Source organism: Sphingobacterium puteale (assembly GCF_003627955.1).
Classification (GTDB): Bacteria; Bacteroidota; Bacteroidia; order Sphingobacteriales; family Sphingobacteriaceae; genus Sphingobacterium; species Sphingobacterium puteale.
The window spans coordinates 115343-169323 of sequence record NZ_RBWS01000017.1; the positions used below are offsets into that span (position 1 = coordinate 115343).

The 53981-nt window shown below is 39.9% G+C and carries 50 protein-coding genes (1 of these 50 cut by a window edge); 31 read left to right on the plus strand and 19 right to left on the minus strand.

Features of this window, described 5'->3' with window-relative positions; genetic code table 11:
- Nucleotides 1–1126: the start of a TonB-dependent receptor gene (locus tag D7322_RS20840; RefSeq protein ID WP_121126165.1), read on the minus strand. It extends 1253 nt beyond the left edge of the window; 1126 of the gene's 2379 nt are visible here — the first part of the coding sequence; it begins with the start codon at nt 1124–1126; its stop codon lies off the left edge, out of view.
- A gap of 267 nt (nt 1127–1393) precedes the next feature.
- Here D7322_RS20840 and D7322_RS20845 point away from each other — a divergent pair, with 267 nt between their 5' ends.
- Nucleotides 1394–1615 carry a hypothetical protein gene (locus D7322_RS20845; RefSeq protein ID WP_121126166.1) on the plus strand — a complete coding sequence of 74 codons (222 nt, stop codon included), beginning with the start codon at nt 1394–1396 and terminating at the stop codon, nt 1613–1615.
- Between the two features lie 54 nt (nt 1616–1669).
- On the opposite strand, the gene D7322_RS20850 is transcribed toward D7322_RS20845, so the two are convergent.
- Both D7322_RS20850 and D7322_RS20855 read right to left on the minus strand, forming a co-directional pair.
- Nucleotides 1670–2119: a hypothetical protein gene (locus tag D7322_RS20850; RefSeq protein ID WP_147430508.1), complete on the minus strand. Its 450-nt coding sequence runs from the start codon at nt 2117–2119 to the stop codon at nt 1670–1672.
- 126 nt (nt 2120–2245) lie between these two features.
- Entirely contained in the window at nt 2246–2851 is a 606-nt protein-coding gene (locus tag D7322_RS20855; RefSeq protein WP_147430509.1) for a hypothetical protein, read from the minus strand.
- Between the two features lie 121 nt (nt 2852–2972).
- Here D7322_RS20855 and D7322_RS20860 point away from each other — a divergent pair, with 121 nt between their 5' ends.
- The 6 genes from D7322_RS20860 (at nt 2973) to D7322_RS20880 (ending at nt 6343) form a co-directional block, all read left to right on the plus strand.
- Complete coding sequence (locus D7322_RS20860) at nt 2973–3590, plus strand: hypothetical protein (protein WP_147430510.1); 618 nt, start codon at nt 2973–2975, stop codon at nt 3588–3590.
- The gene (locus tag D7322_RS29120; protein WP_262707656.1) at nt 3587–3715 is read left to right on the plus strand and encodes a hypothetical protein; all 129 of its coding nucleotides are present in this window, start codon (nt 3587–3589) and stop codon (nt 3713–3715) included. Before D7322_RS20860 ends, D7322_RS29120 begins: the two co-directional genes overlap by 4 nt.
- Before the next feature lie 204 nt (nt 3716–3919).
- Nucleotides 3920–4414, plus strand: a complete 495-nt coding sequence (locus tag D7322_RS20865) for a hypothetical protein (protein ID WP_121126170.1) — start codon at nt 3920–3922, stop codon at nt 4412–4414.
- A gap of 104 nt (nt 4415–4518) precedes the next feature.
- Nucleotides 4519–4764, plus strand: coding sequence for a heavy-metal-associated domain-containing protein (locus D7322_RS20870; protein ID WP_121126171.1), 246 nt, complete (start codon nt 4519–4521; stop codon nt 4762–4764).
- 67 nt (nt 4765–4831) lie between these two features.
- Nucleotides 4832–5230, plus strand: a complete 399-nt coding sequence (locus D7322_RS20875; RefSeq protein ID WP_121126172.1) for a helix-turn-helix domain-containing protein — start codon at nt 4832–4834, stop codon at nt 5228–5230.
- Nucleotides 5231–5272: 42 nt separating this feature from the next.
- Nucleotides 5273–6343, plus strand: coding sequence for an iron-sulfur cluster-binding domain-containing protein (locus tag D7322_RS20880; RefSeq protein ID WP_121126173.1), 1071 nt, complete (start codon nt 5273–5275; stop codon nt 6341–6343).
- Nucleotides 6344–6353: 10 nt separating this feature from the next.
- On the opposite strand, the gene D7322_RS20885 is transcribed toward D7322_RS20880, so the two are convergent.
- Nucleotides 6354–6620: a hypothetical protein gene (locus D7322_RS20885; RefSeq protein ID WP_121126174.1), complete on the minus strand. Its 267-nt coding sequence runs from the start codon at nt 6618–6620 to the stop codon at nt 6354–6356.
- A 200-nt stretch (nt 6621–6820) separates the two neighbouring features.
- Between D7322_RS20885 and D7322_RS20890 the strand changes: the two genes are divergently transcribed.
- From D7322_RS20890 to D7322_RS20915, 6 genes are all read left to right on the plus strand, one after another.
- Nucleotides 6821–7396, plus strand: coding sequence for a helix-turn-helix domain-containing protein (locus D7322_RS20890; RefSeq protein ID WP_220700143.1), 576 nt, complete (start codon nt 6821–6823; stop codon nt 7394–7396).
- Nucleotides 7397–7715: 319 nt separating this feature from the next.
- Entirely contained in the window at nt 7716–8789 is a 1074-nt protein-coding gene (locus tag D7322_RS20900) for an efflux RND transporter periplasmic adaptor subunit (protein WP_121126176.1), read from the plus strand.
- A gap of 6 nt (nt 8790–8795) precedes the next feature.
- Nucleotides 8796–11897: an efflux RND transporter permease subunit gene (locus tag D7322_RS20905; RefSeq protein ID WP_121126177.1), complete on the plus strand. Its 3102-nt coding sequence runs from the start codon at nt 8796–8798 to the stop codon at nt 11895–11897.
- 24 nt (nt 11898–11921) lie between these two features.
- Entirely contained in the window at nt 11922–12773 is an 852-nt protein-coding gene (locus D7322_RS28795) for a TolC family protein (RefSeq protein ID WP_220700144.1), read from the plus strand.
- Entirely contained in the window at nt 12739–13275 is a 537-nt protein-coding gene (locus D7322_RS28800) for a TolC family protein (protein WP_220700145.1), read from the plus strand. The genes D7322_RS28795 and D7322_RS28800 overlap by 35 nt, the downstream gene beginning before the upstream one ends.
- 33 nt (nt 13276–13308) lie before the next feature.
- Nucleotides 13309–14739, plus strand: a complete 1431-nt coding sequence (locus D7322_RS20915) for an MFS transporter (RefSeq protein ID WP_121126178.1) — start codon at nt 13309–13311, stop codon at nt 14737–14739.
- 241 nt (nt 14740–14980) lie between these two features.
- Here the strand turns inward: D7322_RS20915 and D7322_RS20920 are convergent, their stop codons facing one another.
- Entirely contained in the window at nt 14981–15778 is a 798-nt protein-coding gene (locus D7322_RS20920; protein WP_121126179.1) for a DNA alkylation repair protein, read from the minus strand.
- Between the two features lie 5 nt (nt 15779–15783).
- Nucleotides 15784–16422 (minus strand): peroxiredoxin-like family protein, encoded by a 639-nt coding sequence (locus tag D7322_RS20925; protein ID WP_121126180.1) that lies wholly within the window; start codon nt 16420–16422, stop codon nt 15784–15786.
- Nucleotides 16423–16514: 92 nt separating this feature from the next.
- Here D7322_RS20925 and D7322_RS20930 point away from each other — a divergent pair, with 92 nt between their 5' ends.
- Complete coding sequence (locus tag D7322_RS20930; RefSeq protein WP_121126181.1) at nt 16515–16844, plus strand: winged helix-turn-helix transcriptional regulator; 330 nt, start codon at nt 16515–16517, stop codon at nt 16842–16844.
- A 46-nt stretch (nt 16845–16890) separates the two neighbouring features.
- On the opposite strand, the gene D7322_RS20935 is transcribed toward D7322_RS20930, so the two are convergent.
- From D7322_RS20935 to D7322_RS28540, 3 genes are all read right to left on the minus strand, one after another.
- A complete protein-coding gene (locus D7322_RS20935) occupies nt 16891–17331 on the minus strand; it encodes a pyridoxamine 5'-phosphate oxidase family protein (protein ID WP_121126182.1) in 441 nt (146 codons plus the stop codon).
- Between the two features lie 33 nt (nt 17332–17364).
- Nucleotides 17365–19860: a cation-translocating P-type ATPase gene (locus tag D7322_RS20940; protein ID WP_121126183.1), complete on the minus strand. Its 2496-nt coding sequence runs from the start codon at nt 19858–19860 to the stop codon at nt 17365–17367.
- Between the two features lie 309 nt (nt 19861–20169).
- Nucleotides 20170–20346 (minus strand): hypothetical protein, encoded by a 177-nt coding sequence (locus D7322_RS28540; protein WP_183078795.1) that lies wholly within the window; start codon nt 20344–20346, stop codon nt 20170–20172.
- Between the two features lie 66 nt (nt 20347–20412).
- Here D7322_RS28540 and D7322_RS20945 point away from each other — a divergent pair, with 66 nt between their 5' ends.
- On the plus strand, nt 20413–21012 hold the full coding sequence (locus D7322_RS20945) for a DUF4142 domain-containing protein (protein WP_121126184.1): 600 nt from the start codon (nt 20413–20415) through the stop codon (nt 21010–21012).
- A 340-nt stretch (nt 21013–21352) separates the two neighbouring features.
- Here D7322_RS20945 and D7322_RS20950 read toward each other — a convergent pair whose 3' ends face one another.
- From D7322_RS20950 to D7322_RS20970, 5 genes are all read right to left on the minus strand, one after another.
- Complete coding sequence (locus tag D7322_RS20950; RefSeq protein ID WP_121126185.1) at nt 21353–24292, minus strand: M16 family metallopeptidase; 2940 nt, start codon at nt 24290–24292, stop codon at nt 21353–21355.
- Nucleotides 24293–24596: 304 nt separating this feature from the next.
- The gene (locus tag D7322_RS28545) at nt 24597–24770 is read right to left on the minus strand and encodes a hypothetical protein (RefSeq protein ID WP_183078796.1); all 174 of its coding nucleotides are present in this window, start codon (nt 24768–24770) and stop codon (nt 24597–24599) included.
- Entirely contained in the window at nt 24757–24981 is a 225-nt protein-coding gene (locus tag D7322_RS20960; protein WP_121126187.1) for a hypothetical protein, read from the minus strand. The genes D7322_RS28545 and D7322_RS20960 overlap by 14 nt, the downstream gene beginning before the upstream one ends.
- Before the next feature lie 219 nt (nt 24982–25200).
- Nucleotides 25201–25608 (minus strand): DUF5675 family protein, encoded by a 408-nt coding sequence (locus D7322_RS20965; RefSeq protein WP_121126188.1) that lies wholly within the window; start codon nt 25606–25608, stop codon nt 25201–25203.
- A 3-nt stretch (nt 25609–25611) separates the two neighbouring features.
- On the minus strand, nt 25612–26367 hold the full coding sequence (locus tag D7322_RS20970) for a hypothetical protein (protein ID WP_121126189.1): 756 nt from the start codon (nt 26365–26367) through the stop codon (nt 25612–25614).
- Between the two features lie 595 nt (nt 26368–26962).
- On the opposite strand from D7322_RS20970, the gene D7322_RS20975 reads away from it, so the two are divergent.
- Nucleotides 26963–27157 (plus strand): hypothetical protein, encoded by a 195-nt coding sequence (locus D7322_RS20975; RefSeq protein WP_121126190.1) that lies wholly within the window; start codon nt 26963–26965, stop codon nt 27155–27157.
- 48 nt (nt 27158–27205) lie between these two features.
- Here the strand turns inward: D7322_RS20975 and D7322_RS20980 are convergent, their stop codons facing one another.
- On the minus strand, nt 27206–28072 hold the full coding sequence (locus D7322_RS20980) for a hypothetical protein (protein ID WP_121126191.1): 867 nt from the start codon (nt 28070–28072) through the stop codon (nt 27206–27208).
- A 521-nt stretch (nt 28073–28593) separates the two neighbouring features.
- Between D7322_RS20980 and D7322_RS20985 the strand changes: the two genes are divergently transcribed.
- From D7322_RS20985 to D7322_RS21000, 4 genes are all read left to right on the plus strand, one after another.
- Complete coding sequence (locus tag D7322_RS20985) at nt 28594–29025, plus strand: hypothetical protein (RefSeq protein WP_121126192.1); 432 nt, start codon at nt 28594–28596, stop codon at nt 29023–29025.
- 96 nt (nt 29026–29121) lie between these two features.
- The gene (locus D7322_RS20990; protein ID WP_121126193.1) at nt 29122–29682 is read left to right on the plus strand and encodes a Crp/Fnr family transcriptional regulator; all 561 of its coding nucleotides are present in this window, start codon (nt 29122–29124) and stop codon (nt 29680–29682) included.
- A 136-nt stretch (nt 29683–29818) separates the two neighbouring features.
- Nucleotides 29819–30076, plus strand: a complete 258-nt coding sequence (locus tag D7322_RS20995; protein ID WP_147430511.1) for a hypothetical protein — start codon at nt 29819–29821, stop codon at nt 30074–30076.
- A gap of 31 nt (nt 30077–30107) precedes the next feature.
- Nucleotides 30108–30326 carry a hypothetical protein gene (locus D7322_RS21000; protein ID WP_121126195.1) on the plus strand — a complete coding sequence of 73 codons (219 nt, stop codon included), beginning with the start codon at nt 30108–30110 and terminating at the stop codon, nt 30324–30326.
- Between the two features lie 71 nt (nt 30327–30397).
- Here D7322_RS21000 and D7322_RS21005 read toward each other — a convergent pair whose 3' ends face one another.
- The 3 genes from D7322_RS21005 to D7322_RS21015 all read right to left on the minus strand — a co-directional run bounded on the left by D7322_RS21005 (nt 30398) and on the right by D7322_RS21015 (nt 36322).
- Complete coding sequence (locus tag D7322_RS21005) at nt 30398–31657, minus strand: TlpA family protein disulfide reductase (protein ID WP_121126196.1); 1260 nt, start codon at nt 31655–31657, stop codon at nt 30398–30400.
- A 21-nt stretch (nt 31658–31678) separates the two neighbouring features.
- Entirely contained in the window at nt 31679–33034 is a 1356-nt protein-coding gene (locus D7322_RS21010) for a RagB/SusD family nutrient uptake outer membrane protein (RefSeq protein ID WP_121126197.1), read from the minus strand.
- A gap of 72 nt (nt 33035–33106) precedes the next feature.
- Nucleotides 33107–36322 (minus strand): SusC/RagA family TonB-linked outer membrane protein, encoded by a 3216-nt coding sequence (locus D7322_RS21015; protein WP_183078797.1) that lies wholly within the window; start codon nt 36320–36322, stop codon nt 33107–33109.
- A 742-nt stretch (nt 36323–37064) separates the two neighbouring features.
- On the opposite strand from D7322_RS21015, the gene D7322_RS21020 reads away from it, so the two are divergent.
- From D7322_RS21020 to D7322_RS21045, 7 genes are all read left to right on the plus strand, one after another.
- Nucleotides 37065–37922: a helix-turn-helix domain-containing protein gene (locus D7322_RS21020; RefSeq protein ID WP_121126199.1), complete on the plus strand. Its 858-nt coding sequence runs from the start codon at nt 37065–37067 to the stop codon at nt 37920–37922.
- 524 nt (nt 37923–38446) lie between these two features.
- Entirely contained in the window at nt 38447–38692 is a 246-nt protein-coding gene (locus tag D7322_RS29280) for an Arm DNA-binding domain-containing protein (RefSeq protein WP_220700146.1), read from the plus strand.
- A gap of 27 nt (nt 38693–38719) precedes the next feature.
- A complete protein-coding gene (locus D7322_RS21025) occupies nt 38720–39637 on the plus strand; it encodes a site-specific integrase (RefSeq protein ID WP_262707657.1) in 918 nt (305 codons plus the stop codon).
- Between the two features lie 305 nt (nt 39638–39942).
- Nucleotides 39943–40128 carry a hypothetical protein gene (locus D7322_RS21030; protein ID WP_121126200.1) on the plus strand — a complete coding sequence of 62 codons (186 nt, stop codon included), beginning with the start codon at nt 39943–39945 and terminating at the stop codon, nt 40126–40128.
- A 43-nt stretch (nt 40129–40171) separates the two neighbouring features.
- Nucleotides 40172–41347 carry a site-specific integrase gene (locus tag D7322_RS21035; protein ID WP_121126201.1) on the plus strand — a complete coding sequence of 392 codons (1176 nt, stop codon included), beginning with the start codon at nt 40172–40174 and terminating at the stop codon, nt 41345–41347.
- Nucleotides 41348–41476: 129 nt separating this feature from the next.
- On the plus strand, nt 41477–42406 hold the full coding sequence (locus tag D7322_RS21040) for a hypothetical protein (RefSeq protein ID WP_121126202.1): 930 nt from the start codon (nt 41477–41479) through the stop codon (nt 42404–42406).
- Nucleotides 42407–42616: 210 nt separating this feature from the next.
- A complete protein-coding gene (locus tag D7322_RS21045) occupies nt 42617–46207 on the plus strand; it encodes an NACHT domain-containing protein (protein ID WP_121126203.1) in 3591 nt (1196 codons plus the stop codon).
- A 197-nt stretch (nt 46208–46404) separates the two neighbouring features.
- Here the strand turns inward: D7322_RS21045 and D7322_RS21050 are convergent, their stop codons facing one another.
- Complete coding sequence (locus D7322_RS21050; protein WP_121126204.1) at nt 46405–50472, minus strand: P-loop NTPase; 4068 nt, start codon at nt 50470–50472, stop codon at nt 46405–46407.
- A gap of 406 nt (nt 50473–50878) precedes the next feature.
- On the opposite strand from D7322_RS21050, the gene D7322_RS21055 reads away from it, so the two are divergent.
- From D7322_RS21055 to tnpC, 4 genes are all read left to right on the plus strand, one after another.
- A complete protein-coding gene (locus tag D7322_RS21055; protein WP_262707658.1) occupies nt 50879–52291 on the plus strand; it encodes an ISL3 family transposase in 1413 nt (470 codons plus the stop codon).
- A gap of 26 nt (nt 52292–52317) precedes the next feature.
- Nucleotides 52318–52602 (plus strand): IS66 family insertion sequence element accessory protein TnpA, encoded by a 285-nt coding sequence (tnpA, locus tag D7322_RS21060; RefSeq protein WP_245971402.1) that lies wholly within the window; start codon nt 52318–52320, stop codon nt 52600–52602.
- Nucleotides 52602–52940, plus strand: a complete 339-nt coding sequence (gene tnpB / locus D7322_RS21065) for an IS66 family insertion sequence element accessory protein TnpB (RefSeq protein WP_121126206.1) — start codon at nt 52602–52604, stop codon at nt 52938–52940. The genes tnpA and tnpB overlap by 1 nt, the downstream gene beginning before the upstream one ends.
- A 48-nt stretch (nt 52941–52988) precedes the next feature.
- On the plus strand, nt 52989–53981 hold a 993-nt coding region (gene tnpC, locus D7322_RS21070), incomplete at its 3' end, for an IS66 family transposase (protein WP_245971403.1).

Genomic DNA, 53981 nt, shown 5'->3' on the forward strand with positions numbered 1-53981 from the left:
CCACGTACTTGCTATCTTGCAGACTACGATAGTAGTTGCCCATAAACTCTAAACGATGATCCGGAGTGATCTGATAACCGATTTTAGCTAGCGCATTATAAGACTTTGTTTCACCCAGCCCATAAAACGGACTGGCCACCGCTGCATCTGAGCTTCGTACTACACCAGTACGCCCGATCTTGCCTTGGACGACATAATCCCATCGGTCGATCTGTCCGGAAAAGACCTGTGCAATATTGTAACCATAGGTTTCGCTTGGCTTGACCAGGTTCAGAGAATTATTGAGGTAAGTTGACGAATTCAGTTTTTTGCCCGTTTGAGGTTTTTTGGTGATATAGTTGATCACACCCCCTGCGGCACCATTACCATACATCGCTGTCGCACCATTGACCACCTCGATATGGTCTATTGCGCTGGCATCAATCGTACGCAGATCACGCCCCCCATTGCGCAAGGGAGTAGACTGCGGGATACCATCTATCAGTACCAGGAAATTACGGCCACGGATCTTGGCGATAAAATTATTCTGGCTTTCTTCGCTCGGTGAGATACTAGGCACTTTTTGCATCAGGATAGAAGGCAAATTATCGTTTATCTGGCGCTGTTGGTCAAGCACTTTACCTCCGATATAGGTGACCGAGGATGGCACTTCATCCATATGTTCCGCCAAGCGGCTGGCTGTGACGACTACCTCATCCAGATTACGTTGCTCTGCCGTCAGGGTAATCGTTCCGAGGCTATGCTGCGCATCAAGTAGTTCAATATCGCGGGATACACTGCCAAACCCTACCGCACTCAAGGTTAGGTGGTATTTCCCGTAATTGACATCTGTTAACTCGAAACGCCCCTCTTTGTCGGACTTGACACTTTTGACGCCATGTAGCCGAACATGTACGCTCGCTAAAGGAGCGCCTTGTGCATCGACCACCAGACCCACAACCGATCCCTTCTGTTGCATCTTATGAGCAGATAGATCATAATGAGATTTGCATTTAAATCCGAAATCCGTGGAGGCTGATGAAGATAACGAAAAAGAACAGCATAATAATGCGGCTGTGATTTTAGTCATGCCATACGGATTGACTTTTCTTGTTGGTAAAGGTGTGGTAGATAATTCTAGCGCCATTTAAATTCAAAATAATAACGGGGCCAAATATACATTATTTTAAATAAATCTAAATAACATGATTCGTTTTACGCGCAAATTCAAATAATTTTTTCTCATTTTGGTTCTTATATAAATTGTGGTTGGCTTTTTCGATCTGGATATAGCCATAGAATTATGATAAGGGCACCTGTTGTGTAAACTTTATCTGAAGGAAGCGCCGCGAAATTTAAACTAAATACAAGCGTAAAGAATGAGCGTATATTTTTGGTTCATCTTCGGCAGATTATGAAGCAACCGGACAAATCTATAAAAGCATTTTATGCGGCATTACAGCGAAACTTGAAAAAGATTCCCGATTTACGCAATAGCCTGACAACTGGAACTAAAAAGCATTATTACTTACCGACATCGAAAACTATTATTCCGCAAAACGCGCATTGCCGTCTTGTCAAAGTGCCCTGGGAAGAACATTGTCCTCGCTTGAGTATGGTTTATAAACAGGAATAATAATACCATGAAGGAAGGAACAGTAAAATTCTATAACCAATAAAAGGTTTCGGTTTATTTTCCATGATTGCGCATCGCTTTTATGGCCAGCGCCGCTGCCATTCCACCGATAATATACCAGGCGACGGTCATTATTTTTGTGCGTTCGGTCTTTTTTATCGGTTTGGCATCGAGTCCGGCCTGCTCCGGGATTGTCAATGTCGCCAGCCCGACGACTGTCCCGAGCAGCGCTCCGCGAAGAAGGGTATGTTTATCGCCGCCATAACCGATCATGCTGTATAACATCGCATTTGAAGCAACATCAGCACCAAAGGTAGCCGCTACTAGGGCATTTCCCTTTGGTGGTTCAAATCCGGCAGCACGCACCGTCTTTTTCATTGCCTCCTCACCTATTTCATCAATTGCCGGCGCTTTGGCATCAAATCTTTTTGCTGCGCTGTGGACCACATTGAGGATTATCGCTCCGATTAGTCCACCTAACATATTCTTGTTAAATACATTCATTTTATCTTCTATTAGTTCTCAACCTCCTGTACATTTGGAGGCGGATTACTTTAAGAACATCGGATGACGCAAAATAGTTCAGATTGTATCGCACTATACGGACCAGAGTGTATCTCCTATAAGAGTTTAAAAGGGCAGATATTTGTCGGGCAGCTGATCAGGTCTATATTGTTTTTTGAAGTTTACCTTCCAGCTAAATAACAGGAGTAACAGGAAACTGACAGCGAAGAACAGACTCCAACCATAGGATCCTATTTTCCAGGTAAGCGGCAACAAAATAAGGATAAATGACATCAGGATCCAGATCAGGATTTTTTTCCATGAGTTTCCATGGGTGAGGCTAATGGGATAACTTATGCCATGCCTACTGATGCGCTCGTGTAAAGCCGTCACAAAATTACTATAAGCCATCCTATTGGCTTTTACCGAGGCAATATCTATTTCGTTTGTCTTAGGACGTTCGAGTTCTTCTCCGTCCCTTTCGATAAAGAACGTCACGCTCTTAAGATGGATATGTTTCCTGTCTTTAAAATAAATATCGATGGTATGCCATGTAATATCCGAAAGCCCTAAATGAATTTTATGGATGTCTTCATAATAAAATTTATGTTGTTCTGTCAGACCATTTTTTGTCTGCACTTTACAGTATATGCTATCTTCGTGCAGATAACAGCTGATCCGTTTTCTGTTGCGGGCGATGTAATGATAGTATATGGGAAATGAATGCTGCATAACCTGTTTCGTTCGAAAATAATAAATATTATACATAACATCAATTCATTCCTTTTAAGATTCTTATCGCCTTTCATAAGGTTATCGGGTCTTTTGAGGAGTGCTGTTCAATGCCGATTTTGTGGATATTATTCCTACGGACCATGCAGTGAAACTTTTCTCGGAGGACATTATTGAGCTGATTGTTAATTTTTCGGATATCGCCCTGTGGAAATCTAAATTTCCTGAACAGAGTTGGATCCTGAAAGGTTTTTCCCTGATGACCCTTTTCGATGCCACGACGGAGAACGCTGTATCCAGCTTCAAAAGTAACTTGCTGCGTGAAGATACGCCTGCCCAGCTAGAAGAAATTCGGGACATATTCAGATCCATTTATAGAATAGACGATCTGCGGATCGGACTGACGCCATTTGAAAAAATCAGGGAAGACTTTAATCTGAGAATCGTCGAAAAACAGCTGTACAGCCACCTGCTTTATGAATCAACGATAGCCAAGTGTGAAGAAATGCTTTGTAATGAAACCTTAGAAAACATGCTTAAAACGCAAGGGCTTTTGGTTGTTCCGGATATTGGCCAGTGCTCGGCATCCACCCCGATCTCCATCCATTTCAAAATGGATGAAAAACAGTTTGATATCGACGGATCCTACAACGTCCGTTACGAAATTGCTAAAAAACGCATCGACAAAGCCAAAATAAAAGGGTCTATTCTCATGTACATGAAGAAAACGAGTATTTGAATTATATCAATTTGTTGCAGCACAAAGACTTATTGAACGATGATGTCGAAAAATTAGAGGAGGAGGATTTACAGGGTCTGATCGGTCTCAAAGCCATCCGTTTTGGGGTTCCGGGCATAAGATAAATTATCGGGACCTTCAGATGTAGTTCCACCAACAATATACCAAAAGACATAGAGACATTTTTCCGAAAAACAAAATCTTACAAATCACCTCAACAATTCCATAGGCGAAATTTTGTTAGTATTGCGAATTTTACCTGTGATTAAACTTGTTATACCTCAGGTTTCTGACAGGATTAATTTCAACTGTATTAACGGAAATTTCTTATGGATAAAAATGATATAAAAAATACGAATCTCGTTAGGAAGTCAATAACACATACCAAGGCGCTTTTATCAACCAGAAAAATCCGCCAGCTCAAAGTATCCGATCTTATTTCAGCATTGAATCTCTCCAGAAGTAAGTTCTTTCGTTTCTTTGGAAATATGAATATCATTTTGGAGCTGGTCATCTCAGAGGAGCTTGAGCGCAGTTATGAGCTTATTGCGCGTACTCTTTTGGCAGGTCCGGACAATCCGCATCTGATAGCCGAGCTCAATCTTCTTCGGGCAATCTATTTCAGGAAGAATAGCATACTTTATAATTATTACAACGGCATATTTTCCCTGCCCAAAAGATATGCTACGTTAATACAGGCCGTCACAACAAAAGAGCAACAATTGTATATGAGTATCTTGTCAAAACAAAAGAATCATATGGCAGCTGACCACAGCCGGATAAAACTACTGCCATTATTTCAAGATAAGACAATCAACCAATAGTCGCCATCCTTGCATATCAGTAAATTTCACAACTCTTATACGGAATACCATAGTAATTCCCCGATATGTAATCAGGAAATTTGTAGGACTAAAACAAATTCAAGATGAAAAATGTAACATTGAGCATACCCGATATGCAGAGCACACACTGTCAAGCAAGAGTGAACGCTGTGATCAACACGTTTGAGGAAGTTAAAATTGAAAAATTGGAAGCAGGAAAGCTTACTGTCTTAATTGGACGCAATGAAATCGAAGAAGAACTGCTGTCCGCGATCAAGAACGCAGGTTATACTGTAATTGCCGAGCGTAATGAAAATTCTTCAAGCTGCACAACAGGCTGTTGTGGTTAGTGCCTAGAAGTGTGAATTTAATAGGAATTCTTGCGAAAGACTCTTTTTATTAAAAGTTATGATAAATATGTACAATTCAGATGAATGGCCGAATATGATAATGAAAGTTTATCATGTAGCGGAGCAGATCATTCAATCGCAATTGGAAACCGGAAAATCCGTCCAATTTGCACTGGAACTTAGCCACGAACTAAAAACAGATTATCAGGAGTTGAACAGTCTGTTCCTTGCCCGATGTGATATGAGTCTGGAAGCGATTTTTCTTAAACAGATTGTCGAGAAAGTTAAAGAGCTGCTTGTGTATACTGAGCAGCCTCTTTCACAGATCGCAAAAGCACTAGGCTACGAAACATCAAATGACCTATCGGAGCAATTAATGCACTATACCGGGTTAACATCAGCACACTTCAAGCGTATTCGAAAAATCAAACTTGAGAACATCAGTCGGCAGCAGAACAAAATATAGCTGATTGGCACTTATGAACATGGTCACACAAGGAATCATAACATGAAAAAATATATCTGGCATACACATACAATTGTAAAGGAAACAGACGATACCGTAACAATATCCTTCGATACAAGGGGGCATCCTATGGCCTATCTGCCCGGACAGTACCTGAATGTCCGATTTAATTTCAACGGCGAATCACTCATACGGCCTTATTCATTGAGTTCCATACCCTCAGATCACTATCCGGCGATTACGGTTAAAAAGGTTAAAGGCGGTAAGGTAAGTTCCTATATTGTAGATCATGCAGCGAATATTGGGACATGGAATATAGAGGGACCATTTGGGAATTTTATTTTGGATCAAAAGATAGCAGATCGACAGCAGGTTGTTCTGCTGGCAGGGGGAAGCGGTATTTCACCATTATTTTCGATGTTGAAGAGTATCGGCGTTATAAATCATACTCCCTTATTGATTTACAGTAGCAAATCACCGGAACAGACTATTTTCCGGAATTCATTAGCATCACTTGAAGCGGATCGCAGGCTGGATATTTTCTATTCTTTTACGGATCCGGAATTTGTTTCCACAAAAATAAACCATATCCCCGGGAGGTTTTCTTTACTTGTGCTCCGGTCGGTTGTCAAAAGGCTTGTTCCGGAACTTAATGACACGCAATACTATATCTGTGGTCCGGTTGCGTTGATGGATCTCTACCGGGATGCACTGATAGGCCTGAAAATTCCGGAGGAAAATATCCATATGGAATATTTCAGCGCGATATCCGGAAATGCGGTCAATTTTGAAAGCGGTGGCTGCACTAATGAGGTTATCGTCACACATTTCGAGGATACTTATGTCAGTGATGAAATACAGACGTTTGAATGTACTTCTCTTATCAGCGTTAAATCGGGGCAATCGTTATTGGAGGCCATGAAGATACATGATATCAATGTAGCAAGTTCTTGCAACAACGGAACTTGCGGTGCATGCTGGGCGGTCAAAACAGCGGGTACAATTCATATGCTCCGTCATGATGCGTTGCCCGAGCAGGATATTGCAGCGGGAATAATATTGCTCTGTCAAAGTTATCCCCAAAATGGGGATGTATGTGTTACTCTACAGTAACACATACGGCTCAAAAATTTTCCTTCAACAGTTCCTTAAGATTCCGATGCTGCAGACACAGTTCCGTATACATCATTTTCAACCTGTTGTTCTCCTCGTTCAAATTCACCAGTACCGCCAGAATATCCGTTGCGACATCCTTATATTTATCTTTCAATTCGTAAACCGTTGCGCCATATACCCCATATTTATCAAAAAGCTCCAAGCCACTTTTTCCCGAATTATAGTCTTTCAGCACCTTGCTGATCTGATGTTCATTAATTGCTCTGTTATTCATCTTGCTAACCTATTATTATCTGTTTCAAAGTTCCGAAAGATCAATGGGGCCGGCTATATATTTTTCCCCCCTTTATGTTATAACATTTTATGTAGCCAAAAGGAATAACCTAAAATTTCGCAAATCTAAGATGGAATATCATATAATCATATTTAGCACAAATGCTGAATTTTAACTGAATAAAAAAGAGGGACAAATGCATGATGAAAACTGTGACTCTGTTAATAAAAGGAATGGTGTGCTATAGATGCATATACGTACTGGAAAGAGAAATGACGATTCTAGGTTTTGAGGTCCTGGACATTATGCTGGGACAAGTCGTACTAAGGGCTACAGATGATTTTCCGCAAAAGATGGATACAATGGAACTGATGCTGAAAGGAAACGGCTTCGAATTACTTTACGAAAAAAAACAGAAGATAGTCAATGGTATAAAAGAGTATGTTGAAAAAGGTATCGACATGCAGTTAGCGAGTGGGGTCCCGACCCGGTTTGCCACCTTGATCAGCGATCAGCTAAACAAGCAATACGATACCCTGAGCGCCCTATTTTCGTCGACTGAAGGTATAACGCTTGAAAAATATATTATTTTTAGGAAACTCGAAAAAGTAAAACAATTGTTGATTTACACCGAAATGTCCCTGACAGAAATTGCCTATGCCATGGGGTACAGCAGTCAGGCATACTTATCCAACCAACTAAAAAAATACACAGGCTTCACGTCTGGCCATTTTAAACAGGCTAGGAATTCAACCGAGCTACTGAAACACCAGTAGCTCGCCTTGTTTATACTCCCCTACGTTTATACATCCTACCTGTGCATTTAATCTATTAACGACAAAGAGAGCTTTACCTTCTGATGCGCGGGCAATATATCTTAGCTGGCATCTGCCAGCATCCGAGAGGGTATCGGAGTTGCCGTGAAAATCAGTAAATCTTATAAATCGAATAAGGAGTTGCATACGCTTCGCCTGAATGAGTATCATCAATTTTGTATTCGGGTAAACCACCGGCGCAATGCCGGGAAAATTCCAATGATCAATCGATAAAAATAGTAGCGTTCAATCATTTATTGCACAATTAAAAAGCAAGACCATGTTATACAAATTAACAAAATCCAGAACGGGCATGTTCGTTCCCTTACTGGGTATTATACTAATAGCCTGTGAGAGCAAGGCTGAAAAAACAGCCGCGGTATCGACCGGAACCAAGACTGATGTCACCAGGTTACCTGTCGATATACTGATCGCGCAGGAGGAGGAACTCCGTCAGGATGAGACCGTCATAGGAACCATGATTCCTTATCGGGAAGTTTCCATTGTGAGCGAATTGCCTCAAAAAATTGTCCGGGTCGCATTTCAGGACGGTAGCTACGTGGAGCAGGGATCCATACTTTATATTCTCAATGATACCGATATCAGGGCACGTCTCAATCAGGTCGGCGCTGAATTGGAGCTGGCAAAACTGAATAAAGAGCGGTTACAGAACCTATTGAAAACCGAAACGATAAAACAACAGGAATACGACGAGGCACTTATGCATTTTCGCTCTTTGACCGCCCGTCAGGAACTGCTTCGTGTAGAACTGGCCAAGACTATAATCAGAGCTCCATTCTCCGGAAAAATCGGTATTTCAAAAGTGCATGCGGGCGCCTATGTCATACCGGGGACAGCGCTGGTTACCCTGCAGGATCAGATCAGCCTCAAGATTAGCTTTTCTATTTCCGAGAAGCATCTGCCTTTGATCAATAAGGGGACAAAAGTGCGCTTCACCACAGCTTTGTCCACAGCACAACTCGAGGCGACCGTGCTCGCCACGGAGCCGGGACTGGATGCTTCGGGCCGCAGTCTGGAAGTGCAGGCACGCGTAGATAATTCCGATAAAAAATTCAGGCCGGGTATGTCCGCCAAAATACATTTTGACAGCAATGGAAAAGATGCTAAAGGCGTCAAGGTACCCACAGAGGCCCTTATGCCCGGTGACGGGGGATACAATGCCTTTGTTATCGTCGACGGAAAAGCAAAGCCTGTTGCAGTCACTATCGGTACCCGCACGGAAGCGGATGCCGTTATCACATCCGGTCTGAGTACCGGAGACAGTATTATCGTGTCCAATATGTTGCGTATTACGGATGGTACCCCCGTAGAAGCCATTATTCCAACTAAATAAGATGCCATGAGTATATCGTCACTAAGTATAAAAAAACCCGTACTGGCGGGAGTATTTTCTCTTTTGTTGGTCATATTGGGAATTGTTGGATGGAAACAGTTGGGTGTGCGGGAGTTTCCGCTGACTGAACCTCCTGTCATCTCCGTGATTACATTCTATCCAGGGGCGAGCCCGGATGTCATTGCCTCTAAACTTACACGTCCCATGGAGGAGTCTATTGCCGAAGCCGGCGGAATCCGGACGATCTCTTCAGAATCCCGTGAGCAGGTCAGTGTTATTTCGGTCGAATTTGACCGCCAGACAGACATTGAGGATGCGTTAAATGATGTCAGGGATAAAGTGGCCAAATCCCGGAAGCAGCTGCCGGCAGATGTAGATCCACCTATTGTGCAAAAAGCCTCTTCCGCAGACAACCTGGTTGCCTTCCTTGAAGTGGAAAGTGATACAAAAGATATCAAAGAGGTCAGCCATATTGCATCCACAGTGATCAAAGACAGGATGCAGTCGATTCCGGGAATCAATAACGTTGCTATCGTCGGTGAGCATAAATACGCCATGCGACTCCGGTTCGACCCAGTTAAATTAGCTTCCTATCAGCTTACCCCCGAAGATGTGAGACGGGCCTTGCTCAGAGAAAATATTGACCTGCCCTCGGGTCGCATCGAAGGCAACCATAGTGAATTGAGCGTCCGGACACTCGGACGCCTCAACAGTGCAGCAGATTTTAATGAGATGCTGATCAAAAAAGCCGGCAATAGCGTTATCAAGCTGAGGGATATCGGTGTGGCAGAGCTCGGTGAAATGAACGAACGTACCGCCATTATCAATGAGACAGGCAATCTGAACCGAGTCGGTATCGGTGTTGCGATCCAGATTCAACGTGATGCCAATGCCATAGAGGTAGTGGACGAATTTTACAAGCGCCTGGCCCAGCTCAAAAAAGATATACCTTCCGATTATCGTCTTATTGTAGGATTTGATTTCACGCACTCCGTTCGTGAATCCATCAAAGAGGTAGAAGAAACCCTATTTATAGCATTCGGATTGGTGGTGCTTATTATTTTTCTTTTCCTTCGGGATTGGCGTTCAACCATTATTCCGGTATTGGCCATACCGGTATCTATCCTATCTGCATTTTTCATTATGTATATTGCCGGTTTTTCCATTAACATACTTACACTTTTGGGACTCGTGCTTGCAATAGGACTTGTGGTCGATGACGCTATTGTTGTACTGGAGAATATTTACAAGAAAATCGAAGAAGGAATGTCCCCGATTCAGGCGGCCTTTAAAGGTTCCAAAGAAATTTATTTTGCGGTGATTTCAACCACAATTACCCTGGCGGCGGTATTCTTACCTATTGTATTTATGGGAGGTATCAGCGGTCAGCTCTTTCTCGAGTTTGCTATCGTCGTTTCCGGATCCGTCTTGGTTTCCGCTTTTGTGGCCTTGACATTGACGCCGATGCTGAGTGCATATTTCCTCAAAAAGAAAGCCGGTCCGGGCTGGTTCTATCGCGTGACCGAACCTTTTTTCATACGTTTAAATAATGGTTATACGCAATTGCTGGTTCTTTTTATGCGAGCACGTTGGCTCGCCTGGCTATTTCTGGCCGTCACTACGGGACTGATCTATTTCATTGGTAAACAATTGCCATCTGAACTTGCTCCTGTAGAAGACCGCTCCAATATGAACCTGATTGCAGTTGCTCCGGAGGGAGTTTCTTTCGAGTACATGAAAAAGAATATGATCGAGGTCGGTAAGTATGTAAATGACTCCACCGATGGCTTGTACCAGACCTATTCCATGGTGGCCATTTCCTTTATCCCTGCTCCTGCCCCGGTGAATGTCGCGGTGCAAAGTATCTATCTAAAAGACCCCAAAGAAAGGAAAGTATCAATACAGGATCTGTATAACCAATATGGTGCCGCATCAGGCAATTTCCGGGGTTTCCTCCTATTTCCCTATCTCCCGCCAACCATCGGTACGCGGTATGGCGGAGGTATGCCCGTCCAATTTGTATTGCAGGCGCAAAATCTTGACAGCCTGACTGCTGTGTTGCCTAAATTCTTGGGTGCGGTACGTCAGAGCAAAAAACTGATGTTTGCCGATTCGGATCTTAAAATAAACAAGCCGGAGGTGAAAATAACGGTAGATCGGGAGAAAGCCGCGCTGATGGGTGTATCCATTGAAGAAGTCGCCCGCACCCTACAGCTATCCCTTTCAGGGCAACGTTATGGGTATTTCCTTCGCGACGATCGACAATATGAAGTGATCGGACAGTTGTCACGTCCTTACAGAAATGATATCAATGACTTAAATGGTATTTATGTGCATTCAACAACCGGCCAGATGATCCCGTTGAGCAACCTGATTACCACGAAAGAAGCGGTAAGTCCGGCGGCTATTTACCGATACGATCAATACACTTCCGCTACCATATCTGCCGCACCCATGCCGGGTGTAAGCCTTGCTGAGGCTATACAGGAGATCGAAAAAATAAAAGCCGATGTGTTAGGTGAAAATTTCAAGTCCTCCTTAGCGGGGCAGTCCCGCGATTTCAGTGAAAGTCAAGGCAATATCACCTTCACACTGATACTGGCGCTCCTGCTCATCTATATGATATTGGCCGCCCAGTTTGAAAGCTTAAGAGATCCGCTCATCATTATGCTTACCGTACCAATGGCAGTAACGGGAGCGATCCTCAGCCTGCACTGGTTTGGTCAGAGCTTAAATGTGTTTAGCCAGATCGGTATCATTACACTCGTTGGACTCATCACCAAGAATGGTATTCTAATCGTTGAGTTTGCCAATCACCTTAAAGATACCGGTCTTTCAAAGTATGATGCTGCAATTACTGCGGCTGAACAACGTTTTCGTCCGATATTGATGACTTCGCTGGCCATGATATTCGGTGCTTTGCCTATCGCACTGACGGCAAACAGCCGCCAGTCTTTAGGTATTGTCATTGCCGGCGGGCTTGTGTTCTCCGGTATACTCACATTATTCATTATTCCGGCCGTCTACTCCTACCTGTCAAGTAATAAGCGCAGGGAAGTCATTGTCGAAGCAGATACCGAAAGGCTACATGAAAACGCAACGCACTAATTATCAATCCCAAAGTTCATTATCATGAGAAGAACAGTATATACATGTATTATCACGCTGCTGCTGTACGGAGGCAAGTTGCATGCGCAGCATAAAGCGCTATCCCTGTCCGCTGCACTGGAAATCGCAGAGAAAGGAAATAGAACAGTACAGGCACAGCTATTGGAGGAAATACACGCGACAGCACTTACAAAGGAAAGTAAAGGAGCACTGCTGCCCACCATTTCAGCAAATGTATCCTATTCCTATTACTTTGACCGACAAACAATATTTCTACCAGGTTATTTTGCAGGCACCAGTAAACCCGTGCAAGAGGTGGCTGTTGGTGGAAAAAATGCATTTAATGGCATGCTAACCTTATATCAACCTATTTTTGCGACCGATCTCAATAGACAAAAGAAAACAGCACTGATCAATGAGCAGATCGAACGTCAAAAAACAGCCGACCTTAAAAGCAAGGTTGCGCTTCGGGTTTCAGTAGATTATCTTAACATTTTGATTATGAGTGAGCAGCTAGCGTTATTTGAACAAAACCTGCTCCGAAATATCAGATCTCTGAATGATGCCCGCTCCCTATTTGTACAAGGCAGGGCACTGAAATCCGATACTTTGCGCAGTTTTATTGAGGTGGAAAACATCAGGTCATCTGTTTCGTATCTAAAAAACAGTATCAATGTTTCACTTATCGAATTAAAAAGATTAATTGGAATGGATGAATCCCAAAACATTGTATTGAGCGATAAACTGGAATTTAGCGGCCAGCACGACCCCCATCTGTTGGACGAGCTATTGAAAACTGCAGTACAAAACCGGAAGGATCTCGCTATCAAACAACTTCTCATTGATCTTCAGCAGAAAAAAAAAGGAGGCCCATGAGGCCGGACTAATGCCCAGACTGGCCCTGGTAGGTCAATATCAGGCACAGGCACAGGCAGATAATATCCGGCTGGGAGACTATGCCTGGCCCAGGACCTCATTTTTGGGATTGCAGCTTTCCATACCGATTTTCAACGGCAACAGGACGCGATCACAAATCACTCAGGCGAATATTAAATTAAAACAGGAGCAGATACGCTTAGACGATTTTAGAGATGAGATCAAAACCCAGCTGGCCACGATCATCAGCAAATGGGAAGAAGCCATTGCGCAATTGGAAATACAAAAAACAACCGTCAGTTCAGCAGAACTTAACTATCAGATGAACGAAGACCGTTTTAAAAATGGCTTAGGTTCACGCCTTGAGCTGACGGATGCTGACCTGGCACTAACACAGGCACGGATAAATCGTCTACGGGCCACATACAATCTGAGAATGCTCCATACCGAAATGCAACATGCCCTGGGACTGCTGGATCTGCATTCAAAAACAGACCATTAAATTTTACACCGATCATTAAAAGAAAACTACAACATGAATACGAAATCAATAGAACCGAAGGGTAAGACAGTGCCCTATCCAAAACGCTGGGCGGCACTTTTCCTACTTTGTACCGCACAGTTTATCGTCATTATGGACACCTCCATTATTGGAGTTGCCCTACCGGCAATTCAGGCCGATCTAGGCTACTCACAATCTGGTCTGCAATGGATCTTCAACGCTTATGTTATCCTATTTGGCGGCTTCCTGTTGCTCGGAGGGCGTTTGTCTGACCTCTTTGGGGCGCGTAAGGTCTTTATGTGGGGCTTTGGTATTCTCACTGCGGCATCATTCTTGGCCGGTATCGCCTGGTCTGAACTGGTGCTAAATATTGGCCGTGGGCTACAGGGACTGGGTTCAGCCCTGATTGCTCCTGCCGCCCTGACCCTTGTTATGTCCAAATTTACCGATCCAAAAGAGATCAATCGCGCTTTTGGGTTTTGGGGCGCGGCAGCAGCAGCAGGTGGGTCGGCCGGAGTTTTTTTGGGCGGTGTGATTACCGAATGGCTTTCCTGGCATTGGATATTTTTGATCAATATTCCTGCTGGGCTTATTGTCCTGCTGTTCAGCAAGCGATTGTTGTTCAAGGGCGATACGAAAAAAGGAAGGATTGACCTTACCGGCGCATTGTTGGCCACCACTGCACTTGTGCTGATGGTGTACACCATTGTATCTGCAGAACATGCTGGATGGGATTCCTTACAGACAATAGGCCTGCTGGGCATATCTATTCTATTATTTATGGTGTTCATTATGTTGCAAAAGAAGAAAATGGATCCACTTGTACCCATAGCTATTTTTAAGGTTCCTAATTTATCCGCAGGTAACCTGATGATGTCGCTATTGGCTGCGGCATGGATATCTTTATGGTTTTTCCTTAACCTTTACTTACAGCAGATTCTGCACTATTCAGCCTTCCACAGCGGTCTCGCCCTGTTGCCGATGACCATAGCCATTATGTTCCTGATGGTAGGTTTTACTGGAAAACTGGTCACTAAGTTCGGATTCAAAACCAATATTATAGTGGGGCTGGTCATCCTTGCGGGATCATTATTTCTATTTAGCACGGTTCCGGCAGATGGTTCTTTCCTCCGAGATGTACTGCCGGCTTCTCTATTGGCGGCTTTGGGGATGTCCCTTACCTATATCCCCGGGACGGTAGCCTCGATCTCAGGTGCCGGTCCGGATGAAACGGGACTGGCTTCAGGACTGGTAAATACCAGTTATCAGGTTGGATCGGCTTTGGGGCTTGCCATTATCGTTGCTGTTTCCACGACGAAAACCAACACCTTGAAAATGGCTGCCACATCTGATGTCGATGCATTAAATGCAGGCTTTCAAACCGCATTTTTCTCTGCCGGACTCTTATGTATCGTAGCCATGCTAATAGTCGTTGGTTATATCAGAACCGCTAAACAATCGTAAAGAAATTCTGGTACTGCCTTTGCCTCCGGACTCTGGCAGACCTCCGCTGCCGAATGATAATATAAAATCTTTCGGTAGCGTTTTTTTGTTTCAAGCACCTTTTACTTTCACTCCCGAGCGTTGAACCACCACTGGCCATTCGCTATAGTGCACTTCATTCCTTCTTTTTGGGCATAGCAAACGGAGTCATAGGCAGGAGATACCCAAGCGTTGTATATTGAAATAGAAGAATGCATATCGTCTATTGCTTATTGATCGTCCGCAAGGCTTTTTTTATGATGTACTTTGTTTCTTTGGTATCGTTCTCTTCTTCCCAACGTTTGCAAAGTTGCTGAACAAATGCGGGCTGCGTTTTACTTGCATCATTTAACCAATTCCCCACACTATCCCGTACATATTTTGCTTTATCGGATTTTAACCGATCCAATATAGGCAAACCTAATTCAGGATGTTGTTTGAGCATTTCAATATGTTCGCACCAAACTCCCCTGGGCCGGGTTGCTTCCGTTGTAAATCTTCTTATATTTTCATCTTGATCTGATGTCCAACCGGAAAGCAGATTGATGCTTTCATCAAGATTTTTAGCAATTTTGGCTCTCACGGCCAACCAACAGATCTCTCTTACGCCAAAATGTTTATCCGCCGCAAAAGGCCGAATCTGTTTTAGCGTTTCGGAAAGGTTCAGATTTTTATTTTTTCCGATTGTATACGTTGCCCAGCAGCGAACAAGGTCAGCACGATGACCTGACAGGACTGCTAAAAACTCATTATCATTATTTTGCATCATTTGCTCAAAAAGCCCTATTCCGATAGCCTCGTTTACCGTATTTACGGTTTGCTTTTTCAGCTGGTCAATTTTTATGCGAAGAGGGTTTAAATAGGCTGATCTTCCATTTTGTGCAAGTAGATTTTCCAATAAAAGTTTTTGGTCTACAGCCAGCCATTCCACGAGGTTGACCGTCTCCATTTCTCCACGATTTAATTGTTCCAAAATATCTCTTGGAATATCTTTCGTGCTTCGCTCTCCTTTTCTTTTCATGTCGTTTACAATTGTTCTATCAATTCCTGAATATCTAATCTATTCATGTAATTGGTATCAGCAAACTTGTAGGTAATTTTACCGGTTTTATCTATGACAAAAACAGCTGGAACGGGTAGTTCATTATTATCATTTCCGTTATAATCCGACAGCTTTATTCCCAAATCACCATAAACAGGAATCACATAATCCTGAAGCTCAAAAGAGATACCAAGCCGTTTGGCCAAGGCATTATCTTCGTCCGTCAATACGTCAAAATCCAATTGATAATTGCGTTTTAATTCGTTGCTATAATCTCTTGCTTGCGGGGAGACGGCGACGAGGGTTACGTGCTTATCAGTAAGCTGTTTCAGATTGTGTTGTAAAGCTTTTAATTCGAGATTGCAATACGGACACCAACTGCCACGAAAAAAAGCTACAATCACTTTTCCTTTCCTCAAAAGCGTATGTAGTTCCACAATTTCATTGGCCGTATTTGGCAGGCTAAAATCAGGAAATATATCGTTTATGCCAGCACTGTTTTCTTCGATATTAATGATGTTCAAATCCGCAATAGATTTAGAGAATGCCGCTAAAACTTCCGTGGGTAGTTGATTGATCAAGTTTTCGTTCAGTTCTTCAATTTGATTTTTTAAATTTTTCATATATTGTTTTATATTTTTGCAAAGTTTTGAAAGTAAATTCAGAACTGCAATACCGCATATAATTATCCCTATGGGATAAAAAAGTCAATTTTATGAAATTAGAGGAAAGAGCAATAGAAGAAAAAATCTGTCCATTGGAATTTGCCGTTAATACGATCAGCGGGAAATGGAAAATCCCGATTGTATGGCGAATCAATGAAGGTGAGAAAAGACCAAGCGAAATGCTACGGGGTATCGCCAAGGTAGACAGACGTGTCTTAAACCAGCAGTTGAAAGAATTGGAGCGGGACGGAATTTTGTATAAAAAGAACTTTAATGAATTACCACCACGTGTCGAATATTCACTTACACCACTGGGCGAAAAATTAGTATCGGTACTTTGGAAATTGAACGATTGGGGAAAGCTTTTAATTGCTCAATAGCCAGTCCAGAAAAAACCTTTAATTTTTGGGCACACTTGGTCTACCTTCAATCGTCATGCGATTCGAACCGTCCACTTCCTTGCTCGATGTTGATGCGAAATACGATTAGCGAATCACGGAGTTGCGGGTTTATTGCATGCGCAGGGTGGCGTCCCGGTTCATTTGTATTGGGCATAATGCGCAAGATCAATCCTTGCATGACCTGCTGTCGCTCCATATCGCTCAGCTCTTCAAAATTTCCCCACAGAATGACACTTTTCCACTTGAACATACTCTCTATTTCGTCAACCTGAAAACAAACCCGAGGATTTGCACGTAGCATTTCAATTTTTTTACCCTCTCCTGCCTGAGCATATATCGCATTATTATGGTAAACATAGTTAACCGGGACAATGTACGTCTCGCCATTCACATGGCAGCCTATCCGACCTATAAACTTGCTCTCCAACAAAGTGATAATTTCTCTTTTACTCAATTCTCCTAACATATTGATTCGTATTAAATTATATAAAAACTCTAGCTATGCTCTCCTCATGAGCTTGTAAATTTCAAACCAAAGTACAGATACACCTGCAACGGCGAGAGCAATCGCCAGTTCAGATCCACTGAGCGCTGCGACCTCAAAGAAAGCAGCAACTGGCCTACAATACAAGATGACAAATAGCAAGATCAATACAACTAAAGAAATCCCCAACAATAGAATATTACGATTTTTAAAGCTTTCGATGATACTATAATAGAAGGAGCGGTTGGCATAGCTCAATAATATATTCGAAAAGATCAAGGTACAGAACACCATCGCCCTTGTTTTTTCCTCGCTCCCGCCGTGCTGGACAGTAAGCTGGTAACTAAATAAGACCCCAAGCGTGATCACTACCCCTTGGATGATGCTTATGCCCAGTTCCCTGATGCTTAAAAAAGTCTTCCCCATCGCCCTTGGAGGTTGATTCATCGTATTTCTTTCGATAGGTTCGTTCTCATAAACGACAGAACAGGTAGGTCCCATGACCAGTTCCAGAAAGATCACATGTACAGGGGTAAATATCTGCGGGTAGATCCACCCCAAAAACAAAGGCAAGGATACTGTCAGAATGATGGGGATATGAATGGAAATAATATACTGCACAGCCTTTTTGATGTTGGTATAAATCCGGCGGCCGGCAGCGATACCAACGATAAGTTTTTGCAAATCATCGTTGGTGATGACCAGTGCCGCCGCTGATTTGGCGATCTCGGTTCCCTTTTTTCCCATGGCCACACCAATATGCGCTGCTTTTAACGCCGGGCCGTCATTTACCCCATCTCCGAGCATGGCCACAACCTCACCACTCTTTTTCAATGCATTGACAACCGCAAGTTTGGCTTCTGGAAACATTCGGGTAAATAGCGTGGTCCGCTCAGCCAGCTTAATAATATCATCTTCGGTATTCCCAATGATTTCGCTACCATTTACAGCCGGCGTACCGTTGACAATTCCTGCTTGCAATGCAATCGCGTTTGTTGTTTCAGCGTTATCGCCAGTAATTACCTTTACCTTGATTCCGGCCGTATAGATTTGCTGAAAGACCTCCCTTATCCCCTCTTTGGGCGGATCATAGAACACCGTGAGCCCTAAAAACTCAAACGTAAAATCTTGCTGTTTTGCAGGGAAGTTATTTCCTTCAAAATGTGATTTTGCAACAGCCAAAATCCGATATCCTTGCTGAGCAAAAGTTTTAATCACCGCCCTTATCTTATCTCGATCGGTATCGGAGAGCCGTGAAACGCTGAGTATTGATTCGGGAGCGCCCTTGGCCGCGATGATCCGCTGCTTTTCGTTATTTTCAAAAAGGTGTGTCATCATCGGCGGCTTACCTTCCAGCGGATATTCATGAAACAGCTGATAACTCCTTCTTAGATCATTTTTTTGTGTTTTTTCGTATATTTTATGCAATGTGATCTCCATGGGGTCAAAAGGCACTGGCTCGCTGCTCCACATTGCATAGTCAATAAGTTCATGAAGTGCTTCATGCTCAAATTCAGCTTCGGTATAAACCCTGTCGGAACGATAATCATACAGGCTTTTTAATTGCATGATATTGGCTGTAATGGTACCTGTTTTGTCGGTGCAGATGACAGTGGTACTCCCCAAGGTCTCGACGATACTGCTCCTTTTTATGATAATGCCTTCGCGCATGAGCTTCCATGCCCCCAGGGCCATAAAAGTCGTAAATGCCACAGGAATTTCTTCGGGTAGTATGGACATTGCTAAGGTCAGCCCATTGAGCAGACTCACTACGATATTGTGCGTATCGAGGTAACTAAACAGGCAGACGAGCAGGAAAATAACAATTCCGACGATTGCCATTGCTTTCACAAATTTCTGGATCTGGATCTGCAAGGGCGAGATCTCTTCTTTAATCGTTCGTATGGATTCGCCAATTTTGCCTACGCGCGTTTCTTTGCCTATCCTTTGTACCTGAAAGACAGCTAGTCCCGACACTGTTATTGTGCTGCTATAAACGAAATTATCGGCTGTCGTACTATCCTTGAACACGGAGAAGCTCTCTCCAGTGAGTGATGACTCGTTGACAGAAAAGTCGTTACTGTGTACGATTACTCCGTCCGCATTAATCATGCGTCCCTCTTCTGTGATACAAAGATCGCCTACGACAATTTCCCGCGTAGGAATCTTGACCACCTGTGCATCCCGGATGACCACACTCAGGGGCTCATTGAGTTTTTCAAGCTCTTCCAACGCTTTCTTGCTGCGGTTGTCCTGATAAAACGAGATCGCAGTGACCGCCACGATCGCCACCACCATAAAAGCTGCTTCAGCATAGTCGCCCACAATTACATAGATCAGTGAAATAACTATCAGTAAGATCAGCATAGGCTCTTTTAAAATACCCAACAGCAACTCCAGCCAGGTACTTTTATGAGTTGTCGTCAACTGATTATACCCATATTTTGCCCTCGCCTGACTTACTTCGTTCTGGCTGAGACCTTTGAGATGATTGGGGATATTATACGTCATAAAGTGGATATTAAACCGTTAAAACTAGAACCTGGGGAGATACGTGAGGGCAAATCGATCATCTATTGAACAATCTGATTGGAGTTTTCGCTGGCTTTCATAATAAATTTATTTTATGGTTTGACACGTCAAAGTTAGATTTATAATAATTTTCAGACCATGATCACTGCTATTGGTTGTCATGATCCTGATCACTTTATTTCCAGCAGCAGCAATACGATCTGATCCGGAAGCAGCAGATCTTCTACTTTTATCTACTGACTGTATAAGAAACAATATTTTTCAAAATATGTTCTCCAAGAGGATATGCTAAATGAACAATGATTTAAATACATTTAGTTTGAGCAACGAGATTTCACCTTGCGTGCTGTTCCATTTCAAGGGTTCCATATTCAGGATGATCTTAGCCATTTCCGCTTTAGATGGCATACTTTCATTCGCGGCATAGGATCTATCCAGACTGCTGAGAAAACTATCCCCTTTCAATAATCACTTTTTTTTGAACGATATTGTTTCGAGTACTGTTTATTTTGAAATCAAACTCATAAGCATATGAAAAGAATATTTCTGACCCTAGCTATTGCATTATCGATTGTTGCTGTCCAAAGTTGCGGCGGCGGTGCAAAGAATGACAGTAAGGAAACGGCAGACAGTATCAACGAGGAAAAGTCGCCTGAAAATATGGATGATAATCAGGCGGCTGCGACGCCTCTGTCAGTCAGCGAAGAAGATGCTAAATTTGTCACTGAAGCGGCAAATGGCGGGATGTCCGAAGTAGAACTCGGGCAGTTGGCACAGCAAAAAGCACAGCATGCCGATGTCAAAGCCTTCGGAGAAATGATGATCAAAGACCACAGCAAGGCCAATGACGAACTGACTACACTCGCCCGGGGAAAAAACATTACTGTCCCAGCTACAATAGGCGTTGAACAGCAAAAAGTAAAAGATGATCTGGCTAAAAAGACGGGAAGAGAATTTGACAAAGCCTATATCGATGAGATGGTGGAGGATCACGAAAAAGACGTAAAGCTTTTTGAGGATGCCAGTAAAAATCTGAAAGATGCCGAATTAAAGGCATTTGTGGATAAGACCCTACCGACTTTGAGGACACATCTGGAGCACAGTAAAGCGGTAAAAGACAAATTGAAGTAATAATATTCGGTGCCCCGCTCCAAGCTAACTCAAGTTTTAAAGTGTTTATTATATTAATGTCACGAATAGCGATTATTCGTGGCATTTATTTTTTTTTGCACAATACTATTACTGACGTAACGAAAGCTTTTGTAAACATGATGTTGCAATGGCATTTCTGCTACAAAGATCAACTGCTATGAATTTACTCTAATAGAATACAATTACACCGAATTAGGAAGACAATACAGGCACAATACATGAGTCAAGAAATAGGCCACTTATAAAAAAAGGGACCGACGTATGCCAACGCGGTCCCCAATACAACTATAAACTATTAAATCTATCTTCTCCGTGTGGATCAGTATCCAAAGATTTCATTTAAGCTAAGCTTAGTGATTTTACCAAGTGCTGTAATATTGTCTTGATTCAGGTCCTTCTCCTCTCCGACAATGCAATAGTTATACGGCTTACGGCTTATATTATCGCTGTGAAATTGTTTAAGATCACTGTATGACAATTGAGGAATTTTTTCAAAGATCATTTTTCTTGAATCTTCGGTAAGTCCACGGCGTTGTGCTGCCATATAGCTCGAAAGGATACCGGTCCCCGTGATACGTTCACTGGCCAATGATTTTAATAAATTTGTACGCACCGATTCCAGGCCTACAGCTGATTCAGGCAGTTCATTCAAAAGCTCATTCATACCACCTACAGCATCTTTAAACTTATCAGATTGCGTTCCTATATAAGCACCGACCATGCCATGATTTTCTTTCTTTTGTGGTTGTCCATAGTAAGCATAAGTCGTATAGGCCAATGCTTTAGATTCCCGAAGCGTCTGGAAAACAATACTGCCCATACCGCCTCCAAAGTATCCATTGAAAAAAGTAACCGTCGGAAGTTGGTTTTTATCAAATAACCCTGAATTTCTGATCCAGAATACTTCAACCTGCTTCATGCCATACTGAGCAAAAAAGACTTTGCTCTCATCAGTCGGCTTTTCTACAAATTTTACACCCTTTTCTATTGTTGCATAGGCCGTGTTATTGTTTTTTAGCGGTGTCAGATTTTTCACCAACTCATTTACAGTCTGCGGTCCATAATAGAGAATACGGTGTTTCGCATTCGCTAACTTATGCAATACCGCTACGAGGTCCGAAGCTTTCAATCCATCCAATTCTTGATCCGTATAGGTGTAATTAAACGGGTTTTTGGCCCCATAACGAGCATATGCTTTTAGCCCCTCCATAATAGAAGCTTTATTCTCCTTGGCATTGGCGCGGGATTTTTTAATACGGTCAATGAATGCTGTAAATGCCTGCTCATCCGCTATACAATTATGCATCAGATCTTGCAGCAGACCGACTGACTCCTTAAAATTACTGCCCAAACCGGAAATAGAAACACTGCTTTCTTCATTTCCGGAAGAAACTGAAAAGTCTGACGCCAGCTTATAGAATGCTTTGCTAAACTCTTCACTGCTCCTATTCTTTGTACCTAAAAATTCCAGGTATCCGACGGCCAAGCCCAGTAACTTATTGTCCCAGCTACCAAAATCATAATGATAAGTCAGGGAGAACAGTTCGTTATCTTTGTTTTGAACAGCTAATACATCCAAATCCTTCAGTTTTGACTTGGAAATCTCCTGATCAAAATCTATCCATTTGGGGCTGATACTCTGCTCCGGCATTGCATTAATCTGTTTCAAAAATGCAGACTCTACATTCCGATTGACCGTAATAGGCGTAATGGCTGGCTTGACTACTTTATCTACATTAGTATCCTGACCTTTTTCCTTGAAGACCGTCACATAATTGACGTCAGAAATGTATTTATTGGCAAAGCGAACAATATCTTCTTTTGTAATCTTAGCTAAGCGGTCCGTATAAGCCAACTCTTTTGCCCAATCCAACTCCGCGTTAAAGCCCGACATAAGCTGTTCTGCGGTACTGGAGTAGTTTTCGAAGAGTTTGATCTGTGCTTTTCTTTCATTATTGATGATAGATGTCAACAGGTCTGCGGAGAAATCTCCTTTTCTCAATTTCTCCAGTTCAGCCAACAACAGTTTTTTGACGTCTTCCAGGCTCTGGCCAGTGCCCGGGTTACCCTGAAGAATAAGCATCGAATAATCTTTTAGAATATAAGGAAATGCACCTGCTCCCAATAATTTCTGAGACTTAACAAGGTCCAGGTCGATCAAGCCGGCAGATCCATTGGTCAGTACATTAGCCATTAGATTGAGGATCTGCGCATCTGGATGTGCTGCCCCCGGGAAACGAAAACCCATTAAGACATATTCCGAAGCAGGGCCCTTGACAGTCCTTGAAATCGGATTAGTGATGGGCTGCTCTTGCTCAAAGGTATATGCTGGTACGGGTTTGGATTTCATACCCGAAAAAGCCCTGTCTATGCGTTTAATCACATCGGTAGGATTAAAATCACCCGACATAATCACGCCCATATTATTCGGAACATAATAGGTGTTGTAATATTCACGGATTGCTTTGAGCGATGGATTTTTAAGATGCTCCACAGATCCCAAAACGGTTTGCTTACCGTAGTTATTATTGGGAAACATGGCCGCAAAAATAGCTTCGATCGATTTTCTATTATCGTTGTCTAAACTTATATTTTTTTCTTCGTAGACTGATTCAAGCTCTGTATGGAATAAACGGAGGATGGGATTGCGGAATCGCTCCGCTTGTACGGTCAGATATTTATCGATCACATTGCTAGGGATATCTTCGACGTAGACCGTTTGCTCAAATGAGGTGAACGCATTTGTACCCTTGGAGCCCATGCTGCTCATCAGTTTATCATATTCATTCGGAATAGCATATTTTGATGCCTCCCCCGATACACGGTCGATTTCTTTATAGATAGCAGTGCGTTCATTAGCATCTGTACTATGGTTGTATTTCTCATAAAGATTGTCGACCTCGTCCAGCAGCGGTTTTTCCTTGGACCAGTCCAAACTACCAAACTTGTCTGTTCCTTTAAAGAGCATATGCTCCAGGTAATGTGCCAGTCCGGTATGATCTTTTGGATCTGTTTTGCTACCAGCTTTAGTTGCAATATAAGCCTGTATGCGAGGTTGCTTGTTATTGGGGCTTAAAATAACAGTCAATCCGTTTTTCAATTTGTAAAACCGCGTTTGGACCGGGTCGTTGGTCACGTATTTATAGGTATAGCCTCCCTCTGAGGTTTCTTTCCACTGATATTTTCCGACTTGCGCCTGAATACCGGTCGTTATAAACAATAGCGATAGAAAAGCTACTGTTTTCATTTTTCTATTCATAAATAAACAATTTAGAGAACATAATCCTGATAATAGTTGGCAATAATATTTTCAACAATATTAAACTTTAACCAAGCAATTATCAATATAGTAGGGGAAAAACGATAAAATTTATAGAAATATTGATACTGGACAATATAATATTCAGAAAATTCATCATCATGTTATAGAAAAAAGGATTTTTTTCAGCTTTCTTCTCTCCTGTTTTGACATATACTGCTATAAGGTTGGATATTGAGGCAATAATGCTGATTAAGAAAGGGAGCTCCATATTCGGTACTCCCTTCATTTACTAGACAGAGGGCTACTTATGTCCCCGCCGATTCCATTGCCCCAGTAAACGACTGGTTACAAAACTTGCCAGTGTACCCAGAGCAGCCGTAAGGATCGTCTGCAGTACATCACCCAGCGAGATACTCGCCCAGATGGAGCAGATTGTTCCACCGATAGTGGAGATACGGATATCATTGAGCTTCATCGGCTTCACTCCTTTCCATTGCTTCCTTCGAGCCTTTCTCAGGTATGTCGTCGGCCTCTGGCGGGGGCTCCTCCTGATCCAACACTGTCTCCACGATCCCCAGTCCCAAAGCCAGGTATTTTAATATATTCCCGACCTTACCCGGTAATTTAACAGGCGCCGCCAGCACCAGTTGCAGCACCTGCCCTATTTTGTTAAATATTTTTTTCATTTTTGTACGTATTTAAAAATCCCCATCCTCTAACACACACTTTTCGTTAAGCTAAGGAGATCATGGAATTGAAAGCCTTGCGTTCCGACTGCCTATCGCTGACGCAAGATGAGGCTAGCATAAATCATTGTCCGAGCATAGCGAGTTTGATTTATGCCGTCAGCTTGCTAAAAAGATGGCACAAAGGAATGCAGTTGCCTATTCATGTCCTCCTAATTGCTATCGAATACTCAAATAGACTTCATCCCCCATATCCCACAAGCTATACACCAATGCTTTGAGCTTGGCCAGTGCCTTGCCGCTGTAATCCCCCCGACCTTCACCTGTCAGCGTTGTCACTGGAGCAATGCAACCAAGCAGCTCCTTTTCAGCATTATTAGCCGCATGAATAAGGATACCCTCACGGTTTAACACATTCGGAATACCGATCTGTTCACCATGTCGCGGATAGCGGATTTTCTCGAGCTTATACTGACCTATCGGAATGCAGCTGATCCGTCGGATGTTATTGCGGTCAGGCAGTTCGATCGTATGGCAGATATGCTCGCCATTAAAGGTGATCGTTCCATTTGTTCCCTCAGTCCCATATTTCCTTATGAGCTTGAGCGTATGTCTTTCCTTGATCATGGGTTAAGGAATATCGACCTCTGCGATGGTCATCGCGTTGTAAGGGTTGTTCTTGAGTGGATAGAATTCCCCATTCACCTCCTGATACATCGAGATTCCCACGATGATGTAAACAACCTTTGCAGCATCCACTACTAATGGTGCCTGTAGGGTCTCCTCCACGTGCACACCAATCAGTGGAATGTAGCCCGATTTGATCATCACCGGACGTGGCGGTACTTCATCAGTACTCAACTCGGCAACGGCCAGTGTAAACAACATATGCGTTGCCCCAGGCAACAACATCACATCATTCTGCGGATTGAATTCTGGAATGATCAGTGTCGCTTCGCCAGCGGCACGATCATAGGTAGGCGCCAGTTTTTCCCCTAGCAGCATTTTTAAGCTGCTGGCCTGGTTGAATTCAAATCCCTTGAGCATCGTGCTATTTTCCTCCAGAAAGATGCGCTCGCCACGCGCATTGGACGAATCCGACTTTTGGATCCTGTGGATCAGCGAGGTCAGTCTGTTGCGCATGGTGTTGTCTGCAAATGTGCGCAGAAGATTGTTCAGCTGGATCCGCAAGAGTTTGGCCGTGCCCGCAGCAGTACCAAATTCGGCCATGTTTTCACGCGTCCGCTGAAAATTAGGATCCGTCTGGATCCGGGCCTTGTCCACACCACCTTTCATGCGGACTTCGTAACCGCGACTGCGGTGTTTGCTAAAGGAAAGGTCCCCGACCTTGCCTCTAAACTTGATTAAACTTTCTTGTTTTGCCATGATATTGAGTTTTTAATGACAACACAAAGATGTCGAGCGCCAAAGCGATCCCTGTCCAAAATGGCCGCATATGGCCAACATGGCGAAATCTGACAGCGTAAGGCTCGGAATGGCATAATATGGCATTACATGTCTAATGTCAAGGAGCATTTAAGTACTGTTAGTGTACCGGGAGTGTACTGAAAAGGTACCAATGCCCTACCAAAAAGGTACTGGGAAGCTACTAAGAAGCTACCAAAGAGCTACAGCAAGCAGTATAACAGCAGTATGTAAAATGTGAATGAACCGTATCCATCTGCAGTCAGACTAGTGCCGGTATACCGAAAGAATCTTTATGCCGTTTATCCCATTTCAGACCCTATGTAATAGGTCAGATGACCGATTACAAAATATTATGATACAAATATTTAAAACAAAACAATTGCACAAACGTTAAAAGTAGATTATTAATTTCTTTCTTAAGGGCTGCCTATAAACGCACATTGGCGAATATGGACAGAGAGGTATCCAGCTGACAGGAGAATCATGGTACCATTAGGTATTGTCCGCGGCATAGCCATGCTATGCCCATAGACAATCCATAGCCCTATTTCTAATGACTAAAAAATACCGACTATGTATCAGTGCAAAAGACGTCGCATCCGTACTCGACCTTAGCCCCAGACAGGCGCAGCGCAAATACCAACAGGCAAAAGATGCTTATGGCAAAGCCAAGCACCAGCCCCTTACCGTTCAGGAGTTTGCCGCCTATTACGACCTACCGTTGGCGGAGGTTATCGAAAGACTTTAAGTGTTAGCGCCTTTAAATAGACAGGGGACGGTCTTCCGTCCCCTAATTTTAATCCTCATCCTCAGGTAATATGCGCATCCATTCCCGCTTGATCTCCAAAAGCCTATCGTATGCTTCTACTGATACCTTTAACCGTTCATTGGATTCGCCAAATAATTCAACGATACAATCGCCTTCATCTCTATATTGGTCTTTAATCGCCATATGCTGGATGAGCATCCCCCGGCCAGCACGGAAAAATAGATTTGGCCACAATTTTTCAATTTTGGCGAGCGAATCAATATCGACGGTACCCTCACGACCGTCTAGCAGTCGGACATCGACCAACTTAGATTTAGCGGACCCTTCCTTTAAATGAAAATACGCAACCTGAGGAATTCTTACTGTTTCATTTAAAGCACCGAACATGACTTCAAACTGTTGGGTGGCCTCTTTGAGGCAAGTCTGTAATCTAATCTCATGGCTACTTAAACGATCGTGGTTTGCACGCAATCGCTGTTTCCGACTTTTTAGCTCGGAGAGTTCATGCTCATAATGCATAAGCAGTTCATTATGCTCTCTTTCCTGCGTTTTTATCTGCTCATCTTTTTGTAAAAGCCATTTTTGCATTACCTTTGATCGCTTTTTTCTAAAGTTATTCCTTATTCTTTCCCTCCGAAAAGCATAGTAAAACTGAACCATAATGAGGCAAAACATCACAACGACAAAATCCCGTTCAAAATAATCTCGTTTTTGCAAGTCCACACCGAATAACGCCAAATAGATTTTATACACTACCCGGAGTGCAATAGCTCCCAATAGAAGCACAAGGACTAAAAACTGCATAGGATAACGTATTTTATCGTTTTGTCCCAAGTAAGTACTCGCATCCAGTTTGTAGACGACGTAAGCGACAGGTGTTATCGCCAGTAGCATTAATAACCAACTGAAAAGAAATATTACAATATGTCTTTCCCTGGTTATACTCGAAAAAAAAGATTCGTAGGTCGTATAAAAGGTGATGAAACAAGATGAAATACCTGCAAGCAATACTATAATCCGCATGTTCCCATACCACGACCGAAAAAAAGGTTTAAGTGCTATCATAATAAGGGTGATAATAAATTAATCAACAAGTTAATAATATCTACAACCACCTAGCGTAACATTTCCTTTACATTCCATTATAGATTAAATATAGACCTTCATGGTTTTGACAACCGTCTCTAAGAGGCTTTTAAACGTGTTTTAAATCCATTTCGACGGACAAGATTTCCACCTCGCCGATTTGAACCTTCATTTCCTTCACTATTTAGCGATTAGCCCATAGCTTCGCTGTTCAATCGAATTATAAAACTAATTTAATTTTTAACAACGGTATTTACTGGTTGTCTGAAACATAGCTTGGCATGCCACTATTATTTCGGCTCTAGGAATTACCACACAAACTAAACTGTATGAACAAATACACACTCGATGCCCTCGGAGTCAAGCAATGGCTCCAAGACTTGTACAACTCGACTATTGAATTCCAGATGATGGAGCAAAAGCTGATCCTACTGTGTCTACGCAGTTGGCTTATGTCCCGTTTTGAACTTTCAGAAAGCCAGGTTGATTACCTTATATCCCTTTCCGCTGACTTCAAAAACAACCTCGCACAACAGATCGCCTTTTCAATAAATAATCAGGCAGATATTACTTTGGACAAGCAGACGAATGAAAAAAGCACCAGTACCTTTCCGCGGGATTCTGTCAAGGTAACAGAATATGAGTCAAACAAGATCCAGTCGGATACCCCGGAAATCCCTATCGAATCTGAAGCGAACGAGGCGTTCAGTCGACGACTGGAAGGACATTTAGTCATCAGGATTTACTACAAGCTACTATAAATTATCTTAGATTAACTCAACGAAACGCCATGGGCCATATCTCTCTCATGGCGTTTTCTTTTTTTTTATAAAAAACTCATTTACTATATATTAACCATGAAACGTTTTACAAAACATTTAAATAGCTATTTCAATGCAGACGACCCCTGCCGCGAAGAACTTATACAGCACACCAAGATACGTCAGGGGAAGCGTGGGCAGATCTACTGCCGGGAGGATGAAAGTCGTCCCTATTGGTGCTATGTGCTTGAGGGCAGGGTTGGCGCTTATGAGATGAAACTCAAAAAGCCCTATCTGCACTGGATTGCGGCCGAAGGTCATTACTTTACCGGCACTAAGCATGAGTACAGTTTCAATAGCCAGGAACTGAATATTCAGTTCCTCAGCAAAAGCACAATCGCCTGTATACCCTTGGCTATTCTACAAGAGCTACAAGATCGGTATCCGAGTATGCATCACTTTGTGAGTATTATGCGGCAGCGCAAATCAGACTTTTTCAATAAAAAGGCACTTATAATGGCGCAAGATTCCAGGGACAGATACTCAAAACTCAAAGCACTGATGCCTGCGCTATTTCTCAGTTTGAATAATAAGTTGCTGAGCCAATTTTTATATATCGATCCAAAGACGATATATGAAAGCAAAAAAGATCTATAAAATTTAAAATAATACCGCCAGACCCGATTATAGGCTACCAAGTATCCTCTCCTTTGTAATAGACAATTACAAAAGGAAAATGAAGAGTTACTTTAAATATATCGCAAAACAAATCTTACGGTCAATCCATACTGCTATGCTAATACTTCGTTATTCTGAGGTTGGCAATTCCCAATGGGGACAGGATTTTACCAAGCTGTATTTGTTTGTGATCGGAAAAAGAGTACGCAAAGAGTCTGCGCTGACAAGGTATAGACGTAAGTTTGCGCTCTTCCCCCATGGGTGGGTGCCGAAAATATTGGTCTGGCAAATAAGGAGTCCCCGCCAGTACCATCAAGCTTTCCATGCGAAAGCCGGGGGCCATCAAACTGCAAAGTGCGATGTGACCAATTAAATAAATTATGATCTAGAATAAGGAGGTAAAAATGGCATGGTTCTCATTTACCGGAACTAATCAAAACGACCCCTCACACTATACATTAGCACCTACACAACCATCTTGTCCAGGCACAACGTCACTTTGTGCGATACAAGCGACAAATAATGGTTCGGATAGACCAGTCTTAAGTGATCCTTTGAAAGCTGAAATTCAGCAGGCATTGCAAAATGGTCAACCCACGGCTAATGTAAAGATGAAGGACTAAAGATTACATGACAACTCCTCAATAACAGGATTTGTTAAAGGGTATGGCTAAAACCATACCCTTTCTGTTTTTTATTGATCCACTTCTTCAACAACAAACACTGGAATGTCTTGGTCTTCAATGACAGCGACTATGCCATAAGGACCCAGTTGATCGTTAAGTTCATCAAGATTATTAAAACTCCCAATGTAAATGTGATCTTTACTTTTGACTAAATCCACAGCAGTTGGAAAAAAACCGCTGGACTCAATAGATTCTGCTAATGCCCTACTATTTTCATATATGCGTCCACTTCCTGTTTTAGGAGCCTTTGATTTGCGCATAGCCCCTCGTTTCAATACCACACTTTTCATATTTTTCGTCGAATAATAGGTCTTAATCCCTAATACGTTATGCAGATCATTCAAAACCAAACGTGCCTGTATAGAATCAGGTCTGTATACTTCGTCAGTGCGTTCATAGCAGATCCCGTTTTCAATTAACCATGATTCGCCAACCCGGTCCAAGTCATCGTATTTTCGTGGATTTTTCACCTTCCATACCACCCGGTCATTAGGCACAAAAAAATCAGCCCTTTTCATTTTGTTCGTACACAGCCTTATACATCTATAAATTGCCCTATTGATCATGGTCGTCTTAAACTTACCTGTTACACTGTCCAACCTGGTTGAAAAAGCTTCCATTGGCACACCATCCTGATATCCTGTAATCACGATGCTTGTCTTTAAATTTTTTACCATGTTGATATCTGCAGATAGGTCAACCGTACCAAAATCATTCTTAAGCGGTAGATTAATAGCCCCGGTCTCATAAAGAGCTAAAATATTTTCTGCTGTCACTTGCCTAAAGAATGTAATCGCATGTATTTTTCCCTTATAAAGAAATACGACATGTGGAGCCCCTTGATGTGGGAAACGCTCCTTTAGATAAGTATCTGCATAGATTACCGGAAGGTTTACATGGTTTTCTTTCAGATAGGCATTGCTAGCATAAAATTTTTCCAGTGTTTGTTTATCCTGCCAGCCTACATTGATAATCTGGACTTTATCAGCATACTTATCCTGCAATTTTTGAAGCTTAGGCATCAATTCAATGCAAGTACCGCAATACGTATCAAAGAAATCCAATATCACCACTTTATCTTCTAGCGCCTTCCAGTCGATTACTTTCAGCTCGCCCCGCATAAATTGAACAGCTTTAGGTGGAATGAAACTATCCCCTACTTTTAGGGCCTTGCTCAGATCTACTTCCTTTTTGGTCTGTGATTTTAAAGTACCCACGGCTATAATCAGATGGAATAGCACGGTAAGGGTAAGTGAATTTACGTTCATGTTATATTAGTTATTTAATGTTTATCTTCTGTTTTGTGGTATATTCCCCAGGTCAATCACGGGCTCGGGCAGCCTGAAAGCATACTTCGTGCTGTTTGGCGCCAATTCATATTTTTCACCATTTACATGGCGAATTAGTGTCCTTTGAAAACGCGGTTCTAAATTTAACCGTTTAAGATCTGCCCATCGACGACCACGGAAAAGCAATTCCTTGCGTCGCTCCAATAGGATGATTTCAAGCAATACTTCAGGATCAGACTCCTTGATGGCAACATATGTATTGGTTTTCCACCGTGTTTCGAGCAACGCATTTAGGGCAGATAATGCCTCATTTACTCTTCCTGTTCTTATAGCCGCTTCTGCTTTGATCAGGTAAACTTCACTCGTGGTCAATCCAACAAAAAGCTGACTGTAAGAGTTGTCGTAGTTACCTCTAAAGCTATAGGTGTCGGGAGCGTTTTGATTAGGCTGAAAGAATAATTGTTTCCGCATATCGTCTGCCGCATATTGGTTGATAAGTGATAGATCAACAGCAGCCAGATTAAAGGCCATCGGGCCTGCCCCCGTGCTAACTGCCGAAAACAAAACCTCCATGTTAAAACGAGAAATAGGCAACTCATTCGCAATCGGCAAGGTATTGAAATCCATCAACTCAGCACGGAGTTTAAGACAGGAGTCTGCATAGTGATAAGCATCCTCATAGCGTGCCATGTCCAAGTATACCCGCGCCATACCTGCATAAGCAGCCGCGCGATCAGGGCGTCCTCGCCTAGGTTCTTGTATAGGCAGTTGATTGATAGACAACTTATAATCAGCGATAACCTGTTTATAGCTATCTTCCAGACTAGCACGCGTAGAGATTTCATCAATGCCAGGATCCATACGCAAAGGAATACCTAATTCAGATACAGCACGCTCTTTCTCATAAGCGGGTGCATACACTTCTATCAACTGATGAAAAGCAAAGGCTCTGTAAAAGTACGCTCCGCCTGATACCTTTTGATAAAAGGCATCATCAGATCCCTCCTTTTGCGCTTGTAGCGTTTCCAATACCTGATTGCTTAGATAAACAGCTTTGTAGGGGCGCTGCCACTGAACAACATCAGTATAAGGTTCATCCGCCCAGATATAAGCATTACGCTGGTCATTATTGGAGATTGATTCCCAGTTTTCCTTTGTCAGAAAATAATCGTCTGCCCCCCACTCTCCATAGGCGGGATACCCCATATTGAGGGTGGCATAATCGTTAAGCAAAAGATCGCAATCATTAACAGTCTTTGGGATAACCATTTTAATATCCGGTTTTTCATCCAAGAAGTGATCGCATGATGAACAGATCATTAGTGTTGAAAAAGATAATAACTGAATAAATTTCATAATTCAATATTTATGAGCCATCCATAGGGACAATAGATTTTTATACACTATCGTCTCCCATGGATAGCTGTGTTAGAGGTTAAAACTAAATCCTATTGACGTGCTCAGGGGCTCCGGTATAGACCGGCCATATTCTGGGTCTATACCTTTCTTATTTGCACGCCAAAGCGTACCCACATTTTGGATATAGGCATATACCCGGCAATTTTTTAACGGAAAATGAGGTCGTTGAGTGAGGTTTAAACTCACCTGTATATCACGGAGTTTTATTTGCCCCGCATTTTCCACGAGTGCTGATGAACCTTCATAAAATTGGCTCGCTAGTGCATTATTGGGGTACATAAAGGCAGGTACATCCGTCGCCAATTCATCACCCACCTTTTGCCAACGATACGCATAATCGCTATGGCCAATCCCCCTTGCTATAAAGTTAGCGTTGTTAAATGAGCTACGGAGAAAGACATGTCCCAGTTGGTAGCTGATATTACAGGATAATTCAAGCATGCGGTAGCGAAATGTGTTGCGCCAGGCACCATAGTAAAACGGTGTCAAACTACCATGATTTTCCAGATCGGTTATTTTTGCATTTACGATATTATTATAATCTTCTGAAATGACACCATCAACGTATCCCCGTGGTGCTCCGGTCTGCGGATTCAGCCCTGCCCATTTGTATGTTAATTGGCTATAAAGATCCATACCGTTTATGGCGGTCATCAACATCGAGCTGGCGCCACTCAGAAAACTACTTCCCTGTTCACTGGCGAGATAGGAGTTGACCACTTTTGTACGGGTATAGGAAAATATAAAATCACTGTTCCATTGCCATTGTTCCGCTTTAAGCGGTACTCCACGAACCGATATATCCCATCCCTTGGTGTCAAGATCAGCACTATTTACCGTCAAGGTGGTGAAACCAACGGTTGGGTCGACCTGTGCCGGAGCAATAAGATCTTTCGGTAGTTTGCGATAATATTCTATACTACCCGAAAGCCTACCCGATACTGTTGCAAAATCAATCCCTAAGTTTAAATTACCGACCCTTTCCCATCTAAGCTTTGGATTTGGGGGAGCCACCATCATCGCATAGTTATTACCCGTAAGGTAGTGCGCCTCATTCTGTATGGCCATCACGGGATAAGCAGCCAATGTGTTGTTCACATTTCCGTTATAACCGTAGGTTGCTCTCAATTTAAGGTGTGACAATATGCCATCCTTTAAAAAGTTTTCAGCGGTCAACAACCAGGCACCACCAACAGACCAAAAAGGTTGTCCGCGATCATTGCTTTTCACTCCAAACAAGTTCGATGCATCTTTTCGAAAACTTGCACTTAGCGTATAACACTTATTAAAGGTATAAGCACCATTGGCATAATAGCTGACATACCTATTTAAAAAGTTTTCATAGCGATTTCTATCGATCAGATTATTCACCCCAGCCTTACCATTGAGTACTGGAACTTCCATACCATACTTTACAGATTGGTAAGCACCAGTTTCGGGATTATAGCCATTGTATTGGGCGACATTCAAACTTTTGTCAACCTCACGAATCTCGTATCCAGCCAGCAAACTTAGTTCATGTTTATCAAGCCAAGTGCGGTTAAATTCCATCGTGCCCCTCCCTTGATGCGTAGCACCATTCCAATTGTCAATTTCCAGGTAGTCACCCACAGGCAATGCCCAGAATATCTGATCCGCATTCCAACTCGAATAATAGTTGATTAAATCCCGCTGTTCGAACGTGCCGATCCCCCGCCATGATTCAACTGGATTGGTTGTTCGCTGATAAGCATACAATGCGTTCAACTTAAGCCCAAAATCAAAGGCGTAGCTCCCCGATAAATTGATAAACATCTCCCTAACTGTCTGTGTCTGCCTCGAATCATTCAGCTCTTTTAAAGGTCTATACTTCCAATCCAATAGGCGGCCTCCTGCGACTGTATCACGAAATGTTGAATTTCTAGGAATTGCTTCAACAGCCAGCGGATTACCTTCTCCATCCGCCAACTGCAAGTAGGGGTAATTTGCTTCCCCTAATCCAAGCCTATTATACCCTACCGGTACAAAGCTGTCTTTACTCTTGGACTGCGTATACGTTACAGAAAAATCCAACAATAGATTTTTGACCGGTCGCAGCTGATTAGCAGATTTCAGAACCAGCCTATTATTTGAGGATGTGACCAAACTACCCATATTATGATCATACCCAACAGAAAACAGCGTATTTACTTTTTCTCCTCCGGACCTCAATTGGAGGTTATATTGTTGATTTATGGCTTGCCTATAGATATACTTTTCAAAATCATCCCGCATATCGACTGAACGCAATTTATCCAATTCGATTTCCAACTCAGATGTACTCATTAAGCCATCCCGTTGCTGCTTCATCAGCAATAAGATAGGCTGCAGATTGACATTCCAGCGATTAAAATTTGCGTTATGCTTCCCCTTATCAAATAAAAAGCGCTGCGCGTCAATGTAATCTGAGGTATTCATCTGCGGATAATAATACAGATCTGGCTTTTGCTGTACAGTAACGTTTGAATTGAATGAAAGCTCTGTCCTATCCTTAAACTTTCCACGTTTGGTCGTGACAACGATGACTCCATTGCCAGACTGCGCTCCCCAAATCGAAGATGCAGCAGCGTCCTTTAGTATGGTCACATTTTCAATATCATTCGGGTTGATATTATTAAATAGTCCCCTGCCAAAGTCTGCGATTCTATTATCATAAGGTACACCATCGATGACAATAAGCGGCCATCGCTCGGACTGTAGTGTACTCGCACCCCGAATATTTACATTTAGTAAATCACCTTTATTGGTTGATATTTTCGTAGAGGCAATCCCTGGTACCACATCCTCCAGCCTACTTATAAAATCAGTCGACACCTTGCGGTTGAGCAGCTTGTTGTCCACAAACTCGAAGCTCCCCGTCGCCCGCTCCTTCGGAATTTTTTGGTAGCCAGTAGAGACCACCTCCACCTCTTCCAATTGATTCTCCAATGGTATCAATTTCACTATCAATGATACTCCAGCACTATACGAAGTTTCTAAGCGCTTGAAACCGACATGTGAGAATGAAACAGTACCTTTAGGATTGGAGACTGTTAACGAAAAGGAACCATCATTTTTGGACGAAGCCCTACCCTTTTCACCGTGCACTTGGATGGATACTCCTTGGATTGGTTTTCCGTCTTTGGAGGATACGACAGTACCGCTAATGGATAACAACCCATTGGCCTCGCTGTCCTTGCGGGGCGTCTGAGCTGATAAACTAAACATATGAAATACGGTAGCAATTACTAAAAGAGTCTTTAGAATTAATAGTTCTCTTAAGCTATATGCTTTATTTGTAATACAATTAGTTTGTGTATTTGCTAAATTTACCTGCTGGGCAGCCTGCTTTGAACAGGCTATACTTCTCCCAGTCCTTATAAAATTGTTCATTTTAAGGTTTTAAAAATGGTCATAATCTTCCCCTTTCATCGCGGAGGCGATGGATCAGGTCATTAGAATAACTCGTAAAAATGTTCCGATATAGTAGTCTCTAATTGGTTACAAAGCAGATGATATATTTACAATGACACTTTTTCGGATGGTCATACAGACCTCTAGCCTTAATGGAATTAAGGCGGATTGGGATTTTTTGAATGTTTGTTTTTAATAATCATAACTCGTTATTGGTTAAACGAGTCTTGGGATGAGACATTTTTAGATAAATGCGGGCCTACATGCCGTGGTTGCGAAAAAGTTTCTGAAGCCTAACGTAACACGGACTAACAGTAGGCCCACATCTATCTTATCAAGCAAATATACTAAAAGCTTTTATATAAGAATAGACATGGGTATTTAAACTACTGCCTTGCGTTACGGCTTCAGAAATTGCAACCGCAAGACTCTTTGTTTTAAATACCATAAATCCTCTCTTTCGGAGAAGAAACTATTTATACAAACTTAGTGAATTCCTCTAATAATACATAGAAATATTTAATACATTTTTTCACAAACCGCCATAAATTAATGCATGGCAAAGGATATCAATATTATAATCGGAAAAAATCTCAAAATAGCTAGAGAAAAGCTACTGTTTAGTCGAATTGAAATGGCTAATAAGTCAGGAATTAACCGAGGATCAATAGAACGAATTGAGAAGGCTCATAAATACTTTAATACAGAAGAGCAGGAGAAATATATAAAATTTATCGGTATAGAAAAAAGCGTTTTATGTAGCCCTTCTTTCAATTTAACATGGAGAGAGGTAACTGCAATTTTGAGAAAGAATCATCCCGAAAACCCATCTATTTGTGATATTTCAAGTAAAGAGACTAAACCTAAAAAAATGATTATGCAAAGAATTCTTCCCGAAAAGCTACTGGAAGACCCTACAACTGCTACGGAATTAACAGCAATAATTTTCACAAAGTTCAAAATAAATATTGAACCAAATAAAGTGCAAAATTGTTTAAATTCTTTGGTAAATATTGGATTACTAGTAAAGACCCAAACATCACCCATAAAATATAAGCGTTCCAACAAAAAGTTTCCCAAAGAAATAGATCCCCTTTTTGACTTAGTGACCAAATTAGAGCAAATTTGTGAACTATTCAAATCTGACTTAGTGAATAGTGAGAACAAAAAAAACAATCCTTCTTTAAGAAAAATGGCTATTATGCTTCTATCATTGGATGACGGTGAGAAAACAAGAAAAGAACTTTTTAGTAAAGCCGAGATGATAAACGATACGAACAATGTCGTTAGGACAGTAAACGTCTTAGAAAATATTGAGTTGATTACTAAAACTAAATCTCCAGTTACAAGCAGTCAACAGCGATATAAATTGACCGATAAAGGCTCTAAACTGTTAAGAGAATTGGAAGTATAGTATTTTCCGAATAACAGACATAGTAGGTGATAAAATTATAGTGCTTGGAAACATTCATTGCAAGGTAGTATCGAGGGTTCGAATCCCTCCCTTTCCGCCAAATGATACAAATGCCACGAATAATCGCTATTCGTGGCATTTTTGTTTTTAGCACTGTAAAATACGCACTGGAAGCGGCTTTGACCCATAAGGTTCGAATCCCGCCGATTCCACAAAAGGTGATATTTTATAGAAAATATCGCCTTTTTTTATGTCTAGACGATATTACTTAAATACAAAATACCTGTAAATACACTATTTGCAGGCATTTTTTTTACTACTATCCAACAAAAAATACAAAAACCCACAAAAATAAAAAGCGTTAATCGTGGCAACCTATCTTCATTAGGTAAGTTGCCACGATTAAACGCTGAAAGCATTGCTAAGCAACTAGTTAAGCAGGTTTACATCTTGTAAAAATGTAGCATCAATCCGAACTTTGTTACACCATAAAATTAATATTTATATTAGAAAAAAGCTTTGGATTGCTTTTCTTTTTAAAGAAAACAAAATTCAGTAAAGGGACAGAAAGACTTTTATATGGTAGAATTACCATAAATGGTATTTCGAAAGAATTTTCAACCAAAAGAAACTGGTTCAAAGATCGATGGAATCAGGGTGCAAATCGTGCTATTGGAAACAAAGAAGATGCAAAATCTATCAATCACTATATTGATGCTTTAGTTTCAAAAGTCTACGATAGCAAAAGGGAACTCATTTCTAATGGATAAGATGTTACAACAGAAAATCTTTTCCAATTGCTATTTGGCAATACAGATGATAGAAAATTTATAATTCAAATCTTCCAGGAAGAGAATGATAAAATGAAAGAGCTTGAAGGAAAGGGGTATGCAATTGGAACAATTAAAAGATTCGAGACTAGTCTGTCACATACACGGGAATTTATAAAATGGAAATATAAATGTGAGGATATAGAAATAAGAAAACTGGATTACGAGTTTGTAAAAGAATACGATTTTTGGTTGAAAACTGTTAGAAATTGCAGCCAAAACACAGCTTCAAAATACATAAGAAATTTTAAAAAGATTGTTCTTCATTTTATTAAGACAGGATGGCTCAGAAAAGATCCTTTTCACCAGTTCAAGCTAGTTAGAAAAGAAGTGATTAAGGAATTTTTAACGGAAGATGAGCTTGAGCGCCTGTTAAAAAAACACTTTTCAATTAGTCGACTAGAAATTGTAAGAGATATCTTTGCATTTTCCTGTTTTACTGGCCTAGCCTATACTGACGTTTACAAATTAAAACATAACCAATTTTTTAATGGTGTTGATGGAAAAAAATGGATTTCATATCAACGAACAAAAACTCTCAGTCTTACAAAGATTCCCTTACTTTTTCCAGCAATACAAATGATAGAAAAATATACCACCAATGGTATAAACTTGGATGATAAAGTTTTTCCATGTTTTTCAAATCAAAAAATGAACGCTTATCTTAAAGAGATAGCAGATCTATGCGGAATAAATAAAACGCTCACTTTTCATATGGCTCGTCACACTTTTGCAACAACTGTCACATTAACAAATAGAGTACCTTTAGAAACAGTATCTAAAATGATGGGTCATAAATCTTTAAAACAAACACAGCATTACGCCAAAATCGTAGATGTAAAGATTAGCGACGATATGGAACATTTAAGGCACAAATTTATGTAATATGAGTAGATAAAATAAATCGTCGGGTCCAGTATGAAAATTCTAAAGTAGTATTTGGGTGCCTAAGGTTATAGTCCCAGCGGGATCACAAAGAGCGTGCTAAGGCACGCTCTTTTAGTTTAAAGCATATCTTTTCTGCGTTTCTGCACTAATATTCAATTCATTTAAAAACATATTAAACCATACCATATGGTGTCCATTGTGGTGTCCATTCTAATGGCTTATTTTTGGACACTACGAAGAGTGATTGATAGTGATGTTTGGTTAATGCGTTAACCGTTTTTTTAACGTTTAAATGTGTAGAAATGGAAAAAATTAAGGATGAGCTCTACCTTCTAACTATGGTAGTGGGAACGAAATCAAAATTAAGGTCTGATGGAAAAGGGGCTTTGAAGATGCGAATTACTCTCAATTGCCAAGAAGAAGAAGTATTCTTCTCAGCAAATGTAACACCCGAGAATTGGCTTCCCGTACAAAAAGCAAGTTTCTAAAAAAGAAGAGAATTACCGAACGATTAACCAAAAGATAAAGTCGGTGGAAACTGACTTACAAAGAATCTATGATAAGCTTTTCATTGAACATGAGAAAGTGACTCCCCTAATGATTAAAAGGGTTTATCAAGGAATTCCGGCAATTGAACCACCAAAGAAGGAACTAGAAAAGGAAAAACTAACCTTAATGCAGGCTTTTGATCAATTTATCAAAAAATTTGCTAACCTAGTAAAAGAGAAGAAAAGATCAGATGGTACATTACGTCAATGGAAATCAAGCAAGAAAAAAGTAATTGAATTTCTGCTTTTCACTAAAAACAAGGAAAAAGAACGAAATACCAAACAGGAAGTTGAAACAGAAGAAAACAAAATTGATATTTTATTTCCTGAGATTTCGCACGATTTTGGCGACGAAATGTATGACTACCTTACCTTAGAAGCAAAATCAAAGCTCGCTGACGCAACTGCAAAAAAGCATATAAAAAAGCTGAAACAGATTATAAAAATTGCAGTTAAAAAGAAAATTATCATGGAAAACCCTATTGCGGACTTTGTCTGTGGCGGAGACACCAATGAAGTAATTCCTCTAGAATGGGAAGAGGTAGACACAATATTTAAAAAAGATTATGGAATACAAAGGTTACAGGAAGTGGCCGATTCGTATGTATTACAATGCTTGACAGGTTTTGCCTATCAGGATCTATTCGCACTTTCTCCTGAAAATATAATTCTTGTAGGTCCACAAAAAGAAAGATGGCTATGTAAGCATAGGGGCAAGACTGGTGTTATGGAGATAGTTCCATTGCTTCCAGTAGTTGAGCAGCTTATAGATAAATATAAAGATCACCCTGTTTGTAAAAAGAGGAACTCTCTCTTACCTATTCTTTCAAATACTAATTACAACGGATATTTAAAGGAAATAGCTGCTATTTGTGGCATTCCACGTGAACTACACACGCACCTCGCCCGTCACACTTTCGCGGATATAATGTTAAACCTGGGCATGCCACTTGAAGACGTAAGCAAAATGTTAGGACACAAAAGCATCAGAACTACTCAGCGTTATGCTAAAGTTAGAAAAAACAGGATAATGAAGAACTTCAACAATTATGTTCGTCCTCAGATAGGTTTAAGTATTTCACTGAATAAAAGACCAATTGAAACGGAAAGATGTGTTCCAATGATTTTTAACAATAAAATGTTCAAATTAGCAAATTAAACAATGGGCTTTATTCGACGCTAAGAATTGGAGAAAAATATAATGCCTACCAAAATTTATTTTTACAATCTAATTTTATTACATAAATTTAATCATATTTTATAACCTTTTATTAATCACTGTTAACCTATGCGAATTTTAATTCTTATTATTTGTTATTACCTAATTCCATTTCAATTAACTGCGCAATCTGACAGTCAGAATATTTTACCATCATTAAAGTTGGAATTCGGTGAAACTCGCATCATTAATTCACAGAGATGGGAATTTGCTTCTGTAATTATTCCAACTGGAGCATCCCTCATTGTGAATGGAGGTAGTTCAATATTTCATTTAATTGTTAGAGATTCATTAGTTATTAATGGTAGAATTGAAGCAAGACAATTCAGTTCGGACGAAAGACAAGAAGTAATAAGTATCCCAGGACAATCACCTCTAATATTAAAATATTCAAATTCAAACTTGGGTGGAACTGGCGGTTATGGAGGAGCCGGAGGATCTATTAGTGGTGGTATGGGGGCAAAAGGAACTAAAGATTATAGTGGTGGTGGCGGTGGCGGTGGTGGAAGATCAAGTTATAGGTCAGGAGTAAATAATTACCCAGGCAAAAATGCGATCGATGAGAGAGGAGCTACCTGGGGAGGTGGAAATAGATGCGGAGGTGCCGGGGGGGATGGAGTTTTACGTAATCCTAACGGCAATGGTGGGATTGTCTTTTTAGAAGTTATAGGCTATTTTGATGGAACAAATGGTTTAGTAGATGTGTCAGGTAGTGATGGTCAAAATGGCCTTGCAGGAGATCAGCCTTCCTCTCCAAATTCTCCATATGGATGTTCAAGTGGCGGTGGTGGTGGCGGCGGAGGTGCTCCTGGAGGACAAGGTGGCTACCTAGTTGGCTATTTTAAAGGCACAATTAAAAATTATCCAGGTGTTTATACAAATGGTGGAAAAGGCGGGAAAGGTGGGATTGGTCCGCAATATAGTAATATGGGAGGGACAAATGGCTCTAATGGTCAACCTGGAAATCATGGAAATGTATTTTTTTTTACAAATAAATAAGGATATATTTTTAAACTAATCCAGTATTATTCCCACCTATAGAGTCAAAGTGATTTCATATATGATAGAAATACAAATGGCAGTTTAAATTTTCAAACGGCCATTTTTTTCTCTAAATACATAATCTTAAATATTTGATATTATTGCCAGCAAACCAATTTTTGTATAAATTGGTTCGAATTTATATTAATCCTCTTCAGTTATGTAATAATGGGTAAATTTTTGGAACAATTTAAAGGAATGGTATATTCAAATGAAGCTGAGGTAAGTCAAAATTTCATAATACCATTACTTACTCAATATCTTGGTTATTCAATTACCGAAATTATTCCAGAAAAAAATTTCCCAGCGCAGGATATCTTTTCTGGCGTAAGATTTTCAGAACGTGGCTCAAAAGGATTGATTCATAGACCAGATTTTATAATATGCATTGATGGTGATTTATCAAAATCAAGGTTCATAATTGACAGCAAAGGACCAGGACAATCTTTAGAAGATCATATTGGTCAACTAAAGTCCTACGCTACTAGCGTTGGTAAAAACTTTTTAATGATAACTAATGGTAAAGTTCTTTTGGTCTATGATGTCAATACTTTAATTTTTCGTGCTGAGGGAATAGAAGAATTGCAATTAAAACTCGATGTACTTAATGATCTCCTTGGACGTAAAAACCAATTATTTAAATCTCAAATAGAGATATTGAGGGAATTTAATTTTAACGAGGCAGTATCACAAAACTTGGTCGAGAAATTTGGTAATGAAAAGCTACGGAAAGAATTGCAAATTTCTGATTTTAAAAACTATCTAAAGGTTGTAAAAGAGAAATTTGAAAACTGGCATCTTCCAAATGATAGGTTTAAAGCAATTAATAATATTGAGCTTAAAAAGATAGACCCGAACTATCTCTTACTGTTTAAATTACATTCAATAAATGAACCAATCAAGAACGAAGAGAATAAGTTAAAATTTGTGCAGATAGAAACAACATATAATATTAACAAAAAAGTATTTGTTGGCGAAACCGGAGCTGGAAAGACATCATTCTTAAAATTTTTGCATCACAGAACTGCTGAGAATGCTTTGGAAGGAATTGATGTAAAGATTCCAATTTTCATTGCATTAAAAGAAATTGGAAATGGATATACATTAGAAAATCTAATTTCTTCTGCTCTTATTCGTTATGGATATAAAGGAAAAGATTTTGAAGAACGAAATAGTATTACCCAATTTGTTTTTTTCTTAGATGCTTTTGATGAAATTGAAGAATCATTTAAGCAAGAAGTGTGTAATGCTATAGAAAACCTGTCTTCTCAATATGAATGTTTTATAACGACAAGACCTAATAACTTGCCAATGCTTAATAGTGCAGTAATATTTGATATCTGTCCTTTAAACGATACACAAGTTGAAAAGGTTGCCAGACACTATTTAGGATCTGGCTATTATCGATTTCAAAATCAAATAGAAAAAAATGACCTAACTCAAGAATCACGAAATACGCTCTTATTACTTTTTATGATATCTCTTTATAAAGAGAAAAATTATCTTCCAGATTCGGTCGCAAAGATTGTAAATGAATTAGTTGAGCGTGTAAAATTATGGCAAGACAGCCGCAACATGAGACCTAGTAGATTAAAATGGGAACAAGTATCAAGGATTCTTGCTGAACTTGGATATTGGATTATGAAGCATAATGCGGTATCAATAAAATTATTTGATGCAGAACCTATTATTATAGAAATGCTTAATGAGTTTGAGCAAACACGTAAGATCAAACCAGGTGTCACCGTTAACGAGGTAGTTGATGAACTTACCACAACAGGACTAATAATTGTGGGTGAGGATCATCTATTTTTCTGGCATAGACTGTTTCTAAATCATTTTTCTGCTTTGTCTTTACAAAACAACCTTAATCAAATTGAGGAGTTATCTTCTGATGAGAAATGGGACATTGCGATTATAACTTTAGCAACACGGGTTAATGATGTTACTATTATTATAAAGTCATTAAAAAATAGGCTTTGGCTTTCTGCGTATTGCCTAACAGAAAATTCAAATTGTAATAAGGAAATTAAGGATATAGTTGTTTCTAGATTGATCGAACAGGTAGGCTCTCCAGTACCCAATAACAGGTCTAATGCTATTTCATTTCTTGAAAAAATAAATGATGAACGCGTTCAAAACTTCTTTATGGATTGCTTTGAGAGTACTCAGCACAAAGATGTAAAGATGATGTGTCTTTCAGCTATGGCCCTCAATACTTCAATGAGAGCTAAGGATATAATATTTAGTCAGGTTGATTGGGATGAATCATCTTTTTTTCATGGGAGATCATCACAAGCTTATATTGTTCAAGCACTGTCACATTTTGGGGATCAAGGTTATATTCAAATAATATCAAACTGGGAAAAATACTCAAATTACCCTTTGGAAGAAACCTGCAAAAGGATTTTTCAAAGGCTTCAACGTAATAATAATTTAAATCAAGGTCTTGTAGACAGATTGCAAAATCTATTTTTTAAAGAACTCAGAAAGAACAGCGCTTATGGTGCCAAACTCGAAGCAATTGCAGATATACTTTCTAAAGTTCCAAACTTAAAGTTTGCAGAAGAGGTGCTTGATAAATTCTTGAATCAAGAAGACTCGGTTTCTAGTTATCGAAGTGTTTTTAAAATACTGAAAAATTCACCTAATATTCAATTGGTAGAAAAGATTAAAGATGCCCTTTTTAATGAAAATTTGGATAGTTATAAGTGTGAACTTTTGTCAAAAATACTGAAACATAGTAATGCAGTCATTCCGAAAGAGATATTCCATGAACTCATAAACCATAAGAACACCAACGTAGCTTCCTATTGTCTTCATGCGCTTAATCGATTTCCTTATCAGGATGTCGAAAAAGAAGTTGAAAGGCACCTATATGGTGAACAGGCTCAACTACAAAGTTGGGCATTAAAGATCCTAGTCGATAATGGAAAGATTATAAATCTAATCAGGGAAAATAGATTCCCAAATCATTTTTACACTCCCACTGCTCATATACTATTGGAAGCTGTTAGAAGATTTCACTTAATAGAAGCAATACCAATCCTACAAACTATTCAAGATGAATTAAGCTACGGCAAAATGTATTTAGGTGAGTATATTCTAGCATATGAATTAGCAGGGACATTCAATTACATTGGCGAAAAGGAAAGGCAACGTCAAATAATCGCAAAGTATTTTGATGGTTCAATGTTCCTTTACAAAAAGGATAAATATTTACAGACTAATCTAATGAAAAAGCTAAAGTATTTTGATAAGGAATTGGCGGTTTTAATTGCTAAAGCTTTTTATAACGAGTATCTTCCACCATCTAAAAACTTCAGTTACGAAACTGAAGTTTTTATTGAAACTGCTGAAGATATAGGTGGTGAATGGATGCGCGAAAAGATTAAAACCATAACCGAACACTATCTAAATCAGATAAAAGTTGACAATAAATATGCCTCACATTTAATTGAAAGACCCCTTCGTGCTTTGACTAAGATAGGAAGAGCTGATGATGAAGATTGGCTTTTAGAAAAGCTACCATATTTTGAATTTGATGCAGGAGCTGAATATAATCAATTACGTAGAGCTATAGAATGCTTTGCATCTATAGGTAGTAAAAAAACACTACCTGTTTTGATTAAAATGAGTGAGAAATATCAAATGGTAGATTCTGTAATGAACATTCTGCAGTTTTCGTATAATAATATTTGCAGTAGAGAAAAAATTCCTATGGAAGACATTCAGCAATTCTCCCCTTCAAAAAATTAGAAAATCGAATACGTAGAAGTTACTTGCCACGATTCTTCAATAAGGTAATGGATTATAACACCCAAGTTGTCATTGGATTAAAATCTATTATTAGAGCGTATGTCTAAATTCAATATGTAGTTAGGTGGGTTAATCCAAAGTCAATAGAAATAAGAAAGGAGCCTACTTAAAGGCTCCTTAATTCTTCAGATCAAATATTATTTACGTTTCTTTTTATATTTATCAAATTGAGAAAGGTCAATTTTGCCTAAAACTTTTGGTTGTTTAATTGAGACTTTTTCAACTTCAAAATTCTTTTCAATTTTGGTAGGCTCAATTATTTTTTCAATAGCAAGCGGTTCTTCAATTAATTCGTCTATAAGATCATAACCTTCAATATCAACGGAATCTGAATTTACTGCTATATTATCAATTCCTATTTTTTTCACTTCCCAAGCCATAAGTTGATCCTGTCTAAATCCAATATAGAAATTAACATTTGTCAATTCATCCCGATCTTTTTCAAAACCTCCATTTGATGGTACAAAAAATGCATCCAAGCCACATCTTAATTTAATTCTTCCTTTTTGTCTATCATCTATTAAAGCGATAGTACCCTCAACCCTTCCTAAAAATTCGGTTTTGTCAAAAAATCTAGTATTGGGATTCATTTTGCCGACTTTTGTATGACTAGTCAATATTTTAATACCCTCTCCTTTTCCGTACCATTCAAAACTAAATTTATCATTTACTTTTCTTTCTTTACATTCTTTAATATAAGCCTTCGCCTCGTTCAAAGTAAAATCACTTACGCTGTCTCCTTCAGAAATTGCCTTACATGCATATAGAACATACAAATAATAAGTGGCTTCAAGGTGTGGAATTTCATATTTTCCGCTGTTGTTATACCATAATTTGATGATACTAATAGCATCATCCAAACTCGTGTATCCTTTTGAATGCCTCACTGCTTGCAGCCACATCTTAGCATGAACAGTGTTATCAGGTTCATCCTCGATATTCTGCAAAATAACCTTAATTATACTTTCAAACTCAAAAGGACTTAATTTATTCCACGCTTCTGGAAATTTTTTAAAATTATTGTCTACTTTACTTGCCAAGGTAGAATAGATAAACATTCTTCTGTAATAGGGACGAAGATCCCTGTCGGAAGAATTGGCAAGCTGTTTAAATTTATCAACAGAGCTAGAATATTCGCCTTGTAGTCGAAATAACTTTCCTTCGCAATCTTGGATCATTCTTTTTGATTTTTCAATGATCAATGACTGATCTAAATCGGTAGAAAGCTCAATTATATATTTAGCTTCATCTATCAAATTCATAATTTCAGACAGCTGATTGTCATACCATTTATATTCTTTATTAGTCAAAAAATCAAATTGATTGTTTGACTTGCTTAATCTACGTCCATTATTTATTACCTGAATTAGCATTTGGACTTGTGCTGTGTGACTATGTAAATTGTGAGGGTTTATCGCTCTACTTTTCTCAAAATCTTCATTTGCAGTCTCTGTCAGCTCTTTAATAAACTCTTCTAACTCAGATATTTCATCTTCATTTAATTTTGAAATATCTGACCGAATAAGAAATTCTATTCTCCTTCTACTACTCATTCCTTTAAGGTGCCATAAATTATAATCATTTTCACCTAATTCAATCGCTTGCGTGATTTCATCGTACGCTTTTTCAAAATCAAGTTGTTCTGTTGCCTTCTCATATAAAAATCTTCCAAGATGACCTCTTAAATGGGACTCATTTGGATAGCTATCAACTAATGCCTTTAAAACATTGTATTGTTCTTCTTTTTTACCGATATGCCTTATTAAAGTTGAGAACTTTCTATCTGCTCCTGATGAATATTCATAATTATCATCCTGACCTAATACATCTTCATTATCTCTATTGAGAAACAAACTTTTAAACATGTCTCTAAGATCATCCGTTAATGTTGCGTGATTTGCCTTGCATGTTTTAATTAGGTCTATTGACCAACGTGCTAAGAAATCTTTCCAATTACCTTTTTTGGCTTTATTTAAACCTACAAAAGTTAAAGCCATTTGCTCCTCTGCAAATAGATTAAATCTTGGTCTCCAATAATTCGTTTCTTCATATTCTTCATCAAGTTCATGAATAAACAATTTTAGAATGTATTTTTCGTCCTCTTTTTTGTTTAGGTAATCAGAACTTAGACTACCATTTTCAAATAAATTTGAGAACCACAAATCCATAGTACTTATTTGCGCATAATAATAAATCATTGAAGCAAATCCAATAAATTTCAAATGATTTTGTGGCAATTTATTAAGATGATATAATATATAATCTTCTAACTTAGAAGATGAGTATTCTTCTTGATATGCAGTAATTGCGAAATCAATAACTTCACATGCACCAGGATTTTTTAATTTTAATTTCTTTAATTCTTCTTTTGCAATAGAAGATGCTGATTGAAAATATTTTGAGTAAAATTTATCCCTCTCAATCAAATCAATAGTTTTGTCACTAAGAATTAATGTTTTGCTTTTATCGCTACCCCTATAATCTCCATTAAAAGAACGAATTACATAAAGAACAACAACATGTTTTTTGTCCTCATTTATCTTCCTAATGAGTGCGTTTAATTCGTTTTGTGTAACGAGAAAAGCTTCCACAACTGCCAGAATTGGTTTTTGAGTTAATTCAGATAATTCAAAAAGAACTTGGTTTGTTTTGTCCCGATAATACTTATCTATTATTACTGTTGGATATTTCCTCATAAAAGTATAAGCCATCCTCCGGGATAATGTGGTTCCCCCCGCACCTGGCTTGTGCCTTAATTCAACAACAAATCCACCTTTATTATGATCTAACCATTTTTGTAACATTGCTGTTAAATCTGTTGAAATATGTCTGGTAGCATCAAGATCAGCTACCAAATCATTCCAACTAATGGTTTCGCCTTTGTAAAAGTTATTATCTTCATTGTCTATTTCAACGTTTATTATGGATTGATGTAAGATTTCAACCCCTTTCGACTGCATGGAGTAGAAACTACTTGAAATATCAACGAAGCTATCGCTGTCGTTCTGTCCACGACAAGGAATCTGCTTCAAATTACTTTCGTACGTATCAACAGTTGGTATTAGAGATCTCTCAATACCTGCAATAATAAGTTCCAAGGGTATATTGTGGAGCAAAACATCATAAAACCGGAACTCATCTTCCAGTCGATTTAATTTTTCGCTATCGTTGTAAGCTATTACATGTTTTGCAAAACCACGATTTGATATACTTTCGTCTACTGCCCTTATTATTTCCTGAATATAATCTCGTTCATCATATAAATAAACATATGTAGTATTTTGAACTTTTTCAATTAAATATTCTTCAATTAATCTCTTTAAAAAAGAGGCATATTTTAAATCGCTTCTCCAGTTCCTTGGATCTGTTGAGATAGTACCTGGAATTGAAGAAATTCCGTTTGCGAAAATATAGTTTAAGGTATAATGAGAAACATTAATTATTCTTTCCCTTTTATCTTTTTCTTCAATTGAAATCGGCCTGATTTGGTATTTCCCTGGATTTTTTGATAAGGCTTTGAATAGTCCATTTTCTTTAGTTTCAGGATTGAAATCAATAATCATACTCCAATTTATCCTAGAAAAAATTGAGAATTGATTTTCACTTAAATTGTCAAAATTCGGTGGAACAATTAAAACATAACTGCGGTCTTTATTGAATTGATTGCAATCCAAAAAGAAATCACTCCAAATTAAACTATCATTCGACTTAATGATAGTTTTCCCATTTTCAAAATCTAATAGAGAACTTGGGACCGAACTGTTCAAAAATGTTTTATAAAACCATTCTAATACATTCTTGTACTGTATGATACAGAGCTTTACATCATCATCACTTACTTCTTGATTTACAGAAATTGAATCATGAGAGCCTGAGTTTCCTCCCCAATGAATATCTTTTAACCTATGAAAAATAGTCTGATTGAGCCATCTTTTATCATTAACTATTTTAATCAAATCATTCAATAATAAAGTTTTAATATCTCGTTTGCTTTTTGGATTAAGATTAATATCTACCTCGCCTAAAATTATCTTCTCCCCATCGACTTCTCCCATTTTATTTAGGATTATTGCACGACATATAGCCTCAGCTGCCTTCCTTAAATTGTTTAAGGTATTTTCTTTGTTACCTCTGTTATAATCTTCAATTGCCGTTTCCGTATGAGAATTAATATTTTTGATTTTATAATTGAATTTTGGTGTCATATTAATAGATTAATAGTTTTAAAGATTAGGGCAAGTGCAATTTAATAATAAATTTCAGTAAAGTATAAAAAACATAATATTAATCATGTATCGAAAATATTGGGAATCTAGTCATATGATTTATTTTACCAATTAACCTTTATTGTGGTTAAATAATTTTAAAATAATTTTTACGAAATCTTAGATTTTACTATCTAAATTCTTAAAATTGATCCAAAAAAATTTCAGGAATTCCTCTATTTGTAATCGGTAAATCAGAATGGTTCTTCGCCAATTTTGATGCATCTAATACCCTTTCCTATAAAAGTCAATTAATTGTTTGATTATCAGCAACATAACGACTTAAAAACTTGTTTAAGTAATACTTTTTTCGTAGCTTAAAGTATTGATAATCAGATATTTTTCAGTGAATTCAAGCAATACTTTTAACTTAAAAACTACAGGTCTATTTTATGGTGACAGAGAAACTAAGATATACAGTTCAGATGTACATGGTACAACAATACGTCTATTTGCAAAAAGAACAGGAGCTCGTTCTAAGTGTCCAAGATGTATGAAATACAGCGCCATTGTGCGCTCTTCCTATGTAAGAAAACTCGTAGATCTACCCTTGGCGGCGAGTTCAGTTCTTATAATGCTTGAGGTACGCCGCTTTGCCTGCAAAAATATTGACTGTGAAAAGCAGATATTTTCAGAAAGGTGCAATAATTTAACTGAACCTTATTCTAGACGTACAAATAGAGCTTCCGAATATTTAAAGAAGTTTTTCATTGAGATTTCGGCTAATAAAGGCGCTTACTTTTCTAGAATATTGAATATCCCTGTCAGCAACAATACTTGTCTTAGGATGGTCAAATCCATGCCTATGACCACAAATAAACAATTGTATTGCATCGGTATTGATGATTGGGCAAAGAGAAAGGGAATGAACTATGGAACAATAATCGTTGACGCATATACGGGACGCCCCATAGATATTCTGGACAGTAGGGATTCCAGTGATGTTGTCAAATGGCTATCCCGTCATAAAGAAATAGAGTATGTAACTCGGGATCGAGCCACAGCCTATGCCAGTGCCATCGCCAAAGCTATTCCGGACGCAAAGCAGATTGCCGACAGGTTCCATTTAGTAAAAAATTTAAGTGATGCTATTCAAGACGAAATTCGGCAAGAATACAGCTATTTAAAGACGGTTTCTAAAGCTATTCATGCCAAGACAGAATCAAAAAAACCTCCTGATATTGAAACGAATTTGGATTCCGAGAACTATACTAAAGAAAATATTAAGCAGAATATCTCGTCTGGTATGTTGGAGAAAGAAGAAAAACTTGTTCAGATGATTAAAATGAAGGAAAATGGATGCAGCATTTCTGAAATAGCTCGAAAAACACAAACTAACTGGCGCACCGTTGAAAAATATTTAGAACACGGAATACCTTCAACGGAGAGGAGTACATCTGTAAATTATAATAGATATATAAACGAAATCAAACACATGTGCAGTTTGAAAATCAATCCTACTGCCATGTTTAGATCCTTAAATGATATAGGGCTAAAATGTTGTGAACGATCGTTCACTAGATGGTTTAGCTTAAATTTTCCAGATTATAAACATAAAGGGAATCGAACATATGCTAAACCCTTAAAAATCAATAATCCTGATATCGTGACTAATTTCATTCCTTTACCTTTACCCAAAATGCTATCAATTTATGTGACAAATTCAGAATTTGGAGTTGCGAAAGATACGGGAGAATGCTCACAGGAAAGGCAAACCGTTGATAAACGTATCCGTCCTATGAAGTACATATTGACTTAGATCCCATTAGGCTTTAGCTTTGTTGTATGAACAACTTAGAAGAAAAACGTGTGCGTATGCTGTCTATGATAGCAGACTGGCAGCAGAGTGGAAAAAGCAAGAAAGCTTATTGCGCGGAAAATGGGATCAACGAAGCGACCTTTTATTATTGGTTTTCGCGCAGTAAAGAAAATGACACTTCCAGGGGTAGCTTCATAACAATCGATAAGGCGGCCAGAAGGAACGATATTGAGGTTATTTATCCCAACGGTGTACGTATAAAGATCGAAAATGATCTTGCTCTTCTATCCCAACTGATCCGTCTGTACTGATGTTTGCGTTGGGTTCATCGCATCGCTTTTATCTTTACGATAGCCACTGTGATATGCGAAAATCTTTTGATGGGCTCTGCGGACTGATCAGTTCAGGGATGCAACGCCAGGCTACCAGTGGTGAGGTTTTCGTATTTCTGAACCGTAGCCGTACGCATATGAAGCTGTTGCATTGGGAAAAAGGAGGCTTTGTCCTTTATTATAAGCGTCTGGAGAGCGGTACTTTTTTGCCGCCGGGCATAAAAGACGGTGAACTGTCCTGGAGTGACCTGGTATTGATGGTCGAAGGTATACAGGTGGTAAAAAGTATTCAAAAAAGACGTTTTTCTTTTCCTTAAAAATGCTTTTAAATATGTATAAAGCAACTTTTTGCGTATCTTTATGCTATGGAAACAGCACTGGAAAACCTCTCGAAAGAAGACCTTCTCAAGGTCATTTCCAGTCGTGACCAAACTCTTTCTGAGCGAGATGAAAAGATAGTTTATCTGGAAGCTCAGCTTTCCATGTACAAGCGGATGCAGTTCGGGCAGAAGCGCGAACGCTTTGAGGGTGATCCCAACCAGACCATGCTTCCCTTTCAAACGGAGCCCGAAAAAGTAGAAGAGCAACAGCAGGAAATCAAAAAAAAGATCGAGTATGTACGTAAACGACCCAATCATAAGGGACGTGCCAAATTGCCTTCACACCTTCCTATAGAAGAGGTTGAGATCCACCCAGAGGGAGATCTGTCGGAAATGGTGTGTATAGGCAAAGAGATCACCGAAGAACTGGAATGCGAACCTGCAAAGTTCTATATCAAACGCTATATCCGCTATAAATATGCGCCCAAAGACGGATCAGGCGTCTCCATTGCCGAACTTCCCGAACGGGTGATCGACAAAGGTATAGCAGGGCCGGGCTTACTGGCAATGATATTGGTCGGGAAATATATGGACCATATGCCGCTATACCGACAGAAGCAGGTCTTCGCAAGGGAAAACATACAGATCCCCTCATCAACGATCGAAGGATGGACCAGACAGGCACTGGAAAAACTGGAACCGTTATATGAAAATCTTGTCTTCGATACCAAGGCAATGGGTTATTTGCAAGTCGATGAAACGCCAATAAAAGTACTGGACAGCGATAAAAAAGGTGCTGCCCATCAAGGTTATTATTGGGTATATCATGCTCCACTGGAGGGAACAGTGCTATTTGATTATAGTCCCACCCGTGGTGGTATTGCCGCTGTGCCCATGCTTGGAAACTTTAAAGGGTATCTCCAGACGGATGGCTATGCCGTAGTGCGACCTGCAAAGGTCATTGTCCAATTGTTCAACCAGGAAACTGGACACAGAACCTACCATGCTGTTGGTAGTAGCCTACTTCGACATGCGGGA

Coding starts and splice junctions, on each gene's coding strand:
- D7322_RS20845 (WP_121126166.1), top strand. CDS start 1,394: ATGAAGCAACCGGACAAATCTATAAAAGCATTTTATGCGGCATTACAG.
- D7322_RS20850 (WP_147430508.1), bottom strand. CDS start 2,119: ATGAATGTATTTAACAAGAATATGTTAGGTGGACTAATCGGAGCGATA.
- D7322_RS20855 (WP_147430509.1), bottom strand. CDS start 2,851: ATGCAGCATTCATTTCCCATATACTATCATTACATCGCCCGCAACAGA.
- D7322_RS20865 (WP_121126170.1), top strand. CDS start 3,920: ATGGATAAAAATGATATAAAAAATACGAATCTCGTTAGGAAGTCAATA.
- D7322_RS20870 (WP_121126171.1), top strand. CDS start 4,519: ATGAAAAATGTAACATTGAGCATACCCGATATGCAGAGCACACACTGT.
- D7322_RS20875 (WP_121126172.1), top strand. CDS start 4,832: ATGTACAATTCAGATGAATGGCCGAATATGATAATGAAAGTTTATCAT.
- D7322_RS20880 (WP_121126173.1), top strand. CDS start 5,273: ATGAAAAAATATATCTGGCATACACATACAATTGTAAAGGAAACAGAC.
- D7322_RS20885 (WP_121126174.1), bottom strand. CDS start 6,620: ATGAATAACAGAGCAATTAATGAACATCAGATCAGCAAGGTGCTGAAA.
- D7322_RS20890 (WP_220700143.1), top strand. CDS start 6,821: ATGATGAAAACTGTGACTCTGTTAATAAAAGGAATGGTGTGCTATAGA.
- D7322_RS20900 (WP_121126176.1), top strand. CDS start 7,716: ATGTTATACAAATTAACAAAATCCAGAACGGGCATGTTCGTTCCCTTA.
- D7322_RS20905 (WP_121126177.1), top strand. CDS start 8,796: ATGAGTATATCGTCACTAAGTATAAAAAAACCCGTACTGGCGGGAGTA.
- D7322_RS28795 (WP_220700144.1), top strand. CDS start 11,922: ATGAGAAGAACAGTATATACATGTATTATCACGCTGCTGCTGTACGGA.
- D7322_RS20915 (WP_121126178.1), top strand. CDS start 13,309: ATGAATACGAAATCAATAGAACCGAAGGGTAAGACAGTGCCCTATCCA.
- D7322_RS20920 (WP_121126179.1), bottom strand. CDS start 15,778: ATGAAAAGAAAAGGAGAGCGAAGCACGAAAGATATTCCAAGAGATATT.
- D7322_RS20925 (WP_121126180.1), bottom strand. CDS start 16,422: ATGAAAAATTTAAAAAATCAAATTGAAGAACTGAACGAAAACTTGATC.
- D7322_RS20930 (WP_121126181.1), top strand. CDS start 16,515: ATGAAATTAGAGGAAAGAGCAATAGAAGAAAAAATCTGTCCATTGGAA.
- D7322_RS20935 (WP_121126182.1), bottom strand. CDS start 17,331: ATGTTAGGAGAATTGAGTAAAAGAGAAATTATCACTTTGTTGGAGAGC.
- D7322_RS20940 (WP_121126183.1), bottom strand. CDS start 19,860: ATGACGTATAATATCCCCAATCATCTCAAAGGTCTCAGCCAGAACGAA.
- D7322_RS20945 (WP_121126184.1), top strand. CDS start 20,413: ATGAAAAGAATATTTCTGACCCTAGCTATTGCATTATCGATTGTTGCT.
- D7322_RS20950 (WP_121126185.1), bottom strand. CDS start 24,292: ATGAATAGAAAAATGAAAACAGTAGCTTTTCTATCGCTATTGTTTATA.
- D7322_RS28545 (WP_183078796.1), bottom strand. CDS start 24,770: ATGAAGCTCAATGATATCCGTATCTCCACTATCGGTGGAACAATCTGC.
- D7322_RS20960 (WP_121126187.1), bottom strand. CDS start 24,981: ATGAAAAAAATATTTAACAAAATAGGGCAGGTGCTGCAACTGGTGCTG.
- D7322_RS20965 (WP_121126188.1), bottom strand. CDS start 25,608: ATGATCAAGGAAAGACATACGCTCAAGCTCATAAGGAAATATGGGACT.
- D7322_RS20970 (WP_121126189.1), bottom strand. CDS start 26,367: ATGGCAAAACAAGAAAGTTTAATCAAGTTTAGAGGCAAGGTCGGGGAC.
- D7322_RS20975 (WP_121126190.1), top strand. CDS start 26,963: ATGACTAAAAAATACCGACTATGTATCAGTGCAAAAGACGTCGCATCC.
- D7322_RS20980 (WP_121126191.1), bottom strand. CDS start 28,072: ATGCTACTGGCGATAACACCTGTCGCTTACGTCGTCTACAAACTGGAT.
- D7322_RS20985 (WP_121126192.1), top strand. CDS start 28,594: ATGAACAAATACACACTCGATGCCCTCGGAGTCAAGCAATGGCTCCAA.
- D7322_RS20990 (WP_121126193.1), top strand. CDS start 29,122: ATGAAACGTTTTACAAAACATTTAAATAGCTATTTCAATGCAGACGAC.
- D7322_RS20995 (WP_147430511.1), top strand. CDS start 29,819: ATGCTAATACTTCGTTATTCTGAGGTTGGCAATTCCCAATGGGGACAG.
- D7322_RS21000 (WP_121126195.1), top strand. CDS start 30,108: ATGGCATGGTTCTCATTTACCGGAACTAATCAAAACGACCCCTCACAC.
- D7322_RS21005 (WP_121126196.1), bottom strand. CDS start 31,657: ATGAACGTAAATTCACTTACCCTTACCGTGCTATTCCATCTGATTATA.
- D7322_RS21010 (WP_121126197.1), bottom strand. CDS start 33,034: ATGAAATTTATTCAGTTATTATCTTTTTCAACACTAATGATCTGTTCA.
- D7322_RS21015 (WP_183078797.1), bottom strand. CDS start 36,322: ATGTTTAGTTTATCAGCTCAGACGCCCCGCAAGGACAGCGAGGCCAAT.
- D7322_RS21020 (WP_121126199.1), top strand. CDS start 37,065: ATGGCAAAGGATATCAATATTATAATCGGAAAAAATCTCAAAATAGCT.
- D7322_RS21030 (WP_121126200.1), top strand. CDS start 39,943: ATGGAAAAAATTAAGGATGAGCTCTACCTTCTAACTATGGTAGTGGGA.
- D7322_RS21040 (WP_121126202.1), top strand. CDS start 41,477: ATGCGAATTTTAATTCTTATTATTTGTTATTACCTAATTCCATTTCAA.
- D7322_RS21045 (WP_121126203.1), top strand. CDS start 42,617: ATGGGTAAATTTTTGGAACAATTTAAAGGAATGGTATATTCAAATGAA.
- D7322_RS21050 (WP_121126204.1), bottom strand. CDS start 50,472: ATGACACCAAAATTCAATTATAAAATCAAAAATATTAATTCTCATACG.
- tnpA (WP_245971402.1), top strand. CDS start 52,318: ATGAACAACTTAGAAGAAAAACGTGTGCGTATGCTGTCTATGATAGCA.
- tnpB (WP_121126206.1), top strand. CDS start 52,602: ATGTTTGCGTTGGGTTCATCGCATCGCTTTTATCTTTACGATAGCCAC.